This is a genomic window from Rhodococcus sp. 05-2256-B1 (assembly GCF_002258465.1).
GTDB classification, from domain to species: domain Bacteria; phylum Actinomycetota; class Actinomycetes; order Mycobacteriales; family Mycobacteriaceae; genus Rhodococcoides; species Rhodococcoides fascians.
Window position 1 is genome coordinate 1 of record NZ_NOZA01000037.1, and the last position, 56,550, is coordinate 56,550.

A 56,550-nucleotide genomic window follows, 5' to 3' on the forward strand; every position below is an offset into this window, starting at 1 on the left:
AACTCTCCGTAAAAGACCTGCGAAACAACAGTCCCGAAAGACCGTGAATCAGTCAAAGACATCAAGTCAAATCACTAGCAAAAAAACTCAACTAGCATTCAAACAACACCCGACAACAACCACCACAAGCGGATGGCTGATACATCGAATGCTTTCACCAAATAAAATTCGGCACTGACATTCATCGACACACTGTTGAGTTCTCAAAGAACACGCACACACTCGAACCCCACGAACACACGATCCGTAGGCCTCAAGGGCAACTGTTCCAGCCTATCCCAGCTTGGTCTCGGACACAAGGCCCGACTCTTGGGGGATAAAACCTGCCGAGCCACACGTCCAACCTCGTTCACCCAGTCCGTGAAGACCGGGTCGGTGTCCGTCGCTCTGACTCGACAAAAGCTACGCCACCAACCCCACACACGCAAATCGGCAGGTGGATCGAGTTACCGCCGGCATCCGCGCAGGTCGGAGAACCTGTGCGCAAGAAGGCCTCGCATTCGGCCGGCACATCCCCGCATGTGACGCCAGCCATATCTTGCGAACAGTCGACAGAAACGGGTTTCACGAGCGGGACAACGCCAGAACATGGTCGGGCACATCGAGGTTCGGTTCCACATCTTCCCCACGCTCTGCAGTGCCGACGTATTCACCGATCGGAATCACACCCGCCCACACGTCACCTGCTGCAATGTCGGCCTCGTCGTCGATCGGTCCGCCGGTACGCGCTTTCACCGATGCTTCGTACAACGGAAGCGCCAACACACTCGTCGCCGCAAGCTCTTTCCTCGTATGCGCTCGCAGATGCGTGCTTCTACCCGGAACGACCTGATCGACTATGGCGTCCAATGCCCGTGCCCGTTCGTCCTCGTCCTCCACTCGACGTGGCCGTCCCACGATGACGGCGCTTCGATAGTTCATCGAGTGATGGAACGCGGACCGGGCCAGGACCAACCCGTCGACGACCGTGACCGTCACGCAGATGTCCTGACCAGGTGCCTCCACCAGGCTTCGAGAGGCGACCGAACCGTGGAGGTACAGGGTTCCCGCCCTGTCCGGCCCCTCCGGATCCAGGCCGAACACGGTTGGGAGCACGCGTGGCACGTTCCCCACCAGCACCCCCATATGACAGAGGCGAGCCGATCGGAGCACGTCGAGCAACGCCGTCCGCTCCGACTGTGCCCGCTGCCGACCTCGGACCACGGTGGTTCTGGATGTTGGGGACAGAAGTGTTTCGTCGGCCGTCATGCCACCAGAGTGCCGCCCCATTGGCTCACTGTCATGGTCCAATAGAGAGCAATAATGCTAGGCCACTTTCTGCCATGGACAGGTGACGCACGATGACCATGCCGCCGAATGCCCTGTCGATCGCGATCGATCGAGCCGACCGCCGCACGTTGCCCGTTCAGGTGGCCGACGGTATCCGGGCGGCAATCGATCGCGGCGAGCTCGAGCCGGGCGTCCGATTGCCAAGTACCAGAGCCCTTTCCGTCGAAATGGGTCTGGCTCGTGCGGTGGTGGAGAAGGCGTACGAGCAGCTCGTCGCCGAAGGATGGCTCGAGGCACGTCGCGGATCCGGCAACTACGTCCGAGATGTTCCGCATGCCGTTCGGTCGGACCACAGGCTGCACCGAGCACAGGAAGGCCCACCCACTACGCAGCGCATTTCGCTGCGCCCCGGAATACCGTGGACTCCGCCTCGCGCATCCGATGCGTGGAAGCGGGCATGGCGAGACGTCGGCGGCTCTCCCCCACCGGGCGACTATCCCGATCCGGCCGGCTCACTCGACTTGCGCAAGCGCATTGCAGACTTGCTCGGCCGTGCACGCGGGCTGCACACCACCGCGGATTCGATCGTCGTCACCACGGGCAGCATTCACGGTCTGGACCTGGCACTGGGTGCCCTCTCTGCAAACGTCGGCGTCGAACATGTTCTCGCACTGGAGAATCCGGGATACCGGGCTGCTGCTGCCCTCGCTACACACCGCGGGTGGTCCGTTCACGACATCCCCGTCGACCGCGAGGGCCTCGTCGTCGACGAGCTCGAATCGGTTCCTCACGGCATCCCGGCCGTTTACGTCACTCCCTCACACCAGTACCCCACCGGCGGACTCATGCCCGTCGGTCGGAGGCGCGCCCTGGCGGACTGGGCACGAAGTACCGGAACCACCATCATCGAGGACGACTACGATTCCGAATTCCGTTACGGCATAGCACCTTTGACGACGGTCACCGAGCTCGTTCCGGACCGTGCCGTCTACCTGGGAACGGTATCGAAGACGCTGGGTGCCGGCGTACGCCTCGGATGGATGGTGGCTCCCCCGTCGATGGTCGAGCACATCACCGACACACGTCGCGCCATCGGCGACTTCCCGTCGGTTCCCGTCCAGCAGGCCATGACCTCGCTGTTGCGCGACGGCGAATGGGACCGGTCCGTACGCACGGCACGTCGGATCTATCGGGCACGTGACCGCGTCGTCGCCGCTGCGCTGGCGCCATTCGGCGAACTTCGGGGCGTCGGTGCCGGGCTGCACACGGTGCTCGTGCTCGACGCAGACGTTGCACGCGATATTGCAGCCGACTGCGCGGACAACGGAGTCGATCTGCCGACACTCGCGCATTCGACGCGATCGCCGACCACTGATGGTGGCATCGTCATCGGCTACGGGTCGGTGGCGGACGATCGATTCGAGCGCGCGCTCCGGGTGCTGGTCGACGCTCTCGAGAAGAGGTCGGTCAGCTGACCCGCTCGATGCTCCCGCCGAGAGCGGTCAGGTTTTCCACGAATCGCGGATAGCCCCTGTCGATGTGGAACACGTCGTGCACTTCGGTCGTACCGTCCGCCACCAGCCCGGCCAGGACCAGCCCGGCCCCAGCTCGAATGTCCGAAGACCACACCGGCGCACTGGAAAGTTGGGGAACACCGCGAACCACAGCATGGTGGCCATCGGTACGCGCATCAGCGCCCAGACGGATCATCTCCTCGACGAACCGGAAGCGGGCCTCGAACACGTTCTCGGTGATCATCGACGTCCCGTCGGCGACGGTTGCGAGCCCGATAGCCATCGGTTGCAAATCCGTCGGAAACCCGGGGTACGGCAGCGTCGCAAAGTTCACTGCTCGCGGCCGTTCGTGCTGAACGACGCGGAAGCCGTCCGGTTCGCTGGTCACCTCGGCACCCGCAGACCGCAGCTTGTCCAGTACGAGCGAGAGATGTTTCGGGTTGACCCCCCGCACGCGAACGTCCCCGCGCGTCATTGCGGCCGCGATTCCCCACGTAGCAGCGACAATTCGGTCGCCGATGACGCGATGAGTCGTCGGCTTCAACGCGCTGACACCCCGGATGGTGAGGGTCGATGTGCCTGCGCCCCGGACATCGGCACCCATCTCGTTGAGCATGTTGCACACGTCGACGATGTCCGGTTCGCGTGCCGCGTTGTCGATCACGGTCTCACCGGTAGCGAGCACAGCCGCCATCAGGATGTTCTCCGTCGCTCCCACAGAGGGGAAAGCCAACCTGATGTTCGCGCCGCGCAACTCGTCGGCTTCCGCAACGACGCATCCGTGTTGAATTTCGCTGCGCGCCCCCAGCAACTGCAGTCCGGACTGGTGCATATCCAGCGGACGCGACCCGATGGCGTCACCGCCCGGCAATGCCACCACCGCTCGCTTGCACCGCGCGACGAGAGGGCCGAGGACACAGACCGACGCTCTGAACTGGCGAACAGCCGCGAAATCGGCGTGGTATTTCGGCATGGCCGGGGTCGTGATGTGGACGACCGAGCCGTCGAGCTCCACCTCGCACCCGAGCCCGCGCAGCACCTCCGCCATCAGCGGAACATCCAGGATGTCGGGGCAGTTGGTGATCGTGCTGGTTCCCTCGGCGAGCAGGGCCGCGGCCATCAGCTTGAGGACGCTGTTCTTCGCACCACCGACCGCCACCTCACCCACGAGGCGATTACCACCGTTGACCAAAAAGCGTTCACTCACTTCGACAGCGTAGCCAGCGGTACCGACCGGCACCCGCGCGGTACCGTAGCCGCATGGCCGTTCACCTCACGCGCATCTACACCCGGACCGGCGACGACGGGACCACGGGATTGAGCGATTTCTCGAGGGTCTCCAAGAACGACGAGCGGCTGATTGCCTACGCAGATTGCGACGAGACCAACGCGAGCCTGGGAGTCGCACTGGCACTGGGAAATCCGAGTGAATCCGTGCGGACCGTCATCCGGACCGTTCAGAGCGACCTGTTCGACGCCGGAGCGGACCTCTCGACGCCTGTCGTCGACAATCCGGAATACCCACCGCTGAGGATCGATCAGAGTTACATCGACCGCCTCGAAGCCTGGTGCGACGAATTCAACGACGAGTTACCGGCGTTGACGTCGTTCATTCTGCCCGGCGGAACACCTCTGGGGGCGTTGTTGCACGTCGCGCGCACCGTGGCTCGGCGCGCGGAGCGGTCGGCCTGGGCAGCGGTTCATGCCTCCCCGGAAACGACGAGCGATCTACCGGCCAAGTACCTCAACAGGCTCTCGGACCTGCTGTTCATCCTGAGCAGGTACGCAAACCCGGAGGGCGACGTGCAGTGGGTACCCGGAGCGAGCCGCTCGACAGGTACCGATACCGACTGATTTCCGGCAAGCGACTCGTTCAGGCCGCCGGCCGACGGCGGCGCGAGCGCCCCGACGGGCGTGACTCCACCCAGGACAGGAAAGCGGTCAACGCACTTCTGTCCAGTGCCATTTCGTACTTCTTGCCGTTGTCCGACAACTCCAGCACAGCGATTTCCGGAGTCATGATGTCGAACTCGGTGTCGCGGGGGGCCCGTCGGTCCCCCACCTGAACGTCCTGTCTACCGAGCCGATGATCGGGCCCGGGCCGCAGACTGGACAGTTTGAAGAACACCAACGTGTTGTCGCCGTACCGAATGATGCCGTGTCGCCAACCGGCACCGCCCTCGGACGGCAGCACGCGCATGATCGCTGCCGTACCACCTCGCCGCAGCACTGCAAGACGATACGCAAAAGCCGCGACGAGCCCTGCGAGCAGCACAACCAGAATGATCAGAGCAATCAATCCGGAGTGCATCGCAGGTCTCGTCGCGGCTTCTCGTGAACCTAGGACCGCTCGACAGCGCGGATACGTCCCTTGGCCACCGCAATGGCCTCGAGGTCGTCGCCGTTCTCTGCCACTACAGCCCGTGCCGATTCGACATCGATGTCATCGGCGAAATCGGCGGACTCCGCCAGCACTGTGACGGTCTTACCCGTCACCGACAGGAAGCCACCGTGCACCGCAGCGATGATCTTCTCGCCGTCGGTCGTCGTGATCGACACCGTGCCCGCCTCGACCAGCTGGCCGAGGACAGGCTCGTGGCCGGCCATGATGCCGATCTCACCTTCGGTGGTCTGAGCACTGACGATGGTCGCAGTACCGGACCACAGCTTCTGCTCCACAGCGACCAGGGAGACCTCCATGCCGCTCTTCTCGGAAGAAGTCACGTCGGTCTACTTTCCGGCCATCTTCTTCGCGGCTGCCTCGACGTCGTCGAGACCACCACAGCTGTTGAAGGCCTGCTCGGGAAGGTGGTCGTACTCACCCTTGGTGACCTTGTCGAACGCCTCGATGGTGTCCGAGAGGGACACGACCGAACCGGCCTCGCCGGTGAACTTCTCGGCAACGATGAAGTTCTGGCCGAGGAACTTCTGGAGACGGCGTGCGCGGCCGACCAGAACCTTGTCCTCTTCCTGAAGCTCGTCCATACCGAGGATGGCGATGATGTCCTGCAGCTCCTTGTACTTCTGCAGGATGCGCTTGACCTCGTTGGCGACACGGAAGTGCTCGGCACCGACGATGCCGGGCTCGAGGATGCGCGAGGTCGAGCTCAGCGGGTCCACAGCGGGGTAGATACCCATCTGCGAAATCGGACGCGACAGTTCGGTCGTCGCATCGAGGTGCGCGAACGTCGTGGCCGGAGCCGGGTCGGTGTAGTCGTCGGCGGGGACGTAGATCGCCTGCAGCGAGGTGATCGAGCGGCCACGGGTCGAGGTGATGCGCTCCTGGAGCTCACCCATCTCGTCCGCCAGCGTGGGCTGGTAACCGACGGCAGACGGCATACGACCGAGAAGGGTCGACACCTCCGAACCTGCCTGCGTGAAGCGGAAGATGTTGTCGATGAACAGCAGCACGTCCTGGCCCTGCACATCGCGGAAGTACTCCGCCATGGTCAGTGCCGACAACGCCACGCGCATACGCGTGCCGGGCGGCTCGTCCATCTGTCCGAAGACGAGGGCGGTGTCCTGGAGGACGCCCATCTCTTCCATCTCGAGGTGAAGGTCGGTGCCCTCACGAGTACGCTCGCCGACTCCTGCGAACACCGAGGTGCCCGAGAACTCGCGTGCGATACGGGTGATCATTTCCTGGATCAGCACGGTCTTGCCGACGCCGGCACCACCGAACAGACCGATCTTTCCGCCCTTGACGTACGGCGTCAGCAGGTCGATGACCTTGATGCCGGTCTCGAGGATCTCGGTCTTGCCCTCGAGCTGATCGAAGGCTGGTGGCTTGCGGTGGATGCCCCACTGCTCGCCGTCGCGGCCGAGTCCGGGGGTGTCCAGGCAGTCACCGAGGGCGTTGAACACGTGGCCCTTGACGACGTCACCGACGGGAACCGAGATCGGCTTGCCGGAGTCGACGACAGCCGTGCCACGGACGAGGCCGTCGGTGGGCTGCATCGAGATGGTGCGAACCAAGTTGTCACCGAGGTGCTGTGCAACCTCGAGCGTCAGGGTCTTGGCCACGGTCGGCAGAGTGATCTCTGCGTTGAGGGCGTTGAACAGTGCGGGAATCGAGCCGCGCGGGAACTCGACGTCCACAACGGGGCCGATGACCCGAACGACACGGCCGGACTGTGTGTCCGCTCCGCTCGCGTTCTCTTGGGCTACTGCTGCGGTCATTGCTTAGTCACTTCCTGCGCTGTCGGCCAACGCGTTGGCGCCACCGACGATTTCGCTGATTTCCTGGGTGATCTGGGCCTGCCGAGCCTGGTTGGCCTGACGGCTCAAGGTCTCGACCAATTCGTTCGCGTTGTCCGTCGCTGCCTTCATGGCGGTACGACGCGCCGCGGACTCCGACGCTGCTGCATCGAGCAACGACGCGTAGATCCTGGTGCTGATGTACTTGGGCAGCAGCGCCGAGAGCAGAGTGCCTGCCTCCGGCTCGAACTCGTACTGTGCCTGCACATCCGCGGTCGGTGAGTCGGTCAACGCGTCCGCACCCATCTCGAATTCCTCGTCGGTGTACGAGATTTCGAGTGGTGCCATCCGGCGAACTTCGGGCTTCTGCGTGAGCATCGACACGAAGCGGGTGTAGACGATGTGCAACTCGTCCACGCCCTCGACGGTGCCTTCACCGTTGGGAGCATCCACCTCGGTGCCCGAACCCGCCATGAACAGCTCGACCAGATGCCTACTGGCCTTCGCTGCATCGGCGTATCCGGGTTCCTGCGAGAAGCCCGTCCAGGCACCCTTCACGTCCCGCTCACGGAACGTGTAGTAGCCCAGGCCTTTTGCGCCGAGCACGTAGATAACCGGGTCCTTGCCCTCGGAGCGCAGGAGCTGGAAGAGCTCCTCCGTTTCCTTGAGGACGTTGGAGTTGTAGCCACCGCACATACCGCGGTCACTGGTCACGACCAGGACTGCAGCACGCTTGGGCTCGGGTCGCTCGTTGAGCAACGGGTGATCGAGCGAGCTCGATGCACTCGCCAGTGCGGAGAGCACCTTCGTGATCTCTTCCGCGTACGGCTTCGATGCGGCAACGCGGGCCTGCGCCTTGGTGATTCGCGAAGTTGCGATCAACTCTTGCGCTTTGGTGATCTTCTTCGTCGAGTTGACCGACTTGATACGGGAGCGAAGCTCGAGAATGCTTGCCATCTAGCTGTTCACGCTCCCTTCTGTGCTCGTCATGTCACCTGTCATCGCCGGCCTACTTGCTGACTGTCTTGCGGGTGACGTTGACCTGCTCCTGGCTGACCTCGTCGGCGTTCAGAGTGTCTGCCTCGGCCTCGTTGACGACGCGGTTGCCGTCCGAGTCCACGAAGCCGGCCTTGAACTTCTCGGTCGCTTCGGTCAGTGCCTTCTGGTTGTCCTCGTCGAGAGCCTTGCCACCGGCAATGCTGTCGTAGACGCCGCTTGCGTTGCGGTGTAGATCTTCGAGCAGCTCGGTCTCGAAGCGGCGGACATCGCCGACCGGAACGGAGTCGTACGTGCCCTGTCCTGCGAGCCAGATCGAGACGATCTGGTCTTCGACGGCCACCGGTGCGTACTGATCCTGCTTGAGCAGCTCCACCAGACGAGCGCCGCGCTCGAGCTGCGCCTTGGACGCTGCATCGAGGTCGGACGCGAACGCCGAGAAGGCTTCGAGCTCACGGAACTGAGCAAGCTCGAGACGAAGGGATCCGGAGACCTTCTTCATGCCCTTGGTCTGCGCAGCGCCGCCGACTCGGGAAACCGAGATACCGACGTTGATGGCGGGACGGACGCCCTTGTTGAAGAGATCCGATTCCAGGAAGACCTGGCCGTCGGTGATGGAGATGACGTTGGTCGGGATGTACGCGGAGACGTCGTTGGCCTTGGTCTCGATGATCGGCAGTGCCGTCAACGATCCGCCACCGAGCTCGTCGGACAGCTTCGCCGAACGCTCCAGCAGGCGGGAGTGCAAGTAGAAGACGTCACCGGGGTATGCCTCGCGGCCCGGCGGGCGACGCAGCAGCAGCGAAATTGCGCGGTAGGCCTCGGCCTGCTTGGTCAGGTCGTCGAACACGATGAGGACGTGCTTGCCCTGGTACATCCAGTGCTGGCCGATGGCCGAGCCGGTGTACGGAGCGAGCCACTTGAAGCCGGCCGAGTCGGACGCGGGTGCGGCGACAATGGTGGTGTATTCGAGTGCGCCCTGCTCTTCGAGTGCAGCCTTGACGCCTGCGATCGTGGAGCCCTTCTGGCCGATGGCGACGTAGATGCAGCGAACCTGCTTCTTGTCGTCGCCGCTCTCCCAGTTGGCCTTCTGGTTCAGGATCGCGTCGATGCAGACCGCAGTCTTGCCGGTCTTGCGGTCGCCGATGATGAGCTGACGCTGGCCGCGGCCGATCGGGGTCATGGCGTCGATCGCCTTGATGCCGGTCTGCAGCGGCTCCTCGACGGGCTGGCGCTCGAGCACCGAGGCAGCCTGCAATTCGAGGGCGCGGGTCTCGGAGGACTCGATGTCGCCGAGGCCGTCGATGGGCTTGCCCAGCGGGTCCACGACGCGACCGAGGTAGCCGTCGCCCACGGGGACCGACAGCACGTCTCCGGTGCGCTTGACTTCCTGGCCTTCTTCGATGTGCTCGTAGTCACCGAGGATGACGGCACCGATTTCGGTGGCATCCAGGTTCAACGCGACACCGAGGACTCCGCCCGGGAACTCCAGGAGTTCGTTGGACATCGCCGACGGCAATCCGGACACGTGAGCGATTCCGTCGCTCGTGTCCGTAACCGTGCCGACCTCCTCGCGGGAAGACTCCGGTGAGTAGCTCGCGGTGAAGTTATCGATCGCGCTACGGATCTCGTCGGAGGAGATCGTCAGCTCCGCCATAGTGTTTCCTGCTCTTCCTTCGAATGATCGCGGTATGAAAAGCCTCGAATGCCGAGGCAATTCTTCTCGTTACTGTGTCCGTGTCGGACTATTTGAGCGTCTTTCGCAATGCAGCGAGGCGGCCTGCCCCGCTACCGTCGATGACCTCGTCGCCGATACGAACGACAAGTCCGCTGAGCAGTTCGGTATCGACCTCTACGTGCACCGTGACCTGCTTGCCGTACGTGCGGGTCAAGGTTGCGGTCAGCTTTTCGAGCTGACTGTCGCTCAGTGGGGCTGCGCTGCGTACGTGTGCAACTGCGCGGTCGCGCTGTTCGGCGGCCAGGTCTGCCAGTCCGTTCAGAACGTCGGCGGGTGCCGCCTTCCGTGGACGCGTGACGGCCTGCACCGCGAGCGCCTCGGTGACCGCGGTGACCTTGCCGTAGAGCAGACGACCCAGCAGTTCGCGCTTGGCCTGCGCCGGCTTGGATCGATCCGACAATGCCTGCTCGAGCTGCGGGTTGGCAGCAACGATGCGGCCGAGCCGGAACAGCTCGTCCTCGACCGTGTCCAGCTGGTCCTGATCGGCAGCAGCGCGGAGCAGAGCTTCGCGTCCCAGCTCGACCAGCGAGTTCAGCAGGTCACGGGCGGTGGACCAGCTTTCGCCGGCCGCAGCCTTGACGATGGTCGCCGTTGCGCTTGACACCTGGCCGGAGAAGACCTCTCCGGCCAGAGCGCTTCGTCGATCGCCCTCGACCGAGGAGTCGGCGAGAGCGGTACGCAACGTGCGCTGCGCGTCGAGAGTTTCGACGACGGCGAACAACTCGGCACCGGTCTGAGCGGCGACGGCCGTTGCCTCGCCGCCCGACGCGGACCCCAGAGCTTCGTGGGCGACCGACCGTGTGCGGGCGAGCGCCTCACGAGAAGTTGCGTACATGGTTCGACTCACTTTCCTGATGCGGAGTCCGCGGTGACGGAATCCAGCTCGTTGAGGAAGCGATCGATCGAACTGGAACGCTTCGCGTCATCGGAGAGCTGCTCTCCGATGACCTTCTCGGCGAGTTCGACGGCCGTACGTCCGAGGTCGCCACGAAGTTCGGTGACGATCTGCTGACGCTGAGCAACGAGCTGACTGTGGCCTGCGGCCACGATCCGATCGCTCTCTTCCTGCGCCTTTTCCTTCATCTCGGCGAGAATCGCCTGTCCCTGGGTGCGCGCTTCCTCGCGGATCTGCGCAGCCTCGGAACGGGCGTCGGCGAGCTGAGCGTGGTACTGCTCGAGAGCAGCCTTCGCCTCTGCCTGTGCCTGCTCGGCCTTCTTGATTCCGCCTTCGATGAGCTCGGAACGCTCGGAGAGGACCGTCTGGAAACGCGGTACGACGTACTTCCAGAACAGGAAGCCGATGATCACGACACAGACGATCGACCAAACGATGTCGTATGTTGCGGGCAGCAGCGGGTTCTGGGATTCCTCCCCCTCCGCCCCGGCTGCGAGCAGCGTTATCGCGTTTGTCATCGCGCTCTCAGAGAATGAAGCCGGCGACGAGGCCGATCAGGGCGAGGGACTCGGTGAATGCAATGCCGAGGAACATGGTCGTACGGAGCTGACCGGCCAGCTCGGGCTGGCGAGCGGTTGCTTCCATGTTCTTGGCGACGACGAGGCCGAGGCCGATGCCACCACCGATCGCTGCGAGGCCGTAGCCGATGGCGCCGTATCCGTTTGCGGTGATTTCCTGCGCCTGGGCCAGAACTTCAAGGCTCATTCGGTTTTCCGTTCCCTTTCTTCGGTCCACATCCGGGTGTCGGAGGTGGCGGTGTAGCTAGTTCGGTCTGTTGGTCGGTCAGTGCGAGTCGGCGTGCAGCGACAGATCGATGTAGATCGCCGTCAGCAGCGCGAAGATGTATGCCTGCAGGAAGATCACGAGCATCTCGAACATCGTGAACAGGAAGCCCATGATGAGCGAGGGTGCGGCGAAAATCTTCAGGCCGGCAGAGGCCTCGAAGAGGAAAAACTGCGTGGCGCTGAAGAACAGCACGAGCATGATGTGACCGGCGAGCATGTTGGCCAGCAGACGCACCGTCAACGTGAACGGGCGAAGCACGAAGTTCGAGATGAACTCGAGCGGGATCAGCAGCACGTGCATGGCCTTCGGAATGCCCGGGATCACGATCGTGCCCTTGACGAACTTGGCTGCACCGAACTTCTTCACACCGGCGTAGACGAACGCGATGTACGCGACTGCGGCCAACACGATCGGCAGACCGATGCGGGCGTTGGCAGAGATGTTCAGGAACGGTATGACCGCGCTGAGATTCACCGCGAAGACCGTGAAGAAGATCGTCATGATGACGGGCAGGAAGCGGCGTCCCTGTTCCTTGCCGAGGACATCCTCGGCCACGTGGATCCGGACGAAGTCGAGAGCGATCTCGGCGACGTTCTGGATTCCGCGAGGAACGATCTTGGGGCTGCGCAGAGCGATCAGCATGAAGACGATCAGCAGAGCCGACATCAGGATGCGGATGAGCATCAGCCGGTCGAGCTCGAACGGGGTTCCCTCGAACAGCACCGCGGGAGGAAAGAAATCGGATAGTGACGGCGGATGGAACTCCGCAGCCAGAGTGGTGACGCTCAGCGGTCTCTCCCGTGTTCGGGCCGCAACCGAGTAACGGCTGCGGTTCGATCGGACAATGACGATCTATCAAGTCGACGAAAATCGGCTCGCAATCGTCAGAGGCTGAGGCCCGGTCTTCATCGGCCAAGCGTCTGTCGGGTGTCGGCGACTCACGTCGACTCGGCAACTCTCAGGGCGAAACCCTACGTTGCCGAAGTCTGTGACTCCGGGCCTACTGTAAGGAAGCTCACGCTGATGGTTACCTGCGGGGGTCCAGTCCGGGGAAAAAGTCTCTTTCGTCCCGGTCTTGCCCATCGCTTGATGCAAACTTTATCAACAGAACTACGACGTTGTGTAGGCGGCCCTCAGCTTAACCGATTACGACAGCTTGTCGTACTACGACTTGTCGGGGTTCCCGTCGGCAGGAACGCTGTCGACGTAGCCCACCTTCGTCTTGACGACACCGAACACCTCAGCGCCCAGGACCACCACCAGAGCCCCCAGAATGGTCAGCCCGAGCGAATACCGGTTGTAGAAGTCCGCATCCTTGAGTGCCACGAGCACGATCAGCGCGATGACCATCTTGACCAACCACCCACCGAGCAACAGCGCTCCGACCGCCGACGCGGGAAACCGCGTGGTCAGAGCCACCGACAGCGCGGTCGTGATGACGAACCCGCCCCCGATGGCCACTCCGATGATCGATCCCCACAATCCTGGAGTTCCCGCAGCAGCAACCGAAATCCCCACGCTCACCACCGTCAGTACCACCAGGCCGATGAGGCCGTAGCGGACCGCGGCACGAAGCGGTGCGAATTGGTCGGGCATGGGCTGCGGGGTGAAGGTCACAGTTGTCGAGAGTACCCAGTGGCACCCGGTGGCCGGCACCAGCCGGGACACGACCGAAGAACCACCGAGCCGATCAGCGGCGTCGGACACCCCGGCGTTCGGATCCGGGCGATCGATCCACCCGCAGAGTGGGCACAGCCGTGACGACGAGCGCGAACACCAGACCGGCTGCGACGAGGAGCACCACGATGCGCCGGTCGAGAAGCGAGGATCCGACCGCACCGAACGCGAGCACACCGACCCAGAGGTAGATCACCAGGACCACCCGTCGATGCGAGTGGCCGATCTGCAGGAGTCGGTGATGGAGATGCATCTTGTCGGGGCTGAACGGACTTCGCCCGGCCCGAGTGCGGCGAACGACGGCGAGCAACAGATCGAGTATCGGAATGAGCATCACGGCACCGACCAACAGGAGCGGCGACAACAGACCCAGCAGATCGCGTGGACCGTAGGCCGTCAACGGAATGCGCCCCGAGGCACTCGTCGAGATCGTGGCCAGCGTCAGCCCGATCAACATGGACCCCGAATCGCCCATGAAGATGCGCGCCGGTTGGAAATTGTGCGGCAGAAATCCCAGGCAGGCACCGGCCAGCGCCGCCGCGATCAAAGCAGGTGGGTAGACGCCGACGTCGCCCCCCTGTTCCTGCAGCAGGCCCACCGAAAAGATGCAGATCGCGACCGACGAAATGAGGCCGAGTCCGGCTGCGAGCCCGTCGAGGCCGTCGACGAAGTTCATCGCGTTGACGATGACGACGGTGATCAGAACGGTCACCAGCCCGGCCTGAAGTTGGTCGAGCACCAAGGTGCTGCCCGGCTGGCCGGGCTCGCCGCCCCAGGGCTGGTAGAGCACAACCCAGCTCACACCCATGATGACCAGGACGCCGGCCGCCGTCACCTGGCCGACGAACTTCGTCAGTGCGTCGAGACCCCAACGGTCGTCGATGACGCCGACCAGCACGATCACGAAGCCTGCGACCAGCGCAGCCGGAATGTCGCGGTTGTAGGCGACATCGAATCCGCGGGCCAACGCGGGCAGCTGCGAGGCGAACAGCAGCGCGGCGAGCATGCCGGCGTAGATGCCCACTCCCCCGAGTCGCGGGGTGGCCTGCACGTGGACGTCACGATCACGAGGAATGGCGACTGCGCCGAACTTGATCGCGGCCACTCGAACGCCACCGGTCGCGAAGAACGTGACGACAGCGGCCGTCAGGAAAACAAGCAGCAGCTCGCGGATCGGAACGCCTGCGCCCAGATTCGACTGGGCAAGCACCTCGACGCTCATGCGGAACGGACGGGCATGTCAGGACGCTCCTGGGACCAGGCTTTCGGCGGTGACACCGAGAACCTCGGCAATCTGCTCCGTGGGAATGGCACCGACCCGCAGGATTCGTGCGTGCTCACCGGTCAGGTCCACGATGGTGGAGGCCACCGCGTGGTCGGCCGGCCCCCCGTCGAGATAAACCGCTGCAGATCCACCGAGTTGTTCTCGCGCCTGCGTCACCGTGGTGGCGGGCGGACTTCCCGAAATATTTGCACTGGACACCGCCAGCGGACCTACTTCACGAAGGAGCTCGAGCGCGACCGGGTGCAGCGGCATCCGCAGCATGACGGTTCCCTGAGCATCACCCAGATCCCACGCCAGCGACGGTGCCTGCTGGACCACGATGCTCAATGCACCGGGCCAGAAGGCTCGAATCAGATCTCGGGTCCGCGGCCGGACGCTCTGCACCAGGCCGTCGATCGTGTTCCACGAACCGACGAGGACCGGGACCGGCATATCGCGTCCCCGCCCCTTGGCGCGCAGCAGGTCGGTGACCGCGCTGCCGTCGAACGCGTCGGCGGCGATCCCGTAGAGCGTGTCGGTGGGCATCACGACGAGTCGACCGGATTTGAGGGCACCGCGCGCTGCGGTCAATCCGGCAGCCCGCGCATCGGCTTCACGGCAGTCGTAGACGGTACTCACTCCGCCTATCCTTCCACCTTCGGTAACGAAGTGATGTCAGGTGCCGCCGGCTTGCCGCCTTGCCGCTCAGGCAGAGGGCGGCGTCGCCCGTGCCGCCACGACGAAGCGGGGGCGGCCGGCCAGGTCCGGATGCTCGGTGACCTGGGTGAAGACTCGTCGCCGAGACAACAGGGCAGCGACGCCCTCCCCGTTCGAGTCGTCGTGCTCGATGGCGACTCCGCCGCCGACACGTAGCCACCGCGCGATGTTGCCGATCATCGGCTCGATGACCGACAACCCGTCCTCGCCGCCGAAGAGCGCGATGTGCGGATCGTGGTCGAGTACTTCCGGATCGAGCTCGGCCCCGTCCGGAATGTACGGCGGGTTCGCGACGATCATGTCCACCGAGCCGTCGAGGTCGGTCATGAGATCCCGAGAAGTGACGTCTCCGTGATGCAACGTGATCGGCGAATCACCCTGCTCGGCACGCAGATCCGCGTTGCGCCGGGCCCACGCCAGCGCCGATGGATCGAGCTCGACGGCGTGCACGACGGCATCCGGGCGTGCGTTCGCGATGGCGAGCGCCAGCGCGCCCGACCCCGTGCACAGGTCCAGCACCACGGGCGGGTGATGGCCGACGTTCTCGAGAAAAGCGAGCGCCCACGCCAACAGCAATTCGGTTTCGGGACGCGGAACGAACACCCCGGGGCCCACCTCGACATCGATGTTTCCCAATGACGTCGTTCCCGTGATGTATTGCAGGGGAATACGTTTCGCGCGCTGCTCGATTGTTCGGAAGTACGCCTCGACGAGTTCGGGCTCCACCAACGGCACCAACCCCAGCCGACCGCGATCGACTCCGACGAGGTGCGCGGCGAGTAGCTCCGCATCCACCCGAGGGCTCGGCACACCGGCGGCCTCGAGCATCGACGTCGCTTCGAGGATGGCTAGGCGTAACGGCTTGCGGCTCACTTGTACAGACTGCCACGGCGGTCCGACACCGGACTCACAGCCGCCCCAGCAACTCCGACTTCTTTGCGAAGAACTCGTCGTCGGTCAGAAATCCCTTCGCATGCAGACCGGCGAGCGCCTCGATCGCAGCGGTGATGTCCGAGATGTCGACACCGGTGTGAGCAGGTGAACCCGACTGCGCAGACGCGAAATTCTGTGCGGGCGGCTGCGACGAAGTCATGTTCTGCGGTGGCGCGTCGGCGGACCGTTGGTCGACGCGCGGCAGACTCGCCGCGGTGAACGTGCCGTACTGGCTGGTGAACTCCACCGAACCCGGACCCCCACCCTGCTGCTGTTGCACTCCGCCGATGGAGTGATCGAGGGTGTCATACACCGCCAATTCCCCTCCCACGAGGACGGCGAGGCGACGAGATCCTGGAAACACCGCGTACTGCGATCCGTTCTGGCCACCGCTCGAACTCGGCGAACCCAGATCCGACGGCCACCACGATCCCCCGCCGAAGGAAGTGCCGCCGAACGATCCCGTACCGGCATCTCTCGGCGGATAGACCTGATGCTGCGCCAACACGGCGGACAGATCGCGGCACAAACCGTCGACCCGACTTTTGAGGCCGTGATCGAACATGTTGCCCACCATCGTCATACCGCCGCGCATCCACTGCCCACTGCCGCCGAGCTCGGGAATGTTGAACTGCGCCATGGTGCCGCGGCCGTTGTTGACGGCGTCGAGCATGGTGCGGACCGCGTCGGTGGACACCCCGTAGCGGGAAGCGAGCTCGGTGACGGCGTTCTCGCCTGCGGGGGTCAAGGCCTGGTTCATCTCGGGTGTGCCTTTCGTGGCGCGCGGGCGGGTCGAATGCGATCGCCAGGGTATCTCGAGATTCGTTCGATCAGCAGCGCGAGACCCGAAAACGGTTGGCGCGCAGTTATTCTGCTTGCATACGTGCGTCGCGGTCGGCCTTGGCGAGCGCGTCGAGCAGTGCGTCCATGTCGCCGTCGAGCAGCGCGTCGAGGTTGTGCGCTTTGAATCCGATGCGGTGATCGGTGATGCGGTTCTCGGGGTAGTTGTACGTCCTGATCCGCTCCGAGCGGTCGACGGTACGCACCTGACTGGCTCGGCCGGCCGAGGCCTCTTCGTTGGCTGCTTCCTCCGCGGCCGCCTGCAGACGCGCCGCGAGCACCTGCATCGCACGCGCCTTGTTCTGCAACTGCGATCTCTCGTTCTGACAGGTGACGACGATGCCGGTGGGCAAATGGGTGATGCGGACAGCGGAGTCGGTGGTGTTGACACCCTGACCGCCCTTGCCGGACGAGCGGTAGACGTCGATGCGCAGATCGGTTTCGTCGATCTGCACTTCCTCGACCTCGTCGGGCTCCGGATACACGAGAATGCCGGCCGCGGAGGTATGCACGCGTCCCTGCGATTCGGTGACCGGCACCCGCTGCACGCGATGGACGCCGCCCTCGAACTTCAGCCGCGCCCAGACGCCGTCGAGCGGATCCTTGGTCTTGATCGACAACGTCGCGTCCTTGTAGCCACCCAGGTCCGAGACGTTCGCGTCGAGAACCTCGACTCGCCAGCCGCGGCGTTCGGCGTAGCGCACGTACATCCGCGCCAGGTCGGCCGCGAAGAGCGCCGACTCCTCGCCGCCCTCACCCGACTTGACCTCCATCACGATGTCGTCGCCGTCGTGCGGGTCGCGCGGTGCCAGAAGATCGGTCAGCGTCTGTTCCAGGTGCAGAACCGTTGCCTCGAGCTCGGGGATCTCTGCGGCGAACGACGAATCGTCGGCGGCGAGTTCACGTGCGGCTTCGAGGTCGTCCTGAGCGGCGGTCAACTTGGTGTGCGCCGACATGATCGGTGCCAGCTCGGCGAACCTCTTGCCTGCCCTGCGCGCTGCGGACGGGTCGTTGTGCAGGGCGGGGTCGGCCAGTTGCTGCTCGAGGCCGGAGTGTTCGGCGAGGATGTCGTCGATGGCCGAAGGCTTGTCTGTTCTCGCCATGGTGACGACTCACTCTCCGAACGGGTGAAACCGGGTGTGGACACAAAAAAGCCGACGCCCGCCCTGTAGTTCACAGGACGGGCGTCGGCGAAACAGCTAGCTGTCTGCGTCGGCCTTCTTGCCGGCGCGCTTGCCGTAGCGAGCCTCGAAGCGAGCGACGCGACCGCCGGTGTCGAGAATCTTCTGCTTGCCGGTGTAGAAGGGGTGGCACTGCGAGCAGACCTCGACGCTGATGCGCTCTTTGTCGGTGGTGCTTCGGGTCTCGAAAGTATTGCCGCAACCACAGACGACTGTCGTCAGTGTGTAGTCGGGGTGAATTCCTGCCTTCATGGTGTCCTTACCGTTCTTTGTAATGGTCGCCGGGTCGCCTTCGCTGATCGAAGACGTGAACCGGAACCGGACTCGGCCGTTGATTATGCCAGAGCGTGTATCTGCCCTGCTAATCGTCGGTACTTCTGTGCCGACAGATGCTTACAACGCGGGCACCTGCCCTCTTGTTCCCCGGACCCTCGGACCCGGGGAACACGGGATCAATCGTTGATGCCGCCGGGAGCTGTCTTCGACACTTCCATCAGGAATTCGAGGTTGTTCTTGCTCTTCTTCAGGCGATCGACCAGCAGGTCGATGGCTTGATGCGAGTCGAGACCGGACAACACGCGACGCAGCTTGTGCACCACGGCCGCCTCGTCCGGAGCGAGAAGAAGCTCGTCGTGACGGGTGCTGGACGGGTTGATGTCCACCGCGGGGAACACCCGACGCTCGGCGATCTTGCGATCGAGCTTGAGCTCGGCGTTACCGGTGCCCTTGAACTCCTCGAAGATCACGGTGTCGCCGGTGGATCCGGTCTCGACCATGGCCGTGGCGATGATCGTCAGAGAACCACCGTGCTCGATGTTTCGTGCCGCGCCGAGGAATCGCTTGGGCGGGTACAGCGCGGTCGAGTCGACACCACCGGAGAGAATGCGGCCCGAAGCAGGCGAGCTGTTGTTGTACGCGCGGCCCAGACGGGTGATCGAGTCGAGCAGGACAACCACGTCCTGGCCGGCCTCGACCAGACGCTTGGCACGCTCGATCGCCAGCTCGGCGACTGCCGTGTGGTCACCCGGCGGACGGTCGAAGGTCGAGGCGATGACCTCGCCCTTGACCGAGCGCTGCATGTCGGTCACTTCCTCGGGACGCTCGTCGACGAGGATGACCATCAGGTAGCACTCGGGGTTGTTGATGGCGATCGCGTTGGCGATGGCCTGCAGAACGCTCGTCTTACCGGCCTTCGGGGGGCTGACGATCAACGCGCGCTGACCCTTACCGATGGGCATCACCAGGTCGATGATGCGCGTGGTCAGGATGTTCTGCTGGGTCTCGAGGCGCAGCCGCTGGTTGGGGTACAGCGGGGTGAGCTTGCCGAACTCCGGACGCTTGCGCGCGGCCTCGACCTCTCCCCCGTTGACGGTATCCAGACGCACCAGCGGGTTGAACTTCTGACGCTGACCCGACTGCTCACCTTCACGCGCCACCCGAACGGCACCGGTGACGGCGTCGCCGCGGCGAAGGCCGTTCTTGCGCACCAGGTTCATCGACACGTAGACGTCGTTCGGTCCGGCCAGGTAACCCGAGGTCCGAACGAACGCGTAGTTGTCGAGAACGTCGAGAATGCCGGCTACCGGCTGGAGAACATCGTCCTCGCGGATCTCGGTGTCGCGCTCGCGACCGCCGCCGCCCTCGTTGCCCTCGCCGCGGTCGCGTCCACGACGACGCTCACGGAACCGTCGACCCCTGCGACCGCGGCCTTCGCCGTCGTCGTCCTGGTTGTTGTCACGGTTGTCGCGCGGGCCGTTGTTGCGGTCCTCGTTGCGATTGTCGTTTCGGTTGTCGTTGCGGTTGTCGTTCCGGCCGTCGCCTTGATTGCGATTGCGTCCGCCACGGTCGTTCTGATTGCGGTTGCCGTTCTCACGGTTGGAGTCGCGGTTCGAGTTGTCCCGGTCGCCCTGGTTGCGGCCCGCATTGTCGCGATTGCCGCCGTCCCGGTCCCCCTGGTTGCGGTCGCCCTGGTTGCGGTCGCCCTGGTTGCGGTCGTTCTGGTTGCGGTCGTTCTGGTTGCGGTCGTTCTGGTTGCGGTTGCCGTTGTCGGTGTCACGCGGTTCGCGCTCGGCACCGTCCTGGCGGTTGCGCTCGCCGCGGCTACGACGTGGGCGCTCCGCTGCGGCGTTCTCGCCGGAATCGTCCTGCTTGTCGGTGGTCTCCGCTGCAGCGGTCGACTCCGCGGTAGCGGTCGACTCCGCGGTAGCGGGGGCCGATGCGGCCGTGTCGCCGCTGCCGTCCAGTGGCAACTGGTCGGGCGCACCTGCGCGGCGACCCGCGGCGCGGCGGCCCCGGGTGCGACGTCCGGCCTCGGGTGCTGCGTCCGACGTGTCGGCAGCCGTCGCAGGCTCGGGAGCAGTGTCGATTGCGGGTCGTTCGTCGGCAACCGGTGCCGACGCAGCAGCGCGTCGAGCCTTGGGAGCGTCGGCCTTCGGTGCATCGCTCTTCGGTGCATCGGACTTCGGCGCAGCGGACTTGGCCGGCGCGGTGCCCGATTGACGCTCGGTGATGGCCGCGATCAGATCGCCCTTGCGCATGCCGGAGATGCTCTTGATGCCGAGTTCGCCAGCGAGGCTGCGTAGCTCGGTGAGAACCATTCCGGACAGGCCGGCGCGACGGCGTGACGTTTCGGGCGCAGAGATGAGTTCCGTATCGGTCACGGAGGTCCTTTCCTTCCCTCGCTCGCTCGATGCGCAGCCGAGGGTTCGTTCCGCAGCTCGGCTTTCTGCCGAACTCGGATATTGCCGTTCATGTTCGACGCACTCCGCCGACGACACCATCGGTCCGAGACCGCAGCGAACTACGGGAAGGACCGAGCCAGGAGCGTCACATCACTCGGACGTTCTGAACTCCCCCGAATACAGTGACCTGATTGCCCTGACGAAACCGGCGTCTGAAGCGCACGATGTACGGACAGGGTTCACCATAGCGTCGTTGTCCTCGCTCGGCAAGAACCCTATTCGGTGTCGGTCATGCGACCGTGACTCCGTCGGCCACCTCGAGGTCGAGAACTCGCCATCCCTCGGCCAGTGCAGCGTCGCGCAGATCGGCCGGGAATTCTTCGGTGCACAGGGCCATGACGGTAGGGCCTGCTCCCGACACCACTGCGGCTATCGAGCGGGCGCGCAACGTCGCGATCCACCGGGTGGTGTCGGGCAGCGCCTGTGCCCGCTGGCCCTGATGCAGTAGATCCTCGGTGGCAGCCATCAGCAGATCCGGACGCTCGGTCAATGCGACGACGGCGAGCGCACTGCGACTGACGTTGAAGGCGGCGTCGCGGTGCGGCACCAACTCCGGCAGCAATCCCCGTGTGTGCGAGGTCGAGGAGCGCTCGGACGGCACGAGCACGACGACCTTGATGCTGGGATGTACGTCCAGGCGCACGGCGGCGTACTTGCGTGCCGTCACACTGGCATTGGGCGGTTCGCTCCACGACACGACGGCACCGCCGAGGCAACTCGCCGACGCGTTGTCGGGGTGCCCCTCGAACTCGGACGACAACTGCACCAACTGACTGTCCGACAACGACAGCGCGGGGTCCACCTTCGACGCAAGTGCATTGGCCGCGGCGAGCCCGCCGACCACGGCCGAGGCCGAGGATCCGAGACCTCTCGAATGCGGAATGACGTTGCGGCAGTGGACATTCAATCCATCTGCCCATACTCCGGCCGCTTCCAGACCCCGTTCGATGGCCCGCACGACGAGGTGCGTCGGTCCCCACGGAACGTCCGCCGAACCCTCACCGTCGACGTGGATCGACAGGCCCGACGCAGTGGTCGTGACCTCGATCTCGTCGTACAAGCCCAAAGCTATTCCGAGACTGTCGAATCCGGGGCCGATGTTGGCACTGGAGGCCGGCACACGCGCGGTCACCGCGAGCCCGATGGGAAGCGTCTTCGTCATTGCCGGAGATTCCGTCAACTCAGGCCAGCTCGAGCGCAGCCGCAACAGCGACGGGATCGACCGAAATCGGTTCCACGACAGGCATTCCCGACAGTGCGGTGTCGGGATCCTTGAGACCGTTACCGGTCACCGTGCAGACAACGGTCAGGCCCGGCTCCAGCCAGCCTTCCTTTCGAGCCGCCAACAGTCCGGCGACGCTGGCCGCGGAGGCCGGTTCGACGAACACGCCCTCGGTCTTCGCGATCAACCGGTACGCCTCGAGGATCTCCTCGTCGGTCGCGGCCCGGAATGCCCCGTTCGATTCTTCCTTGGCATTGACGGCACCGTTCCAGGATGCGGGTGAGCCGATCCGGATTGCGGTCGCGATCGTTTCCGGGTCCTTCACGGGCGCACCGTGAACCAGAGGAGCGGCACCCGCGGCCTGCACGCCGAGCATGCGCGGCTTGCGGGTGGTGAGGCCGTCGCGGAAGTACTCGGAGTACCCGCGCCAGTACGCGGTGATGTTGCCCGCGTTGCCGACCGGCAGAGCATGGATGTCGGGTGCATCGCCGAGGGCGTCGCAGATCTCGAACGCCGCGGTCTTCTGCCCTTCGATACGCACGGGGTTGACGGAGTTGACCAGACCGATCGTCGGGAACTCGGCCGTGGTCTTGCGCGCCAGTTCGAGGCAGTCGTCGAAGTTGCCCTGGACCTGAATGATCTTCGCGCCGTGCATGACTGCCTGAGCCAGCTTGCCCATCGCGATCTTGCCCTGCGGAACCAGTACGGCACAGGACATGCCGGCCTTGGCCGCGTAGGCCGCAGCGGACGCCGAGGTGTTGCCGGTGGACGCGCACAGCACTGCTTCTTGCCCACGGGCGAGCGCGTCGGTGACGGCCATGGTCATGCCGCGGTCCTTGAACGAGCCGGTGGGGTTGAGTCCCTCGACCTTCAGGTGCACTGTGCAGCCGGTCAATTCGGACAGGTGCCCGGCGGGCAGCAGCGGGGTGCCGCCCTCGCGCAGGGTGACGGTCTTCCAGTCGGGACCGATCGCCAGACGCGAGCGGTACGCCTCGATCAGACCGGGCCAGGGGGTGTGGACGCTCATACTGTGGTGCCTTCCAATCTGAGAACGCTGGCGACGTGGACGACCACGTCCAACTGCTCGAGGGATGCAACGGTGTCGGACAGTGCGGAATCGGCCGCGAGGTGAGTGACCACGACGAGCCTGGCCCCGTCACCCGCGCCGTGCTGGCGCACGGTGGAGATGCTGACGTCGCGCTTGGAGAATTCGGCGGCCACGGTAGCGAGAACGCCGGGCTTGTCGGCCACCTGCATGCTGACGTAGTACCGGGTGAGGATGTCACCCATCGGGGCCACCTTGAGCTTGGCGTACTTGGACTCGAGTGGGCCGCGGCCTCCGTAGAACTTGTTGCGCGCGGCCATCACCAGGTCGCCGAGCACGGCGGATGCCGTCGGCGCGCCGCCCGCACCCTGGCCGTAGAACATCAACCGGCCTGCGGCCTCGGCCTCGACGACGACGGCGTTGAACGCGCCGTTCACCGATGCCAACGGGTGATCGAGCGGAACGAGTGCCGGGTAGACCCGGGCCGAGATGCGCTCCTTGCCCTTGGGCGTGGTGATGCGCTCGCAGATGGCCAGCAACTTGATGGTGCAGTCGAGAGACTTGGCGGTCTCGAGGTCGTCTGCAGTGATCTTGCTGATGCCCTCGCGGTAGACGTCGCCGGCCGTGACCCGAGTGTGGAACGCGATCGAGGCGAGGATGGCCGCCTTGGACGCGGCGTCGTAGCCCTCGACATCGGCGGTCGGATCGGCCTCGGCGTATCCCAGTCGCCCTGCCTCGGCGAGGGTTTCGGCGTAGTCCGCACCGGTCTCGTCCATGGCCGACAGGATGAAGTTGGTGGTGCCGTTGACGATGCCCGCGACCTTGTTGACGCGGTCGCCCGCCAACGACTGCATCAACGGCCGCACCACCGGAATGGCTCCGGCGACAGCTGCCTCGAAATACAGATCGGCGCGCGACTTCTCGGCCGCGTCGGCCAACTCTCCGGTGTATTCGGCGAGCAGGGCCTTGTTCGCAGTGATGACGGACTTGCCGTTCTCGAGCGCCGACAACACCAGCTTGCGTGGGATGTCGATACCGCCGAGCACCTCGACGACGATGTCGACGTCGTCGCGACCGACCAATTCGGCCGGGTCGTCGGTGAGCAGTTCGGCCGGTACTCCGCGATCTCCGTCGATCCGACGTACCGCGATTCCCCGAATCTCCAGTGGCGCACCGATTCTGGCCTCGAAGTCCGCTGCATTCTCGGTGAGGATCCGGACGACCTCGCTACCGACGTTTCCGAGTCCGAGTACGGCGACGCCTATCGGCTTCGATGTCATGGCTGAACCTCCAAGCTGAGCAAATCTTCGATGGTTTCCCGCCGCAGGATCAGGCGCGAACGCCCGTCCTTGACCGCGACCACAGCGGGCCGCGTCAGCAGGTTGTAGCGGCTGGACATGGAGTAGCAGTAAGCACCGGTGGCTGCGACGGCGAGCAGATCACCGGGCCCGACGTCGGCCGGCATCCACGTGTTTTTGATGACGATATCGCCGCTCTCACAGTGCTTTCCGACCACGCGAGCCATCACGGCGTCGGCGTCGCTGGTACGCGAGACCAAGCGGCAGTCGTACTCGGCCTGATACAGCGACGTACGAATGTTGTCGCTCATACCGCCGTCGACACTGATGTACCGCCTGCGGGTGGCGTTGTCGACGGTGACGTCCTTGACGGTGCCCACCTCGTAGAGCGTCACGGTGCCCGGACCGGCGATGGCCCGACCCGGCTCGACGGCAATGGTCGGAACCGGCAAACCGGCCGCGGCCGACTCCGTCTCGACGATGCTCGCCAGCTTGGCCGCCAATTGGTCGACGGGCGGCGGATCGTCACTCGGTACGTACGAAATACCCATGCCGCCACCGAGATCGAGCGTCGAGATCTGCGAGGTCTTGTCCACGCCGAACTCGGCGACGATGTCGCGCAGCAGCCCGATGACCTTGTGCGCAGCCAGCTCGAAACCGTCGACCTCGAAGATCTGCGAGCCGATGTGACTGTGCAGCCCCACGAGACGAAGGTTGTCTGCGGCGAACACCCGACGGACGGCTTCGATCGCCGAGCCGTCGGCGAGCGAGAAGCCGAACTTCTGATCCTCGTGAGCGGTCGCGATGAACTCGTGCGTGTGTGCCTCGACGCCGACGGTGATACGAATCAGCACGTCCTGCACCACACCGGCCGAACCGGCCACGGCGTCGAGACGGTCGATCTCGATATTGGAGTCGAGTACGACGTGCTCGACTCCGGCACTCACTCCGGCCTCGAGCTCGGCCACGGATTTGTTGTTGCCGTGCATCGCAATTCGATCCGCCGGGAATCCGGCAGCAAGGGCGATGGCCAGCTCACCGCCCGAGCAGATGTCGAGCGAGAGACCCTCGTCGGCCACCCAACGAGCGATCTCTCCACACAGAAATGCCTTGGAGGCGTAGTGAACTCGTTCGGGTGCTCCGAACGCAGCGGCCATCTCGCGGCAGCGTGCGCGGAAGTCGTCCTCGTCCACGACGAACAGTGGGGTGCCGTACTGCGCCGCGAGGTCGGTGACCGACACCCCAGCGAGCCGAACCGTGCCGTCGTCGCCGCGTGCCGCGTTGCGTGGCCACACCTGTTCGGGAAGCGTCGTCATGTCCGACGCGGCGCTCGGACGCTCGGACATCGACTGCTTGGCTGGGGCATCGGCGTGCTTGGGCCCTGCCGGATGTGCGCTCACATGCGCTCCGGTGCGCTGACACCGAGCAGTTCGAGGCCGTTGGCCAGAACCTGCCGGGTTGCGTTGCCCAATGCCAGTCGTGCGGTGTTCACAGGTCCGGGCTCCTCGTCTCCTTGGGGAAGTACTCGACACGCGCCGTAGAACCGGTGGTAGGCCCCCGCCAGTTCTTCGAGGTAGCGGGCGATCCGGTGTGGTTCGCGTAGTTCGGCGGCACTGGCCACCACCCGCGGGTACTCGCCGATCGTCCTGATCAACTCGCCCTCCTGCTCGTGCGTCAGCAGGCTCAGATCGGGATCGTCGCCCGAGATCCCCAGTTCGGCGGCATTGCGCGCGAGCGATGCCAACCGGGCGTGGGCGTACTGGACGTAGTACACCGGGTTCTCGTTGCTGGCACTGGCCCACAGGGCGAGGTCGATGTCGATGCTCGAGTCGACGGACGACCGGACCATGACGTAGCGCGACGCGTCGACGCCGATGGCTTCGACCAGATCGTCGAGCGTGATGACGGTGCCTGCCCGCTTGCTCATCTTCACCGCGACGCCGTCTCGAACGAGGTTGACCATCTGCCCGATCAGAACCTCGACGGTCTCGGGGTCGTCGCCGAATGCAGCGGCGGCGGCCTTGAGTCGACCGATGTAACCGTGGTGGTCTGCTCCGAGCATGTAGATGCACAGGTCGAAACCGCGCTGCCGCTTGTTCTGGAAGTACGCGATGTCGCCTGCAATGTAGGCAGCATTACCGTCGCTCTTGATGACGACGCGATCCTTGTCGTCGCCGTACTCGGTGGACCGAAGCCACCACGCACCGTCTTCCTCGTACAGGCTCCCCGAGCCCTTGAGGTAGTCGACCGACTTCTCGACGGCACCGGACTCGAAGAGTGAGTTCTCATGGAAGTAGACGTCGAAATCGACACCGAATTCGTGCAGGTTCGCCTTGATGCGGTCGAACATCAGCTGGGTACCGATCGACCGGAAGGTCTCGTCCTGCGCCTCGGGTGCCAGCGCCAGCGCTTCGGGCTCCTTCGCCAGCACCTGCTGTGCGATCTCGGCGATGTACTCGCCCGCATAGCCGTTCTCCGGTGCCGGCTCTCCCTTGGCCGCGGCGATGAGCGACCGGCTGAAGCGATCGATCTGAGCGCCGTGATCGTTGAAGTAGTACTCGCGAGTGACCTCGGCTCCGTGCGCGGTCAGGATGCGTCCGAGGGCATCACCGACGGCAGCCCATCGGGTTCCACCGAGGTGCACCGGTCCGGTGGGGTTGGCCGAGACGAACTCGAGGTTGACCTTCTTGCCTGCCATCGAGGATCCGTTGCCGAACTCGGCACCGGCGGCCAGCACGCGGGCAACGATCTCGCCCTGCGCTGCGGCAGCCAGCCTGATGTTCAGAAAGCCGGGGCCTGCGACGTCTGCACTGGCGATCGCGGCGTCGGCCGCGAGCGCCTCGGCGAGCCAGCCGGCGAAATCACGGGGATTGGCTCCGGCCTTCTTCGCCACCTGCAGCGCCACGTTGGTGGCGTAGTCACCGTGCTCGGGATTGCGGGGACGCTCGACCGTGAGCTTCGCAGGGAGAACGGATGCGTCCAGGCCGCGGTCGGCAAGCACCTTGGCGGCGGTCGCGTGAAGCAATTCGGCAAGATCGGCGGGAGTCACAGGTAGCCATCCTATTGGCTGGTGTGCGGCATACTCGCATCCACTGCCCGTCCGAGCGCGGGGCCACCTGGCCGATGCGGTCCACACGGGCTCTGAGCACGCTCTCAGACAGAGAACGTACAGTAGGGGCGCTCTGCGCGGACGACCGTCGAGCACGGCCGTCACCAGCAGATACGTACCACCAGCGCTACCGACCACCCACTTTTCCTCGACTGAGAGAGCAACCACAGCGATGCCAACGGGTCCCGACAAAGGCAGTCAGAACAAGTCGGCTGCGAAGGCAGACAAAGCCATCAGTGCAGCCAACAAGAAGTCAGCTCGCAAGAAGCAGGGCGGCGTCCCCGCCGCCAAGGGCAGACAGATTCCCTGGCTGACGGTTGCCGGTGTCGTTGTGGTCGTCGGACTCGTCGTGGGCCTCGGGGTCAACCTCTACCCCAAGTACCAGGACCGCGCCGAGGCACAGAAATTCGCGCCCAGCGAGAGCAATCAGGATCCGTCGACGGGAATCGACGGCGTCACCATCAAGGAATACCCGGCAGCCCTGCACGTCGGGCGCGCGCAACGCGTCGCCTACGACCAGACGCCGCCGTTCGGCGGACCGCACGATGCGGTGTGGGCCACTTGCACCGGCATCGTCTACCCCGAGGCCATCCGCACCGAGAACGCCGTGCACTCCCTCGAACACGGAGCGGTCTGGGTGACGTACAACCCCGACGACCTGAACGAAGACCAGATTCAGTCCCTCGCCGACCGCGTCGACGGGGAAACGCAGATGATGATGTCGCCGTACCCGGGCCTCGACACTCCCGTCTCGCTGCAGTCCTGGGGTCACCAGCTCAAGCTCGACAGCGTCGACGACGAGCGCATCGGTCAATTCATCTCGGCTCTGCGCCTCAATCGATTCGCCTACCCGGAGGTCGGTGCCAGCTGCGCATCCGTGCCCGGAGTCGGTGACAACGCGTTCGATCCCGACAACCCGCCGCTGTTCGACGCTTCGGCCCCGGGTGCGGACGCCGTTCCGATGGACGGCGCAGGCATCACTCCCGACGCCAGCGAGACCAGCGGCGCAGGCGGAATGCCGAGCGGCCTGCCCGGCGGAGCACAGTTGCCCGGCGGAGCACAGCTGCCCAGCGATCTCCAGGTGCCCGCGAGCTGATGACCGAATCGACAGTCGACTCGGTCGACGGCGTCCCCGAGACCAAGCGGAGCCAGCGCACTGCGCTGGTCGCTTTGGCCGTGATCGCCGTACTGGCGATCGGATTCGCGCTGGGCTTCCTGGCGCAGAATCCGTTCCGCAACGGTGACAACTCCCCCGCAGCAGATTCTGTCGACGTCGGATTTGCCCAGGACATGACGGTGCACCACAACCAGGCCATCGAAATGGCCGCGGTCGCGTTGACCAACGCGCCCGATCAGGCCGTCAAGAGCCTGGCGTTCGACATGCTCACCTCGCAACAGAATCAGGTGGGCCAGATGCAGGGCTGGCTCGCGTTGTGGGACCGCGCGCCGATATCGACCGACGGCTACATGACCTGGATGACGGCCGACGACTCTCACGGCCATTCGATGAGCGGCATGTCGATGGAACCGGGATCCTCCGATCCCACCAGGGCCATGCCCGGCATGGCCAGCTCCACGGAGCTCGCCGCACTACGCCAAGCCACCGGAACCGACGTCGACGTCATGTTCTTGCAGCTGATGCTGCGTCACCACGAGGGCGGCCTGGCGATGATGGAATACGCCCAGACACACGCGCAGTCTCCTGCGGTGATCAACCTGGCGAAGTCCATGGTGGCAACGCAGACGAGTGAGTCGACTCTGATGAAGCAGATGCTCGCGGCGAAGGGTGCGCAGCCGCTGCCCGAGGGGTGATTTCGACTCGCGTCGCACATGCGCTAGTCTTTCGTACAGCCCAACAGGCACGCTGGCTGAAGCCGGTGCGCCCCCGTAGCTCAGGGGATAGAGCGTTCGCCTCCGGAGCGAAAGGCCGCAGGTTCGAATCCTGCCGGGGGCACACATCTTTCACGCATGTCACTTCCCCGAGGTGACTGCTCGAACGAGACGGACTGTTCACATGTCCGAGGATCTCCCCGATATCGACACCGTCATCGACGAGCTGTATTCACTGCCACCCGCCGACTTCGTGTCGCACCGATCGGCGTATGTGACCCGGTTCAAGAAGGCCGGAGACAAGTCCGGTGCCACGCGTATCGGCGGACTCCGTAAACCCACTGTCGTGGCCTGGTTGGTGAACACACTCGCTCGTCAGGACGAATCCGCGGTCGCCGAGTTGTTCGACCTCGGTGCCGAACTCGAACGGGCTCAGCAACGCGGCGACGGTCATCGACTGCGTGAGTTGTCCACCGCTCGAAGCGCTTCGATACGCGCGCTCACCGATCGAGCCGTGGCATTGGGTCTCGAACGTGGCGTGACCGTCGGCGACAACGCGGCGCGCGAGATTTCCAACACCCTCAATGCCGCAATGGCAGATCCGGAGATCCGCGACCGGGTTCGTGCGGGCCGAACGGTGGTGGCCGAAACATACAGCGGCTTCGGCCCCGCGCTGCTCTCGCTGGTTCCTGACACGGTCGACGATGCCGATGCCGATGCCGAGACGGAAGCCGAACCGGACGGTACCGATGACGCGCCCGAGTCCGCTGCAGAGCCGGATGCCGAAGACACCTCCGAAGCCCAGCGGCTGCGCCAGGCCGAACACGATCGGCTGGTCGCCGAACTCGACTCTGCCGAAACCGCATTCGATGCCGCACGTGATGCGGCCGACGCTGCCGACCAGGGCACGGAGCGCGCTGCGTCCGAACGACGCAGCGCGACAGCAGAAGTCGAGAGACTCGAAGCCGAGCTGGAGGCCGCGAGAGCCACAGCGAAGGCAGCGCGGGCCGCGGAGAGAAAAAGCGTCGAACAGGCAGAGTCGACGGCGGAGGCGCTCGAGGCGGCCCGGGCACGCGTGGTCGAAGCCCGGTCGGCCCTCGACGAACCGAGCTGACCTACCCTGGCGGTATGACCACGCGCTGGCAAGCCGAGAACTCCGCCGACGACTCCGCCCGGTACATCGAGCGATTCGATCGTCTGGCCGAACGCGGCGTGGATCTGCACGGTGAGGCACGCATGGTCGACGCGGTGGTCTCCCCCGCGTCGGACATTCTCGACGCCGGCTGCGGTACGGGCAGACTCGGTGCCGAACTGGCGCGACGTGGCCACCACGTCACCGCCGTGGATCTCGATCCGATTCTGGTCGAGAAGGCGCGTAGTCACCCCGAACTCGACGTGCATCTCGCGGATCTGACCACGCTCGAGTTGAATCGCACGTTCGACGCGGTTGTCGCGGCCGGCAACGTGTTGGTTTTTCTGAAGCCCGGCACCGAACGTGCTGCGCTGGAAAGTATCTGGGCACATCTGAACGACGGCGGAGTGTTCGTCACCGGCTTCGCCACCGACCGGGCATACACGGCCGACGAACTCCACGAGGATCTCACTGCCGTCGGATTTTTCGTCGAACATCGGTTCTCCACCTGGGACCTGCGGCCCTGGCGCGCCGACGCGGACTGGGCCGTCACCGTGGCACGAAAGCCTGCTCTGCTCGCTTGAGACGAAACGAGACCGGCCTGTGTCGGCCGGCCTCGATCGAACAGAGCGAGCGGCGGGATTCGACGTGCGGGTGTCGATTCGTTCCTGGGCGGGAAGACTGTCGCTCATGAAGGAACACATAGCGCGGTTGCGGGAGTCGTTCTGGTTCATTCCCGCCGTCCTCGGAGTTCTCGCACTCCTACTGGCGCAGGCGCTCGTCAGCCTCGATCGCTACCTACTCGACACCCGCGTGGACCTGACGGGTTCGTTGCTCTATCACGTCGGGGCGAGTGGCAGCCGGGACATCCTCGGGGCGATCGGTGGCTCGATGCTGGGGGTGGCTGCGACCTCGTTCTCCATCACCATCTCCGTCCTCGCCACGGCCAGCTCCTCGTACGGCCCCCGTCTGGTGCGAAACTTCATGGCGGACCGCGGGAATCAGGTGGTTCTGGGTATCTTCGGGGCGACGTTCCTGTACTCGCTGATGGTGCTGCGGTCGATTCGTTCGATCGAATCCGATGGTTCGGTGTTCGTCCCGGACATCGCCGTCAACGTGGCCGTCGCGCTCGCCGTCGTCGACGTGGGCGTGCTCGTCTACTTCATCCACCACATCGCGCAGTCGATTCAGGTGGCCACCCTGTCCGCGAGAGTCCGCGACGAGTTGTCGGAATCCGTCGACTCTCTCTACCCGACCGATCTTCCCGACGACGCCGCATCGATCGACGGCATCTCGAAACCACCTGTCTACGTGACAGTCCTGGCCGAGACATCCGGGGTGATCATCGACATCGACGAGGACGCACTGCTGGGCATCGCGACCGACAACGGCACGCTGATCGAGATTCATCGCGTACCGGGCGAGCACATCGTCTCCGGCGAACCGCTCGTCGACATTCTCGCCGACCGCTCGGCCGACATCTCCGACGCATCGTTCGACCGAGTCCGCTCTTCTTTCGACATCGGTACCAGCAGGACGCCGCGCCACGACATCGCGTTCGCCGTCGAGCAGATGACGGAAATGGCGGTCCGGGCGCTGTCCACCGGGGTCAATGATCCCTACACGGCGCGTAACGCCATCGACGATCTTTCCGTCGGACTCGTTGCCCTGGTCCAACGGCCGGCCCCGTCACGCGGACGGCGCGGAACCGACGGAGAGGTGCGCTTGATAGTCCGGCGGGTGACCGTCTCGACCTTGATCGACCATGCGCTCGATGCAGTGCGCATCTACGGAACCGGCAGTCCGATGGTGGTGCAGGCCGGAATCCGTCTCGCCGAGAGGGTCGGCCGCGCGGCGCGCTCCACCGACGATGTCGACGCCGTGCTGGCGCAATTGAGCCTGTTGGACGCCGCCCTGACCGTCGACGAGACCGACAGCGCGCGCACAGCCGATGCCCGCGAGCAGATTTCGCGGACTCGAGCAGCGATCACCGATCGGATACCACTCGCGGTACTTCGCACCGTCATTCGGTAGACGCTCGAACCGGGCACCGTGGGAGGATGGTGTGTATGCCAGCACCGTCGCCGCTTCCCCTCGACCCCATTGCAGAGGCCCACCGTCAGTGGACCAAGCACGGGTGGTCCGATGCCGCCGACGGTATGGCCGCGGTCACCTCGCTGATGCGCGCGCAGCAGATCATGCTGGCCCGGGTCGAGGAAGCGCTCAAGCCGACGGGACTGACGTTTTCGCGCTACGAGTTGCTGACGTTGTTGACGTTCACCAAGAACGGCGCGCTACCGATGGCGAAGGCCAGCGCCCGACTGCAAGTGCACCCCACCAGTGTGACCAACGCGGTGGACCGCCTCGAATCGGTCGGCTACGTGCGCCGCATTCCCCATCCCAGCGATCGACGGACCACCCTGGTCGAAATCACCGAGCAGGGGCGCACGTTAGCGGTCGAAGCCACCGAGCGCCTGAACACCCAGGTGTTCGCCAAGCCCGGGCTCGCGCGCGACAAGCTGATGGCGCTGGTGCGCATCCTCGCGGAACTGCGTTCGGATGCAGGCGATTTCGACAGTGATGACATCACCACATCGTTCTGAGTTCGATGGTGACTCGTCACAAGACAATGGCACAGCCGTACCGTTCGTGGTCCAATTGCTCCGGGAACAGGTCGGAGTCGGTCTGCTGAAGGGCGGGGCGGGGTGCTGGTGTTGGGGGTCGGAGCGGGTGCGCACGGTGCACGCGCAATTCTGACGTATCTGGACAGCCCCCATCGCACACCCATCGTGTCGCGGACGGTGCGCCGCGCTCCCGGGCAGTCGCTGGCCACCACGATCGCCACCGGCGTCGACGCCATCCATGCCATCGCCGCGATGATGTCGCTCCCGGTCCAGTTCTCCGCCATTGCCTACCGGGTGGCCACCGATCCCGGCACGGTCGCCACCCGAGGTACCGCTCGCACTGCCTCACTCGTTCCGGAAACCGCTGCGCAAGTGAGGTTTCTACGATTCATCGGGCTGGTCCCCAATCACGGCGTCACCGTGCTGTGCGACATCGGTAGTACCGGGACCACGGTCACCGTCATCGATCTCGCGTCCACACGCACGCTCATGACGCGGCGCACTGCCACGTTCTGCGGCGACGATCTCGATCACTCGGTGCGCCGGCTGCTCTCGTCCAACGGCGTTCGCGTCGGAATCGACGCCAGCCGGTCCATCAAGGAGCAACTGAGCATCGATTCCGTCGTCAGCACCACGGACCCAGCCGGCACTGCACGGCATGTGCTGACACGGCGCGACTTCGACGATCTGATCGCGGGACCCGTCCGTTACGCAGGCATGCTGGTGGAGCAGACCATCGAATTGTCAGGTGCCAGGCCGCAGTCCATCGTCGTGGTCGGCGGCGGCGCGAACATCACCTCGATAGCGCGGTCTCTCGAACTACGGACCGGCCTGACTACCCTGGTGCCGACGATGCCCGAGCTGGTCTCGGCCCGCGGGGCCGCCCTCCTGTCCCCCGACAGGTAGGACGGCCCCGGGAGTGGAGCCCGCGGAACGACCCGAAAGCACGCGTGGAGCCCGCGGAACGACCGGTCGGGGTTGGAGTGGAGCCCGCGGAACGACCCGAAAGAGCGGCCAGCTTTACCGGTGCTGAAAGTTGGGCGTGCGCTTCTCGATGAAAGCCGACATGCCTTCCTTCTGATCCTCCGTGGCGAACGTCGAATGAAACACGCGGCGCTCGAACAGAACTCCCTCACGAAGGCTCGACTCGAACGATCGGTTCACTGCTTCCTTCGCCATCATGGCAACCGGTAGCGACATCTCGGCGATCGTGGTCGCGGTTGCGATGGCGTCGTCGAGGAGATCCGCGACCGGCACGATGCGCGAGACCAATCCTGCTCGCTCGGCTTCCTCGACCTTCATGTTCCGGCCGGTCAGGCACATCTCCATGGCCTTGGCCTTGCCCACCGCACGCGTCAGGCGCTGCGAGCCACCGATTCCCGGAATGACGCCGAGCTTGATCTCGGGTTGTCCGAATACCGCGGTGTCCGAGGCGATCAGAACGTCGCACAGCATCGCGAGTTCGCAGCCGCCACCGAGTGCATAACCGGAGACCGCGGCGATGAGGGGCGTCCGCGCCGCGGCCAGTCGATCCCACGCCGCGAAGAAGTCGTCGAGGTACACGTCCATGTAGGACTTGGGCTGCATTTCCTTGATGTCGGCCCCGGCCGCGAAGGCCCGTTCGGATCCGGTGATCAGAATGGCACCGATCTCGGAATCTGCATCGAGTTCCTCGACCACCGACACGACCTCACGCATCAACTGAGAGTTCAGCGCGTTCAATGCTTTCGGACGGTTCAGCGTGATGATGCCGACGCGTCCCCGGCGTTCGAGCAGGATGGTTTCGTAGTCGGTCACTGAGCAGCTCCGTTCGAGCGTTCGCGGATGTCGTTGATGATGCCGGAGAAGTCCACGTCGGTTCCGCCGCCGGACGTTTCCTTGAACCGAGCGTAGAGCTCGGCTGCCCGAAGTCCGAGTACTCCCTCGACCCCGTTGTCGCGCAGTGCATTCGCAGCCAGACCCAGATCCTTGTCCATGAGGGCCGCCGCGAATCCGGGCCTGTACTCGTTGTTCGCCGGGCTCGTCGGAACCGGACCGGGCACCGGGCAATTGGTCGTCAACGCCCAGCATTGGCCGGACGCAGTCGATGCCACGTCGAAGAGCGCCTGATTGCTCAAGCCGAGCTTCTCGCCCAACACGAAGGCCTCGCTGATGGCGATCATCGATACGCCGAGAATCATGTTGTTGCAGATCTTGGCGGCCTGACCGTTGCCCGCCGGTCCACAGTGCACGACCTTGCGGCCCATGACATCGAGAACGGCAGCGGCGGAGGCGAAATCGTCCTCCGAACCACCGACCATGAACGTGAGCGTGCCTGCGGCCGCTCCCCCGACACCGCCCGAGACCGGAGCGTCGAGGCTACGGTGTCCGGCCTCGTGCACCAGCCGGTGCGCGGCATGCGCGTCGGCGACGTCGATGGTCGACGAATCGATGAACAACGTCCCCGGTGCCGCGGCCGGAAGCAGGTCCCCGTACAGCCCGAGTACCAGTTTTCCGTTCGGCAACATCGTGATCACGATGTCTGCTCCGGCGACGGCCGCAACCGCGGACTCCACCACTGTGACGCCGTCCTTCGTGGCCTGCTCCAGCGCCGCGGGAACAAGATCGAAGCCCTGCACCGTGTACCCGGCCGCAGCCAGGTTGGCGGCCATCGGTCCACCCATGTGCCCGAGGCCGATGAATCCGATCGTCTTCTCGCTCATGACTGCTCACCTTCTGTAAGTGCTTTCGACAGACCGAGTTCGGCGTCGCCCAGGGGCGCGAAGTATCGTTCGACGTCCTCGGCAGTGACATCCGCCGACGTGGCCGGCTGCCACTGGGGATTGCGATCCTTGTCGACGACCTGCGCCCGAATTCCCTCGACCAGATCGTGACTGCTCAGCGAGGCGACCGACACGCGGTACTCCTCGTCGAGCACGGCCTCGAGGTAGGGCAGCGTCGCCGCCCGTCGCAGCGACCGCAGCGTCACCGCAAGAGACACCGGCGATTTGGACGCGATGTCCTTCGCCGCCTGCTGCGCCTCCGGCACCGGCGATGCAGCCAGAGCGTCGACGATGCCCTGAATGTCGTCACCGGCGTAGCACTCGTCGATCCATTCCTGCTGAGCCGCGACGGCGGATTCCGGAGCCGACTCGCTGAACGTGTCGACGGCCTCCCCGACGCTGACCGTCTCGAGGGCGGTGTAGAAGTCCTCGAGCTTGTCCGACGGAATGTAGTGATCGGCGAATCCGACCGCGATGGCGTCGGCCGCATTCATCCGCGCCGTGGTGAGCGCGAAGTGGGTACCGGTTTCGCCGGGCGCACGCGAAAGAAGGTAGGTGCCACCGACATCGGGAATGAATCCGATGCCGACCTCGGGCATCGCGATCTTCGAACGTTCGGTCACGATGCGGGTGTTCGCGTGGGCCGAGAGCCCGACGCCACCGCCCATGACGATGCCGTCCATGATCGCGACGAAGGGCTTGGGAAAGCGGGCGATCGCGGCGTTGAGCACGTACTCCTCGCGCCAGAAGTCCTTGCTCCCGCTACCGCCGTCCTTGGCGTCGTGGTAGATCGAGACTATGTCGCCGCCCGCGCACAATCCTCGCTCGCCGGCTCCGGTCAACAGGACGACGTCAACGCTGTCGTCGGTTGCCCACTGCGTCAACGCCGGAGCTATCTGCTGCACCATCGCATGCGAGAGTGCGTTGATGGCTTTGGGGCGGTTCAGAGTGATGCGACCGATCCCGCCCGAAACCTCCAGTAGGACATCGCTCATGCTGCACCCACGATGGAGCGAGCTACGACCACGCGCATGATCTCGTTGGTACCTTCCAGAATCTGGTGGACCCGAAGGTCGCGAACGATTTTCTCGACACCGTACTCGGCGAGATAACCGTATCCGCCGAGCAACTGCAGCGCCCCGTTGGCGACCTCGAAGCCGGTATCGGTACCGAAACGTTTGGCCATCGCACACATCTCGACCTTGTCGGCTGCATTGTTCTGCAACCCGTCCGCTGCTCGCCACAGCAGAGTTCGCGCAGCTTCGAGCTCGGTCTTGAAATCCGCCAGTCGAAACTGCAGGGCCTGCGAGTCGAGCAACCTGGCACCGAATGCGTTGCGGTCGGCGAGGTAGGACACGGCCTTGTCGAGAGCGGATTGTGCGCCGCCGATCGAGCACGCGGCGATGTTGATGCGTCCGCCGTTGAGCCCGTTCATCGCGATCCGAAATCCGTCGCCCTCGCCGCCGAGCAGGTTGGCAGCCGGAACGCGGGCACCTTCGAAGATCACCTGGCGGGTGGGTTGAGCGTTCCATCCCATCTTCTTCTCGTTCGCTCCGAACGACAGTCCCGCGGTGTCCTTCGGCACGATGAACGCCGAGATGCCGCGGGGACCCGGCGCTCCGGTGCGGGCCATGACGACGTACACCTCGGAAGTGCCTGCGCCGGAGATGAACTGCTTGACGCCGTCCAGCACGTACTCGTCACCGTCGCGGACGGCCTTGGTACCGAGCTTTGCCGCATCGGATCCAGCGCCGGGTTCGGTGAGGCAGTAGCTACCGAGCTGGTCCATCGAGCACAGCCCTGGCAGCCAGCGCTGCCGTTGCTCGTCGTCGCCGTACGTGTCGATCATCCAGGCGACCATGTTGTGGATCGAGATGTAGGCCGCGATGGACGGGTCACCGGTGGCGAGTTGCTCGAAGATGCGCACCGAGTCGACGCGGGTCAGGCCCGATCCGCCCACGTCTTCACGAATGTAGATGCCGCCCATCCCGAGAGCAGCAGCCTTGCGCAGCACGTCCACCGGAAAGTGCTTCTGCTGATCCCATTCGACGGCGTTCGGTGCGAGGAACTCGTCCGCGAAATCACGAGCAGTGTCGTTGATGGCACGCTCGTCCTCGTTCAACGTGAACATCGTCGATCAGTCCATGTTCGGAATGACGAAGTGATTCTGCGCAGCTGCTTCCTTGGTGCCCGACGGCCAACGCTGAGTGACGGTCTTGGTCTTGGTGTAGAAGCGGATGGAATCCGGTCCGTGCTGGTTGAGATCGCCGAATCCCGAACGCTTCCAACCACCGAACGTGTGGTACGCGATCGGCACCGGAATCGGCACGTTGACTCCCACCATGCCCACCTGGACGCGGGAGCAGAAGTCGCGAGCGGTGTCGCCGTCGCGGGTGAAGATCGAGACGCCGTTGCCGTACTCGTGTTCGGACGGCAGACGCAGCGCGTCCTCGTAGTCCTTCGCGCGCACGACGATCAGGACCGGTCCGAAGATCTCTTCCTTGTAGATGCGCATGTCGGTGGTCACCTTGTCGAACAGCGTTGCGCCGGCGAAGAATCCGCCCTCGTGGCCCTCGAGACTGAATCCGCGTCCATCGACGACCAACTCGGCACCCTCGTCCACACCGATCTGGGTGTAGTCGTTGACGCGCTTCAACGCATCGCTACCGACGAGCGGGCCGAAGTCCGCGGTCTCGTCGTCGCTGCGGCCGATCTTCAGTTTCGCCACTCGCTCGGTCAGTTTGGCGACCAACGCGTCGGCGGTCTCCTCACCGACGGGAACCGCGACGGAAATCGCCATGCATCGCTCGCCGGCCGAACCGTATGCGGCTCCGAGCAGAGCGTCGGCGACCTCGTCGAGATCGGCATCGGGCATCACCAATGCGTGGTTCTTCGCTCCACCGAAGCACTGTGCGCGCTTGCCGTGCTGCGCCGCCGTCTCGTAGATGTACTGCGCGATGGGCGTCGATCCGACGAAGCCGATCGCCTTGACGCGATCGTCGGTGAGCAGCACGTCGACGGCATCCTTGCCGCCGTTGACGACGTTGAACACGCCCGGCGGCAGACCTGCCTCGAGGAACAGCTCGGCGAGCTTGAGGGGCACGGACGGATCCCGCTCGGACGGCTTGAGAATGAAGGCGTTACCGCAGGCGATGGCCGGGCCGGCCTTCCACAGCGGAATCATGGCCGGGAAGTTGAACGGGGTGATGCCGGCAACGACACCGAGCGGCTGACGCATCGAGTAGACGTCGATACCGCCACCCGCACCCTCGGTGTACTCACCCTTGAGCAGGTGCGGAACACCGACGGCGAACTCGACGACCTCGACGCCACGCTGGATGTCGCCCTTGGCGTCGGCGATGGTCTTGCCGTGCTCCGACGAGAGCAGCCGCGCGAGTTCTTCGGTGTCGCGGGTGACGAGCGCGAGGAACTTCATCAGCACCCGAGCGCGCCGCTGCGGGTTCCACTTCGCCCACTCACGCTGCGCCTGCTCGGCGTCGGCGATGGCGGCCTCGACCTCGGATACGTCGGCCAGGGGCACCCGGGCCTGCACCTCACCGGTATTGGGATCGAACACATCCCCGAACTGTCCGGAGGTGCCGGCGACATGCTTGCCGCCGATGAAGTGCGTGAGTTCGCGAGCCATGGGTGTCCGTCCTCGAGCGTGGAATTAAGTACGCTCATCCTATAGTCGGATGTCCATGTAAGTCCAGGAGCGGTCACATTCGGTCGTAGAACGCGCGCAGATCAGCGCAGGCCCGGCTGACTTCCGCCTCCGTCGAACCGTCGGCGCGAAAGATTCTGCGCAGGATCAGCGGATCGAGATCGTCCGTCGCCGGAGCGAACGACACTTTCGGAAGTTCGGGGAACGCCGCACGATCGCCGAACCAGTCGTCCGGGTCGAACTCCTCGTCGCTGTCGCCGACCCCCTCGATCAACTGATCCAGATCGACACCGCGCAGTGTCAGGATCGTCCCCGCGGACGCGTCGATGTGCTCGGCGGCGATGTACATCAGCGCTGCCGCGTGTTTGCACGGCCACCCGTCGTCGGGGCACGAACAGTCGAAATCCAGTTGCCCCTTGTCGTGGGGAAGCAGCACCGACGCCAGCGCCTGAGGAATCGCGTTGGACGCGAGTTCCGCCAGCATGCCGGGGTTGGATCGCACTCGGCCGACGAGCCCGGCCACCTCGCCTTCGGTGAGCGGCTCGACGCTGACCGACGCCGAGAACGGCTCGAGCTGACTGCCCTGCACCTCACCGTAGATCTGCCCACGTTCGACTCCGAGAGTGAGCACCTGCCCCTGGCGGGCATAGGTCCGGCCCCGTGCGATCCGGCCCGGATCGGCGAGATCTTCCATCGCGGCGACGAAATGCCTGCCCCACCACGTCTGCCCGAAGGCACCCCGCTTGTTTCGAGACTCGATGCCGCCCTTGGCTTGTCGACGCTTGCCGTACTGCGAGAAGTCGGCCATCACTCCCCCACCGCGTCTTCGCTGAGACGAAACAGTTCCTGCAGTTCCGCAGTGTCCATCTCGGTCACCCAGCTCTCACCGGTGCCCACCGCCAGATCCGCCAGATCCTGCTTCGACACCAGCATCGAATCGATGCGTTCCTCCACGGTGCCCACACACAGCAGCTTGCGCACCATCACGTTCTTGCGCTGGCCGATACGGAAGGCGCGGTCGGTCGCCTGGTTCTCCACCGCCGGATTCCACCAACGATCTATGTGCACAACATGATTGGCGGCAGTGAGATTGAGCCCGGTACCACCGGCCTTGAGCGAGAGCATCATGATCGGCGGACCGTCGTCGCTCTGGAACTTCTCGACCATCTCATCGCGCTTGCCCTTGCTCACGCCGCCGTGCAGGAACGGCACCTGAACTCCGAAACGCTCGGCGAAATACGGTGCCACGAGCTCACCGAACTCTCGAAACTGCGTGAACAACAACGCCTTCTCGTTGTCACCGAGAACGGAATCGAGCATGTCCTCCACCAATCCGATCTTTCCGGAACGGTGCTGACCTCGCTTGAGTACCGACGAGCCGTCGGACAGGAAATGCGCGGGGTGATTGCACACCTGTTTGAGGCGAGTGAGGGCCGAGAGCACCGCACCCTTGCGTTTCATGCCCTTCGCGTCGGCGATCTGCGCCATCATCTCGTCGACGACCGCCTTGTACAACGCCGCCTGCTCGGCAGTGAGGTTGGCGCGCACGGTCATTTCGTTCTTCTCCGGCAGATCAGAGATGACCGTGGGATCGGTTTTGACGCGACGCAGAATGAACGGAGACGTGATGGCACGCAGCCGCGAGACCGCGTTCTCGTCGTTCTCCCGCTCGATCGGCACCGAGAACCGCTTCCTGAAGTCCGACGGCCGCCCCAGCATGCCCGGGTTCGCGAAATCCAGAATGGACCTCAGCTCGTCCAGCCGGTTCTCCACCGGCGTCCCGGTGAGCGCCAGTTTGTGATCGGCCGGAATGGCCAGTGCCGCCTTCGCCTGCACGGTGCCTGCATTCTTGATGTGCTGCGCCTCGTCGAGAACCACGCGACGCCACGTCTGTGCGGCCAACTGCGCGCGGTCCTTGGCCATCAATGCGTACGTGGTGACGATCAGGTCGTGCTCCGCGATGGCTCGATCGAGCTCCTCGTCGCGTAACCGCGTCGGACCGTGGTGCACCAGAACACGCAGTGCAGGAGTGAATTTCGCGGCCTCACGTTGCCAGTTACCGACCACCGACATCGGGGCCACCAACAGCGTCGGAGTCGCACTTTTCTCGTGAGCGAGCAGCGTGAGCACCTGCAGTGTCTTGCCCAGGCCCATGTCGTCGGCGAGCACGGCACCGAGACCGAGCCGGCTCATGAACGCGAGCCAGTCGAGTCCGCGTTGCTGATAGGGCCGCAGAGTCGCGCGGACGCCCTCGGGCACCGGGATGGTTTCCGGAACCGCCCCGGGTTCGAGCAACGTTGCCGCCCAGCCGGTGGCGCGGATGTCCTGGACCGGAGCCGGAGGCGGATCGGCCAACGTCATCTCACGCATCAACGTGCTGAGCGCAGTCCCGTCACCGTGATGCTCGGCGACGTACTTCGCAGCCCGCGCCAGCTGTCCCCCGTCGGCGAGCACCCATTGCCCGCGCAGCCGGACGAGGTCGCCCTTCGAGACGGCCAGCCGGTTCATCTCCGCCTCGGTGAGCACCATGTCGCCCAGCTGCAGTTGCCAGTCGTACGACACCAGCTCGTCCATACCGACGGCACGATCGGCCGCAGCTTTGGTCACCGCGGGTGACTCGACCCGCAATCGCATCGACGGATCCAACCTGGTCCACGCCCTCGGCAGCAGGACCGTCGTGCCGGTGGCCTGCAGCGCAGTGGCACCGTGTTCGACGAGATCGATGACCACCGACGTCGGCAACAACAGGTCGAGGGTGCCCTCCTGGGTGGGCAGATCACGCAACCTCGGGTAGGCAGCGACGGCCTCGCCGAGTTTGCGTACTGCTGTCGACAGCAAGGTCGCGTCGACCTTGCGGCTCATCGGGACCGGACGCGGCGCCTCCCCGTCCGCGCGCAGGCACACCTGAAGTGTCCAGAACGACTCGACGGCATCGTCCGGGGCACCGTCGGCATCACCCGTCTCGCCGTCCTGGTCGTCCGGTTCGAGCAGGCGCAGCACCAGCGCCGGTTCGTCGACGGTGAGGCTGGCGCGCCAATTGTCGAACAACGTCGAGATCTTCTGCGTCCCATCGAGATACGGATCGTCACGCACGAGGGCCGACAGCAACGGGTGCTCGGAATCGGGCTTGCCGAGCACCGATCTGACGATCGGGTCGGTGAGCTCCTCGACCATGTCGTCCAGAAGCTTCTTCGGTCGTTCGTTCGCTCGCTGCACCGACGGCATCGCAACAGCGAGCTCGCTGAGCCAGGCGCGTTGACGCTCGCCGCCGACCAGCCGCCAACGCGGCCACCACTGGCCGTCCATCAATTTCAGTGCCGGCACCACTCGTCCGGCCCGGACCCACCGTTCGATGCCCTGGGCGACGTGGCCCAGGAACCGGAGGTCGCCGGAGATCAGGGCGTGGGTCGACGGGGTGCGGAGCAACAGGTCGGCCGCATCGTGCGGAGCCAGCGCGATCGCCGGGAGTTCGACCGGATCCCGAGGGGTGGCGCGTCGAGTGGAGTCGGGAAACGTCACTCGGGCGCGATGCCGGAACGTGCGGGTGAGCACGTGCGAGTGTGTCGCCGGTAGGTCGGGTTCGTCTCCGGTGCTGATCTCGTCGTCCCAGAGCAGCAATCCGGCACCGGGAGACCAGAGACCGTGCAGCATCGGTCCATCCAACCAGCACGCACCGACATACCCGGCGCCGATGTGTCATCGATGGGCGCTGATGTGTCATCGATGAGGCACAGTGGTCCCATGATCGCGTACGGCTTCGACGAATACGGCGGCCCCGACACCGAGACATTTCTGGACCTCCCTGTGGCGGAACCGGGATCGGGGCAGCTTCTCGTGGCGGTACATGCCGCGGGGGTGAATCCCGCAGATTGGAAGGTGCGGGCGGGTAATCGCAAGGACACCGTGCAGATCACCTTGCCTGCGGTGCTGGGTCGGGAGGTGTCGGGCACTGTCGTGGGCGTCGGCTCGGGAGTGGACGGGTTCTCGGTCGGTGACGAGGTCTTCGGGGCGACGGCGTCGGGTCACGGCGGGTATGCGCAGTACACGCTGCTCAATGCGGCCGGCACGGCACACAAGCCCGAGGCCGTGTCCTGGTCGGTCGCGGCGACACTGCCGGTGGCGGCCGGGACCGCCTTCGACGCACTGCGAGGGTTGGCGCTGACTGCAGGCAACACGGTTCTCGTTCTCGGCGCAGGCGGCGGTGTGGGTTCTTCGGTTCTGCAGCTGGCGCGTGCCGACGGTATCGACGTTCTCGGGGTGGCGAGCTCGGGCAAGCGGGAGTGGATCGAGAGCCTCGGTGCGGAGTTCGTCGAGTCCGGACCCGAGTACGTCGGTTCGATATCGCGGCCGGTGCACGGCATCGTCGATCTGGTCGGCGGGGACACTCTTCGCGCGGCCGCTGTGAAGACCGGCGCCCCGATCGTCAGCGTGGCCGACCCGGTGCTCGCCGCCCAGTGGGGTGGGTCTGGAGCAGTGCGCGAGCGCACCACTGCGGCGTTCACCCGATTGGCCGATCTGGTCGTGACGGGCGTCCTTCGTCCACGCATCGATCACACGTTTCCACTCGACCGCGCAGGCGAGGCTCTTGCGCTCGTGGAGAACGGGCACGCACTCGGCAAGGTCGTCATCGAGGTCCGCTGACACCCGACCGTGTCGGGCGGTGTCGGTACCGTCCGGCACACTGCTGTCGCGAGGTACGAGAGTCGGCAAGATCGAAGTTTCACGATGGGGCGTGTGTGAAGAAGCTGTGGGTAGCGGCGGCGTTGGTGATCGCCGCGATCGTCATGGCGACGTTCGAATCCTGTGACCGGTCCGACATACCGGGATTGGCTCCCCCACCCCCGGCCCCGGGCAGCCCCACCCGTGCCCAGATCGAAACGCTGTTGGATCGGGTGGCCGTCGTCGCCGCACGACCCGATCCCCGTGGGTACGAGCGCGGATGCAAGAGCGGTGAAGGGTGCGTGTTCGGACCGGCGTGGACGGACGACTACGACGGACCGGGCGGGCACGACGGGTGTGGAACCCGCGACAACGTGCTGGCACTGTCGATGACCGAAGTCGAGTTCAAGGCCGGCACCCGAGACTGCGTGGTGCTCTCGGGCTCCCTGGACGACCCCTACTCCGGTGAACGGTTGCAGTTCACCAAGTCCGACGCCGGCAAGATCCAGATCGATCACGTCTATCCGTTGTCTGCCGCCTGGGACATGGGTGCCGACAGCTGGGCAGCGGACAAGCGCATTCGTTTCGCGAACGACATCGCGTTCAATCTGCTGGCGGTCAACGGGCCGGACAACCAGAGCAAGAGCGACAAGACGCCGTCGCAGTGGATGCCGCCGAACGCGGCGTACCACTGTTTCTACGCGGGCAAATATCTGTCGGTGGCGGCCCAGTACGAGCTGCCGATCACAGAGGCCGACCGCCGCGCCCTCGCTTCGGTGGCCCCCAGCTGCTGATCCAGCGATGCGAACGCGGGCGGTAAAGTCTGGCCAATGGCAACGACGTCGTCGCGCAGCTTTCTCGACCGTGACACCCAGCTCTGCATGTCTCTGTCGGGAAGGCCGAGCAATATCGGAACCCGCTTCCACAACTACCTGTACGACGAACTGGGATTGAACTTCGTCTACAAGGCGTTCACCACCACCGATCTCGCGGCCGCGGTCGGTGGAGTCCGTGCACTCGGTATCAGGGGATGCGCGGTCTCCATGCCGTTCAAGGAAGACGTGATCGAGCTGGTCGACGTCATGCACGAATCTGCGAGCGCGATCGCATCGGTCAACACCATCGTCAACGAGGCGGGCGTGTTGCACGCCTACAACACCGATTACCAGGCTGTGGCCGATCTGCTCGCGTCGAGCGAGTTCTCGACCGATTGTTCGGTGGCCGTGACCGGCAGCGGCGGTATGGCCAAGGCAGTCGTTGCCGCACTGCGGGATTCGGGTTTCACCCGCGGCACCGTGGTTGCTCGCAACACGTCGACCGGTCCGGCTCTCGCCGAGGCGTACGGATACGGCTGGTCGGCCGAGTCCGTCGGAGCCGACTTGCTGGTGAACGTCACCCCGGTGGGAATGGCGGGCGGCCCCGCTGCCGATTCGACTCCCTTCACCGAGTCGCAGATCCATGCGGCACAGGCAGTGTTCGACGTGGTCGCGATGCCGTCGGAGACTCCGCTGATCACCGCGGCGCGTGCGGCGAACAAACCGGTGATCACCGGCGCACAGGTCATTGCCCTGCAGGCAGCAGAACAGTTCGTTCTCTACACCGGAGTTCGCCCGTCCGACGATCAGATCCAGCGGGCGTCGGAATTCTCCCGTCGCTGACTCACAGGCGCTGCCACGCGGGCTTGTTCGCGTAGGCGTGGCGGTAGTAGTCCGTGAGAGCGAGGGACGCAGCAGCTGCCTCGTCCACCAGTACCGTCACGTGTGGATGCCACTGAATCGCGGACGCAGGACAGCGTGCCGACAACGGCCCCTCGACGGCCGCGGCCACCGCGTCTGCCTTGGATTCTCCGGTAGCGATGAGCACGAGATGACGCGCCTCGTCGATGGTGCCGAGGCCTTGCGTCAGCACGTGGTGCGGCACCTCCTCCGGCGAGGGGAAGAAGCGCGCATTGTCGACCCGAGTCTGTTCGGTGAGCGTCTTGACCCGGGTTCTCGACCGTAGTGACGACCCGGGCTCGTTGAAGCCGATGTGTCCGTCGGTGCCGATGCCGAGAATCTGCACATCGATACCACCGGCCTCCGCGATCGCGGCGTCGTATCGTCGCGCTTCGGCAGCGATGTCGACGGCTTCACCGTCCGGCGAGAACACCGCGGAATCGTCCAGGTCGACGAGGTCCACGAAGTTCTCGCGAATGAACGAAAAATACGACTGCTCAGCAGTTCTGGGTAGACCTATGTATTCGTCGAGCAGAAACGCTCGACACCCAGCGAAGGACAGCCCTTTCTCGCGATGTCGGCGGGCCAGCTCGCGATACGTGCCGACGGGACTCGACCCGGTCGCCAACCCGAGGACGGGGCCCGATCCCGGGACCGAGTCGGTTCGCACGACGCGCTCGACGATGTCGGCCGCGGTTCGGTCCACGTCGGTGACTGTGGGGAGTACGACGATCTCCATCTAACTTTCCTCCTCGATCGCGCGTCCGCCGCGAATGACCTGCACCGGCGCGAAGGATGCGTCGACCACCAGCACGTCCGCTCTCGATCCGGCTACGAGAGAACCGGTTTCGGCCCCGATCCCGATCAGCGCTGCCGGGGTGGTTGCCCCGGCACGCACTGCGTCGAGCAACGGCACACCGGCGTCGAGCACTGCGCGGCGTACCAGGTCGAGCACACTCGACGTGCCGCCCGCGATCGGGGCCGACTCGGGATCGTTCTCCCGCGACAGGCGGGCGACCGAATCGTGCACGGTGACATCCAGCGGCCCGAGCCGGTAGCGGCCGTCGGCCATTCCCGCCGCGGCCATCGCGTCGGACACCAACGCGATGTTCCCACCGCCGACGAGATCGAACACCGCTCGCACGGTCTCGTCGGCGAGATGTACTCCGTCGCCGATCAATTCGAGCACCATCGACCCTCGCGCCGCGGCAGCCAAGCACTCGCTGACCGGCCCCGGCGACCGATGATGCCAGGTGGGCATCCCGTTGAACAGGTGCGTGGCACCGATGGCGCCCTCTCCGAGGGCGTCGATTGCGCTGCGAGTGGTGCGTGCGTCGGCGTCGGTGTGCCCGATGCTGGGGACGATGCCGTTCTCTCGCAACATGTGTCCGACGGCCGTGAAGCCGTCGACTTCGGGAGCAAGTGTCATCGACCGTACCGATCCCCGCCCGGCGTCGATGATGTCTGCCAGCAGACCGGTGTCGCCGCCACGGAGTGACGCGGGGTCCTGCGCCCCGCAGCGGGCAACAGACAGGAACGGCCCTTCGAGGTGGACCCCGGCGATATCCCCCGACTCGTACAGATCCGCGAGCGTCGACGTCTGCTCGACCAGTCGCCCAGGGGATGCCGACACCAGCGATGCGAGCATCGTGGTGGTGCCGCGGCCGCGGTGGTGCCGTACCGCGGTCATCAGATCGGCACGGGCAGAATCCGGGAACGACGCCCCGCCGCCGCCGTGGCAGTGCACGTCGACCAGCCCCGGCAGGATGGTCGAGTTCGATTGGGGTGGGGCCTCGTCGGGCCACGCCGACACCGGACCCACCCAGGAGATTCGATCGCCGGACAACGCCACGACGGCATCCTCGATGACCGCATCGGGTGTGACGACCCGCCCCCGGAGCGCCGTCGTGATGGATTCGCTCATGCCCGGTCGGGTTCGAGCACCGCGTCGTCCTCGCGGCCGGGGGTGCGCAGGTTCCACTTCTTGATGACGAAGCTGAACAGGAAGTAGTAGATCACCGCATACACCAGGCCGATAGGAATGAGAAGCCATGCCTTCGTGGCGATTCCGTAGTTCAACAGATAGTCGATACCGCCGGCAGAGAAGAAGAAGCCGTCATGGATTCCCAGGGCATTGGTCAGTGCCATGGAGGTTCCGGTCAGCACGGCGTGGATGATGTAGAGCGGCCAGGCGACGAACATGAACGAGTACTCGAGCGGTTCGGTGATGCCGGTGACGAACGCAGTCAGACCGGTGGACAACATGATTCCGCCGACGATCTTCTTCTGCGACGGCTTGGCGTTGCGATAGATCGCGAATGCGGCGGCAGGCAGAGCGAACATCATGATGGGGAAGAAGCCGGTCATGAAGACTCCCGCGGACGGATCTCCCGCGAAGAATCGGTTGAGATCGCCACGCACCAATTGACCACTCGCGTCCTGATAATCACCGACGAGGAACCAGACGACCGAATTGAGAATGTGGTGCAGTCCCGTCGGAATCAGCATGCGATTGGCGAAACCGTAGATTCCGCTACCCACCACACTGTGATCGGCAACGGTGTTTCCGACCCAGTTCAGTGCGCTGTAGAAGAGCGGATAGACGAACGACATGACGACGGCGACGACGAGGCCGGTGACAGCGGTCAGGATGGGAACCAGACGTCGTCCGCTGAAGAAGCCGAGGTAATCCGGCAGTTTCTGGCGGTAGAACCGCTGCCACAGAATGGCGGAGAGCAAGCCGATGACGATGCCGGCCAACACGCCGTAGTCGATCACGGCCGGATCGCCGTTCGCGTCGACTTTGCCTTCCAGTACCACCGGTGACATCGCGGTGAAGACACCGTTCATCACCATGTAGCCGACGACGGCGGCGAGGGCGGTCGAGCCGTCCGACTTCTTGGCCCAGCCGATGGCGATGCCCACGGCAAATATCAAGGGCAACCAGGTGAAGACCGCCTGTCCTGCAGCGGAGATGACGGCCGCCGCGGTGCCCAGAGCACTCAATCTGCCGAGGAGGTCGTCCTGGCCCAGCCGCAACAGGATTCCCGCCGCGGGAAGAACCGCAATGGGCAGCATGAGACTGCGCCCGAATCGCTGCAACCCGGCGAGAGATCTGGATTCCTTCTTCGGTTCGGCTTCGGCCGAGTCCGTCTTCTTCAGGGTCATGGCGACCTTCTCTTCGAGGCTGGTCCGGCAAGGGAGTTCTACTGTTGTGACCGGATGACATCAGGGGTACTGTCCGGTCATTACCAGTTGTAGTTTGGCCAGGTGACGACCACATGTCAACCCGGAGATGTGACCTCGCCGACACCACTGCACACGAGAAGGAAGCGGGAACAGAACATGGCCAAAGCGGACGCGATCGTGAAGGGCCTCGGCGGTGCCGACAACATCGTAGAGATCGAAGCGTGCATCACCCGGCTCCGTACCGAGGTCAAGGACGGGTCGCTGGTGGACGAGGCTGCGCTCAAGGCAGCCGGTGCGCACGGAGTGTTCCACAAGGGGACAGCCGTGCAGGTCATCGTCGGCCCGGAGGCCGACACCCTCGCCGAGGACATCGGCGACATTCTGTGAGCGGGACCTCGACGATCTTCAGTCCTGTTGCCGGTCAGGTCATCTCGCTCGCCGACGTCCCCGACCCGGTCTTCTCTTCGCAGATGGTGGGCTCCGGGGTCGCCGTGCGCCCGGCGGCCGGTAGCGGGCCCGTCGAGGTGCGGTCTCCGATAGCCGGCCAGATCCTCAAACTCCACCCACATGCGTTCGTCGTGTTCACCGACGACAAGGCGGGAGTGCTGGTGCACATCGGCATCGACACCGTGAAGATGAAGGGCCAGGGTTTCGAACTCGTTGCAGCAGAGGGCGATCGGGTTCAATCCGGCGATCTCGTGATCACCTACGACCCTGCGGCGATCGCGGAGGCCGGATACTCCGACGTGATTCCCGTGGTCCTGATGGACTCCGAGCCCGATGCCGTCACGAGCGCGGCCGTCGGAACGTCGGTGGCACAGGGTGACTCGCTGTTCGTGTTGCCCTGAGCCTAGCGGCGCTGCGTGGTGCGCCGCTCCCCCTGCACCTCCATCGAGAGTTGGTACCGGTCGCACCGGTACCAACTCTCCGTGTGCTCGATCGGCTCGTCGCCGCTGAACGACACTCGGTCGAAGTACAGCACCGGTGCGCCGCGTTTGGTCCCCAGCAGCGTGGAGGTGTCACTGTCGGCGGCTGTCGCTTTGACGGTCTGCTCGGCTCGATCGATGGTCAGGCCGTAGTGGTTGCGCACGGCCTCGTACACCGACTGACTCAGATCGTGGTCGATCAGCCCCGGAAGGAGTTCGGCCCGGTACCACCCGTCGTCGACACTGACCGGCTCGGCATCGGCCAGCCGTAGCCGTTTGATGTGGTACGTCCGATCACCGTCGACCAGGCCCAGAGCACGAATCGTTGCTGCCGAGGGCTTTTCGAGTCGCGCGAACAGGACCACCGTCGTCGGCGTCAGCCCCTGGGCACGCATCTCCTCGGAGAACGACGCCAGGTGCAACCGCGACTGCACGGTACGAGAAGCAACGAACGTCCCTTTCCCACGTACCCGAACCAGATGTCCGTCGTTGACGAGCTGTCCTATCGCCTCGCGTACCGTGATGCGACTGACGCCGTAGTCCTCCATCAACCGACGCTCGCTCGGCATCAGATCCCCCGGCGAAAGCTCCTTGGTGCAGCGGTGCAACAGAATTGCGCGTAGCTGTTCGTGCTTCGGGATCTGACTGTCCCTCAGGTGTACGGGCATCACCACTGCGCCGGCCTTTCGATCACTCGCAGAACCAGCGGTACGGACTGGTCCGGTCCAACCAAAGACTACGTCACGACGGCGATACCGAGGAAGCATTCGCCCGGACTCAGCTCTCCGATCCCTCGAATCCGGTCGCGTTTGTTGCCGACGTGGCGACGGGTTAGCGTCGTGCCATGACGGAGTCGCCGAAGGACAGCGTGGAATTGTCGAATGCGTCGGATTTCCCGGCGCTGTGGCCGGTGTCGACCCGATGGGACGACAACGACCACTACGGCCACGTCAACAACGTGACGTATTACGCATACTTCGACACCGCAGTGAACGGGTGGCTCATGGAAACGACGGGTGTGGACATCAGGACTCTGCCCGCGATCGGCGTCGTGGCCGAAACCTCGTGCCGCTATCTGTCCGAGCTCAGTTTTCCCGATCGCCTTCAGGTCGGTCTGGCGGTGGCGAAGCTGGGCACCCGCAGCATCGTCTACTCGCTTGCCTTGTTCCGAGAAGCCGAGGACGACGCACTGACATTGGCCGCTCGGGGACGGTTCGTTCACGTCTACGTCGACGCGCACTCCCGCCGTCCCGTCCCCATTCCCTCCGAAATCGAAACCGCGGCACGCACTTTGGTGATCGGAACGTCAGTAGACGCCTGAATCTAGAGCCCGATTTCGTCGGCGCGCTGCAGCGCTCGGGTGACGATGTCGTCGATCAGCGTGGTGGTCGGCGCGCCGCCCACGGCGCGGTTGCGTGAATCGGCTTCCATCCGGCGCATGACGCCTTCGGCGATGATCGACAACTTCCACAGCGCCAGCACTTCCCAGAATCCGGCATCGGTCACATCGCGGCCCGTGTTGTGCGCGTAGGACTCGACCAGCTCCGCCCGGGTAGGGAAACCGGGCAGAGTCGATGCCATGAAAGGACCGGCAACCCCGTCGTCCGCCTGAGGCCAGTAGGCGAGCAGACCACCCAGATCCGCCAACGGGTCTCCGAGCGTGCACAACTCCCAGTCGACGACGGCAACCACGCGGCCGTCGTTTCGAGCGGTGATGACGTTGCTCAGATGGAAGTCGCCGTGAACCAGCGTCACCTCGTGCTGCTCGGGGATCTTGGCCGTCAATCGTGCTGCGAGCGAGTCGATTCCAGGAACCTCCCGGGTTCGGGAGGAGTCCCACTGCGTGGTCCACCGCGCGATCTGACGCGCAGCGTACGGTTTGCGGCCGGCGAGGTCGGCAAGACCCGACGACTCGAGGTCGACACGGTGGATATCGGACAACGCCGCGGTCAGACCGAGTCCGACACGTCGACGCTGATCGGGGTCCAACTGTTCGGCAGCCGACACCGAGTCGACGACGACCCCGTCGACGAAACTCATCAGGACCAACGGAACCTCGGAAATGGCTGGATCCTGCGTGATCGCAATCATTTTCGGCACAGGGACCGGCGAATTCTGCAGACCGGAGAGAATCCGGTGCTCGCGCACGACGTCGTGAGCCGACGCCAACAATTTGCCCAACGGCGGCCGGCGAAGGACCCACGCACTGCCACCGGCGTCGCGAACCGCATACGTGAGGTTGGACTGGCCGTTACCGATGCGCTGAAACGAGAGCGGCGACGTTGCGCCTATCCCCAGCTCCGCGATCCACGTCGACACTGCATCTTCGTCCAAGCCCACCACGCCCATACAAAACCCTCACTTCGTTGTGCGGCACCGTTGCCGACGGACATCACCGGTTCGGGTGATCGTAACGAAGCGGTGCCAACGGATGCCGGTGGCACAAGCACAGACGGTCAGCTGGCGCGACCGAACGCGGAGATCAGCGCCGGAGTAGCAACGGCAGCGGCCTCGTGCCGCTTGACAGCAATTTCGTCGATTTCGCCGACGAGCAGTGCGGTCATCGACTCGGGCTCGGCACACCAGACGGCCGAGATGTTGTGCACCTCCGCTGGCGCGAACAGTCCACTGGTGGACAGCGCGTCGATCCATTCGGCAACGGCATCGGCCGTGGGCTCCGGCATCACCGTACGGTCCAGCGAGTCCGCCTGGAACTCGTTGCAAAAGAACGCGCGGACCATATCGAGCTGCCCCTGCGACATTGTGGTCATGTTCTTCTCCTTCGAGTTTCCGACTTCTGTTGGTGCCGAATGCCCGTTCACGAGTTGCGATGAGCCGACCAGACCGTGTTCAGATCGTTACCAACTTGGCCGTAACGGGGGAATACGGTTTTCCGATGCGGCTGAAACTACGCCCTTTTCGACGGTCTCGCCCAGGGTGAACTGGACTATGTGACCATAGTCACACAGATCGGCCCATCCGATCAACGACTTGCAACGAATTCATAGTTCGCATTTCAAAATACTGTGACAGGAGACAAACTCCGCACGAAAGTCCAGGTAGGCGAGGTGCGACACTCGAGAGCAACTACTCGGAGCCGCAGTCGAGTAGCCTCCTCTACACCGCACTGGACCAGACACTCCGACCGATCGGTTGGTTGTAGGGTCGAATTCTACTTCTGGTTCGGTTTTTCGGCTGTTTGCAGACTCCAGGAATTTGACAGATCACCATTACTAGGTTGCGGCTACAACAAGGAATCGACGCTTCTTCGTCGTGATCCGACCGTTACCGCAGATGCTCAGCCGGCTCCCACGATGCTCACACCTCACGCTCAGCCGACTGCGGCAGTCTGGCGTCCATGCGATCACCGAGTCTCGACAGCGGACCGATCCGGTCACCCCGTGGAGCCGGCAACGAGAGCCGTTCGGCGAACACGAGCGAGCGGGCGCACCGACGGGCGATCCGCACCCGGCTGACGGTGTCGGGCCTCTGCGCGGTGCTCTTGTCGGTACTACTGATGTGGGTGCCGAACATGGCACCGGTGTGGCCCGTCTCCACGAGCCCGGCTGCCGCCCTGGCCTCGCGAGCGCTGAGCACGATCGACGTCACCGCCGTGCTGACCGTCCTCGCCGCCCTCACCGTTGTCGCCCTGGTCCGAAAACTGCCTTACGGCATCGGGGTGGTGATTGCCTGCGTCGTCGGCGCGGAAGTGACCACAGCTCTGGTGCGTCACCTCGCGGCGTCGTCGACAACGGCCACCGACCTTCCGAGCGGGCAGCTCGTCGCTGTCACAGCGCTGGTGGGGGCCGCGTCGATGGTGGCATCGGCCACGTGGCGGCCGATGATCCTCGGGCTCGGGACCGTCGCCGCCCTCGCTGTCGGAGTGGCACAACTGGTCGTCGGGTCCGTCTCCCCCGTCGGGATTGTCAGCGCACTGCTGATCACGGGCGTGTGGTGGCCGGCGTGCTCAGTGGTGATGCTTTTCTCACCCGCAGCCGCTGCCCGCGAGGCTCGAAGCCCGTTCGATACCGCTGCCCTCGTCGCCCAACGCAGAATGGGACGCTTCCGTTGACACGGAAGCGTCCCATCCGGGCCGAGATGGCGACCGACTAGAGGGCCTTGAGCTCCTCGGTCACCTCGGACACCGACTTCTTTGCGTCGCCGAACAGCATCGACGTGCCTTCCGCGAAGAACAGTGGGTTCTCGATTCCGGCGAAGCCGGACGACATCGACCGCTTGAGGACGATGACCGACTTCGACTGATCGACGTTGAGAATCGGCATCCCGTGAATCGGGCTCGACGGATCGTTGCGCGCCGCCGGGTTGGTCACGTCGTTCGCTCCGATGACCAACGTGACGTCGGTGCGAGAGAACTCGTCGTTGATGTCGTCCATTTCCTTCATCGCGTCGTACGCGACGTCGGCCTCGGCGAGCAGCACGTTCATATGTCCCGGCATGCGACCGGCGACGGGGTGGATGGCGTACTTGACCTCGACACCCTTGGACTCCAGCAACTTGGCCATGTCCTTGACGGCATGCTGTGCCTGAGCGACGGCAAGGCCGTAGCCGGGCACGACGATGACCTGGTTGGCGTAGGCCATCTGGATCGCTGCGTCTGCCGCCGAGGTCGCCTTGGCGGTTCCCCCGCCTGCACCGGCCGGGCCTGCAGCCGCGTCGCCGCCGCCGAATCCACCTGCGACGATCGCCGGAATGGACCTGTTCATGGCCTTGGCCATGAGGTTGGTCAAGATCGTGCCGGACGCGCCGACGATCATGCCCGCCACGATCATCGCGGTGTTGTTGAGCGCCAGACCCGCAGCCGCAGCAGACAGACCGGTCAGAGCATTGAGCAGCGAAATGACGACCGGCATGTCCGCGCCGCCGATGGGCAGTACCACCGTGAGACCGAGGATGCCTGCCAATACGAGAACCGCGACGATCCACCACTGCGACACGCCGCCGCCCGGAGTGGCGTTGATGCCGATGACCACTGCAGCGGCCACAGCGCCGATCAGCAGCAGAGCGTTGAGCGGCTGCTGCAACTTACCGATGGTGATCGGCGAGCCGGGCAGAGTTTCCTGCAGCTTCAAAAAGGCGATGAGAGAGCCCCAGAACGAGATGGAACCGATGATCGCCGCGAAGAGTGAGCCGATGACGATATGCACCGTCGGCGACTCTCCGTGGTTGAAGTTCGAGAATCCGGACGTGTCGAGGAACTCGGCCCACGCGATCAGTGCGACCGTGCCACCGCCGACGCCGTTGAACAGAGCCACCAGCTGCGGCATCGCCGTCATCTTCACCCGTCGCGCAGGCGGGATTCCCAGCGCCACGCCGACGACTAGTCCGACGATGATCAGGATCCAGTTACCGGTGTCGCGAATGGATATCAGCGTGGCCACCACGGCGATGAACATGCCGACCGCGGCGATCTGGTTGCCCCGCACGGCGGTCTTCGGTCCGGTCAGACCCATCAGACCGTAGATGAACATGCCGAAGGCGACGATGTAGAGAATGTTGACGAGATTGTCCATCAGGAGTCAGCACCCTTCGAGGTCTTGGCGGGCACCGGCTTGGACTTGAACATGCCGAGCATGCGGTCGGTGACCACGAAGCCACCGATGACGTTGACGGTTCCGAACACCAGCGCGACGAACAGGATGACCTGCAGTCCGATGGACGGGTCGTGCACCTTTCCGAGGACGACCAACGCGCCCAACACGACGATGCCGTGGATGGCGTTGGTTCCCGACATCAGCGGGGTGTGCAAGGTGTTCGGCACCTTGGAGATCACCGCGAAACCGACGAACCCGGACAACACCAGGATCGCGATGTTCGCGAGAAGCGGGGTGTACATCAGTTCTCCTTCTCACGTGTCACGCAGGCACCGGCGAGCACTTCGTCGGAGAAATCCGGAGCGAGTGCGCCGTCGACCAGCATGAGCTCGAGCAAAGCCGAGATGTTCTTCGAGTACAGCTCGCTGGCGTGCTCGGGCATCGTGGCAGGCAGGTTCAACGGCGAGCAGATGGTGACGTCGTGCTTGACGACGGTCTGGCCGGGCTCGGTGAGTTCGCAGTTTCCGCCGGTCTCACCGGCCAGGTCGACCACGACGCTGCCGGGCTTCATACCCTCGACTGCGGCGGCCGTCACCAGACGCGGCGCGGGACGGCCGGGCACCAACGCCGTGGTGATCACGACGTCGAATCCCTTGATCGCCTCTTCCAGGGCACGCTGCTGCTGGACGCGTTCGTCCTCGGTCAGCTCACGCGCGTAGCCGCCTTCGCCGGCAGCATCGATCCCCAGATCGAGCCACTGCGCGCCGACGGAACGGACCTGGTCGGCTACCTCCGGTCGCACGTCGTAGCCGGTGGGTCGACCACCGAGACGCTTCGCGGTGGCCAGGGCTTGCAGGCCGGCCACACCGACACCGAGAACGAGCACAGTCGCCGGCTTGACCGTTCCGGCGGCGGTGGTCAGCATCGGGAAGAACCTCGTGGACTCCGACGCGGCCAACAGAACCGCCTTGTACCCGGCGACGTTCGCCTGAGAAGACAAGGCGTCCATCACCTG

The 56,550-nt window shown here is 64.7% G+C and carries 56 protein-coding genes and 1 tRNA gene (1 of these 57 only partly in view); 17 read left to right on the forward strand and 40 right to left on the reverse strand.

What is annotated here, in order from left to right; translation table 11 throughout:
- Positions 1-564: 564 nt before the first annotated feature.
- A complete protein-coding gene (locus CH285_RS23885; protein ID WP_027497893.1) occupies positions 565-1,248 on the reverse strand; it encodes a pyridoxamine 5'-phosphate oxidase family protein in 684 nt (227 codons plus the stop codon).
- Between the two features lie 92 nt (positions 1,249-1,340).
- On the opposite strand from CH285_RS23885, the gene pdxR reads away from it, so the two are divergent.
- Positions 1,341-2,744, forward strand: coding sequence for a MocR-like pyridoxine biosynthesis transcription factor PdxR (pdxR, locus tag CH285_RS23890; protein WP_255032431.1), 1,404 nt, complete (start codon positions 1,341-1,343; stop codon positions 2,742-2,744).
- Here the strand turns inward: pdxR and murA are convergent.
- Positions 2,737-3,990 (reverse strand): UDP-N-acetylglucosamine 1-carboxyvinyltransferase, encoded by a 1,254-nt coding sequence (gene murA / locus CH285_RS23895; protein ID WP_027497895.1) that lies wholly within the window; start codon positions 3,988-3,990, stop codon positions 2,737-2,739. The two genes, pdxR and murA, sit on opposite strands and share 8 nt — an antisense overlap.
- A 53-nt stretch (positions 3,991-4,043) precedes the next feature.
- On the opposite strand from murA, the gene CH285_RS23900 reads away from it, so the two are divergent.
- Positions 4,044-4,637, forward strand: coding sequence for a cob(I)yrinic acid a,c-diamide adenosyltransferase (locus CH285_RS23900; protein ID WP_032368771.1), 594 nt, complete (start codon positions 4,044-4,046; stop codon positions 4,635-4,637).
- A gap of 19 nt (positions 4,638-4,656) precedes the next feature.
- Here the strand turns inward: CH285_RS23900 and CH285_RS23905 are convergent, their stop codons facing one another.
- From CH285_RS23905 to argS, 22 genes are all read right to left on the reverse strand, one after another.
- Entirely contained in the window at positions 4,657-5,094 is a 438-nt protein-coding gene (locus tag CH285_RS23905; RefSeq protein WP_094643545.1) for a DUF2550 domain-containing protein, read from the reverse strand.
- A gap of 29 nt (positions 5,095-5,123) precedes the next feature.
- Positions 5,124-5,483 (reverse strand): F0F1 ATP synthase subunit epsilon, encoded by a 360-nt coding sequence (locus CH285_RS23910; RefSeq protein ID WP_027497898.1) that lies wholly within the window; start codon positions 5,481-5,483, stop codon positions 5,124-5,126.
- Positions 5,484-5,513: 30 nt separating this feature from the next.
- On the reverse strand, positions 5,514-6,962 hold the full coding sequence (gene atpD / locus CH285_RS23915) for a F0F1 ATP synthase subunit beta (protein WP_027497899.1): 1,449 nt from the start codon (positions 6,960-6,962) through the stop codon (positions 5,514-5,516).
- A 3-nt stretch (positions 6,963-6,965) separates the two neighbouring features.
- The gene (locus CH285_RS23920) at positions 6,966-7,937 is read right to left on the reverse strand and encodes a F0F1 ATP synthase subunit gamma (RefSeq protein ID WP_094643546.1); all 972 of its coding nucleotides are present in this window, start codon (positions 7,935-7,937) and stop codon (positions 6,966-6,968) included.
- A gap of 52 nt (positions 7,938-7,989) precedes the next feature.
- Complete coding sequence (atpA, locus tag CH285_RS23925; RefSeq protein ID WP_027497901.1) at positions 7,990-9,633, reverse strand: F0F1 ATP synthase subunit alpha; 1,644 nt, start codon at positions 9,631-9,633, stop codon at positions 7,990-7,992.
- Between the two features lie 88 nt (positions 9,634-9,721).
- Positions 9,722-10,549 (reverse strand): F0F1 ATP synthase subunit delta, encoded by an 828-nt coding sequence (locus tag CH285_RS23930; protein ID WP_027497902.1) that lies wholly within the window; start codon positions 10,547-10,549, stop codon positions 9,722-9,724.
- An 8-nt stretch (positions 10,550-10,557) separates the two neighbouring features.
- Positions 10,558-11,127: a F0F1 ATP synthase subunit B gene (locus CH285_RS23935; RefSeq protein WP_027497903.1), complete on the reverse strand. Its 570-nt coding sequence runs from the start codon at positions 11,125-11,127 to the stop codon at positions 10,558-10,560.
- A 7-nt stretch (positions 11,128-11,134) separates the two neighbouring features.
- Positions 11,135-11,374 carry an ATP synthase F0 subunit C gene (locus CH285_RS23940; RefSeq protein ID WP_027497904.1) on the reverse strand — a complete coding sequence of 80 codons (240 nt, stop codon included), beginning with the start codon at positions 11,372-11,374 and terminating at the stop codon, positions 11,135-11,137.
- 78 nt (positions 11,375-11,452) lie between these two features.
- The gene (gene atpB / locus CH285_RS23945) at positions 11,453-12,178 is read right to left on the reverse strand and encodes a F0F1 ATP synthase subunit A (RefSeq protein WP_027497905.1); all 726 of its coding nucleotides are present in this window, start codon (positions 12,176-12,178) and stop codon (positions 11,453-11,455) included.
- 441 nt (positions 12,179-12,619) lie between these two features.
- Positions 12,620-13,051, reverse strand: coding sequence for a hypothetical protein (locus CH285_RS23955; protein WP_045840958.1), 432 nt, complete (start codon positions 13,049-13,051; stop codon positions 12,620-12,622).
- 94 nt (positions 13,052-13,145) lie between these two features.
- Positions 13,146-14,354: a glycosyltransferase family 4 protein gene (locus tag CH285_RS23960; RefSeq protein ID WP_027497907.1), complete on the reverse strand. Its 1,209-nt coding sequence runs from the start codon at positions 14,352-14,354 to the stop codon at positions 13,146-13,148.
- A gap of 18 nt (positions 14,355-14,372) precedes the next feature.
- On the reverse strand, positions 14,373-15,035 hold the full coding sequence (locus tag CH285_RS23965; RefSeq protein ID WP_027497908.1) for an L-threonylcarbamoyladenylate synthase: 663 nt from the start codon (positions 15,033-15,035) through the stop codon (positions 14,373-14,375).
- Between the two features lie 66 nt (positions 15,036-15,101).
- Entirely contained in the window at positions 15,102-15,986 is an 885-nt protein-coding gene (prmC, locus tag CH285_RS23970; RefSeq protein ID WP_094643547.1) for a peptide chain release factor N(5)-glutamine methyltransferase, read from the reverse strand.
- 34 nt (positions 15,987-16,020) lie between these two features.
- Positions 16,021-16,806 carry an SHOCT domain-containing protein gene (locus tag CH285_RS23975; protein WP_094643548.1) on the reverse strand — a complete coding sequence of 262 codons (786 nt, stop codon included), beginning with the start codon at positions 16,804-16,806 and terminating at the stop codon, positions 16,021-16,023.
- A 106-nt stretch (positions 16,807-16,912) separates the two neighbouring features.
- Positions 16,913-17,989 carry a peptide chain release factor 1 gene (prfA, locus tag CH285_RS23980; RefSeq protein ID WP_027497911.1) on the reverse strand — a complete coding sequence of 359 codons (1,077 nt, stop codon included), beginning with the start codon at positions 17,987-17,989 and terminating at the stop codon, positions 16,913-16,915.
- Between the two features lie 96 nt (positions 17,990-18,085).
- Complete coding sequence (gene rpmE, locus CH285_RS23985; protein WP_008715081.1) at positions 18,086-18,319, reverse strand: 50S ribosomal protein L31; 234 nt, start codon at positions 18,317-18,319, stop codon at positions 18,086-18,088.
- 200 nt (positions 18,320-18,519) lie between these two features.
- Complete coding sequence (gene rho, locus CH285_RS23990; protein WP_255032432.1) at positions 18,520-20,727, reverse strand: transcription termination factor Rho; 2,208 nt, start codon at positions 20,725-20,727, stop codon at positions 18,520-18,522.
- 310 nt (positions 20,728-21,037) lie between these two features.
- Positions 21,038-21,970 carry a homoserine kinase gene (thrB, locus tag CH285_RS23995; protein ID WP_094643550.1) on the reverse strand — a complete coding sequence of 311 codons (933 nt, stop codon included), beginning with the start codon at positions 21,968-21,970 and terminating at the stop codon, positions 21,038-21,040.
- A 19-nt stretch (positions 21,971-21,989) separates the two neighbouring features.
- Positions 21,990-23,057 (reverse strand): threonine synthase, encoded by a 1,068-nt coding sequence (thrC, locus tag CH285_RS24000; protein ID WP_027497914.1) that lies wholly within the window; start codon positions 23,055-23,057, stop codon positions 21,990-21,992.
- Entirely contained in the window at positions 23,054-24,355 is a 1,302-nt protein-coding gene (locus tag CH285_RS24005; protein WP_032368776.1) for a homoserine dehydrogenase, read from the reverse strand. Before CH285_RS24005 ends, thrC begins: the two co-directional genes overlap by 4 nt.
- Complete coding sequence (gene lysA, locus CH285_RS24010; protein WP_027497916.1) at positions 24,352-25,773, reverse strand: diaminopimelate decarboxylase; 1,422 nt, start codon at positions 25,771-25,773, stop codon at positions 24,352-24,354. Before lysA ends, CH285_RS24005 begins: the two co-directional genes overlap by 4 nt.
- Positions 25,770-27,422 carry an arginine--tRNA ligase gene (gene argS, locus CH285_RS24015; RefSeq protein WP_032385058.1) on the reverse strand — a complete coding sequence of 551 codons (1,653 nt, stop codon included), beginning with the start codon at positions 27,420-27,422 and terminating at the stop codon, positions 25,770-25,772. Before argS ends, lysA begins: the two co-directional genes overlap by 4 nt.
- A 232-nt stretch (positions 27,423-27,654) precedes the next feature.
- Here argS and CH285_RS24020 point away from each other — a divergent pair, with 232 nt between their 5' ends.
- The 8 genes from CH285_RS24020 (at position 27,655) to CH285_RS24055 (ending at position 33,974) form a co-directional block, all read left to right on the forward strand.
- Positions 27,655-28,578: a DUF3105 domain-containing protein gene (locus CH285_RS24020; RefSeq protein ID WP_027497918.1), complete on the forward strand. Its 924-nt coding sequence runs from the start codon at positions 27,655-27,657 to the stop codon at positions 28,576-28,578.
- On the forward strand, positions 28,578-29,294 hold the full coding sequence (locus CH285_RS24025; protein ID WP_094643551.1) for a DUF305 domain-containing protein: 717 nt from the start codon (positions 28,578-28,580) through the stop codon (positions 29,292-29,294). The genes CH285_RS24020 and CH285_RS24025 overlap by 1 nt, the downstream gene beginning before the upstream one ends.
- 69 nt (positions 29,295-29,363) lie before the next feature.
- Positions 29,364-29,436: transfer RNA gene (locus CH285_RS24030), tRNA-Arg, on the forward strand.
- Positions 29,437-29,496: 60 nt separating this feature from the next.
- Positions 29,497-30,426, forward strand: coding sequence for a hypothetical protein (locus tag CH285_RS24035; RefSeq protein ID WP_094643552.1), 930 nt, complete (start codon positions 29,497-29,499; stop codon positions 30,424-30,426).
- 14 nt (positions 30,427-30,440) lie between these two features.
- On the forward strand, positions 30,441-31,028 hold the full coding sequence (locus CH285_RS24040; protein ID WP_094643553.1) for a class I SAM-dependent DNA methyltransferase: 588 nt from the start codon (positions 30,441-30,443) through the stop codon (positions 31,026-31,028).
- A gap of 106 nt (positions 31,029-31,134) precedes the next feature.
- A complete protein-coding gene (locus tag CH285_RS24045; RefSeq protein ID WP_141215044.1) occupies positions 31,135-32,478 on the forward strand; it encodes a DUF2254 domain-containing protein in 1,344 nt (447 codons plus the stop codon).
- A gap of 35 nt (positions 32,479-32,513) precedes the next feature.
- On the forward strand, positions 32,514-33,047 hold the full coding sequence (locus tag CH285_RS24050) for a MarR family winged helix-turn-helix transcriptional regulator (protein ID WP_094643555.1): 534 nt from the start codon (positions 32,514-32,516) through the stop codon (positions 33,045-33,047).
- Positions 33,048-33,149: 102 nt separating this feature from the next.
- Entirely contained in the window at positions 33,150-33,974 is an 825-nt protein-coding gene (locus CH285_RS24055) for a hypothetical protein (protein WP_094643556.1), read from the forward strand.
- 114 nt (positions 33,975-34,088) lie between these two features.
- Here CH285_RS24055 and CH285_RS24060 read toward each other — a convergent pair whose 3' ends face one another.
- From CH285_RS24060 to CH285_RS24090, 7 genes are all read right to left on the reverse strand, one after another.
- Positions 34,089-34,865: an enoyl-CoA hydratase gene (locus tag CH285_RS24060; RefSeq protein ID WP_027497924.1), complete on the reverse strand. Its 777-nt coding sequence runs from the start codon at positions 34,863-34,865 to the stop codon at positions 34,089-34,091.
- Complete coding sequence (mmsB, locus tag CH285_RS24065; protein WP_032368782.1) at positions 34,862-35,770, reverse strand: 3-hydroxyisobutyrate dehydrogenase; 909 nt, start codon at positions 35,768-35,770, stop codon at positions 34,862-34,864. The genes CH285_RS24060 and mmsB overlap by 4 nt, the downstream gene beginning before the upstream one ends.
- Positions 35,767-36,825, reverse strand: a complete 1,059-nt coding sequence (locus tag CH285_RS24070; RefSeq protein WP_032368783.1) for an enoyl-CoA hydratase/isomerase family protein — start codon at positions 36,823-36,825, stop codon at positions 35,767-35,769. Before CH285_RS24070 ends, mmsB begins: the two co-directional genes overlap by 4 nt.
- Entirely contained in the window at positions 36,822-37,961 is a 1,140-nt protein-coding gene (locus CH285_RS24075) for an isobutyryl-CoA dehydrogenase (protein ID WP_032368784.1), read from the reverse strand. Before CH285_RS24075 ends, CH285_RS24070 begins: the two co-directional genes overlap by 4 nt.
- Positions 37,962-37,967: 6 nt before the next feature.
- Positions 37,968-39,476 carry a CoA-acylating methylmalonate-semialdehyde dehydrogenase gene (locus CH285_RS24080; RefSeq protein ID WP_032406296.1) on the reverse strand — a complete coding sequence of 503 codons (1,509 nt, stop codon included), beginning with the start codon at positions 39,474-39,476 and terminating at the stop codon, positions 37,968-37,970.
- 73 nt (positions 39,477-39,549) lie between these two features.
- The gene (locus CH285_RS24085; protein ID WP_094643557.1) at positions 39,550-40,302 is read right to left on the reverse strand and encodes an SWIM zinc finger family protein; all 753 of its coding nucleotides are present in this window, start codon (positions 40,300-40,302) and stop codon (positions 39,550-39,552) included.
- Complete coding sequence (locus CH285_RS24090; RefSeq protein ID WP_094643558.1) at positions 40,302-43,145, reverse strand: DEAD/DEAH box helicase; 2,844 nt, start codon at positions 43,143-43,145, stop codon at positions 40,302-40,304. The genes CH285_RS24085 and CH285_RS24090 overlap by 1 nt, the downstream gene beginning before the upstream one ends.
- 90 nt (positions 43,146-43,235) lie before the next feature.
- On the opposite strand from CH285_RS24090, the gene CH285_RS24095 reads away from it, so the two are divergent.
- The 3 genes from CH285_RS24095 (at position 43,236) to CH285_RS24105 (ending at position 45,811) form a co-directional block, all read left to right on the forward strand.
- Entirely contained in the window at positions 43,236-44,135 is a 900-nt protein-coding gene (locus CH285_RS24095; protein WP_094643559.1) for an NADP-dependent oxidoreductase, read from the forward strand.
- A gap of 95 nt (positions 44,136-44,230) precedes the next feature.
- Entirely contained in the window at positions 44,231-44,947 is a 717-nt protein-coding gene (locus CH285_RS24100) for an HNH endonuclease family protein (RefSeq protein WP_032401268.1), read from the forward strand.
- A 36-nt stretch (positions 44,948-44,983) separates the two neighbouring features.
- Positions 44,984-45,811, forward strand: a complete 828-nt coding sequence (locus tag CH285_RS24105) for a shikimate 5-dehydrogenase (protein WP_094643560.1) — start codon at positions 44,984-44,986, stop codon at positions 45,809-45,811.
- A 1-nt stretch (position 45,812) separates the two neighbouring features.
- Here the strand turns inward: CH285_RS24105 and nagB are convergent, their stop codons facing one another.
- Genes nagB through CH285_RS24120 form a run of 3 tightly spaced genes read right to left on the reverse strand, consistent with a single transcriptional unit; the run spans position 45,813 to position 49,036 of the window.
- Positions 45,813-46,607 carry a glucosamine-6-phosphate deaminase gene (nagB, locus tag CH285_RS24110; protein ID WP_032368790.1) on the reverse strand — a complete coding sequence of 265 codons (795 nt, stop codon included), beginning with the start codon at positions 46,605-46,607 and terminating at the stop codon, positions 45,813-45,815.
- On the reverse strand, positions 46,608-47,792 hold the full coding sequence (locus tag CH285_RS24115) for an N-acetylglucosamine-6-phosphate deacetylase (protein WP_032368791.1): 1,185 nt from the start codon (positions 47,790-47,792) through the stop codon (positions 46,608-46,610). It abuts the gene before it with no gap.
- The gene (locus CH285_RS24120; RefSeq protein WP_032368792.1) at positions 47,789-49,036 is read right to left on the reverse strand and encodes a PTS transporter subunit EIIC; all 1,248 of its coding nucleotides are present in this window, start codon (positions 49,034-49,036) and stop codon (positions 47,789-47,791) included. The genes CH285_RS24115 and CH285_RS24120 overlap by 4 nt, the downstream gene beginning before the upstream one ends.
- A 177-nt stretch (positions 49,037-49,213) precedes the next feature.
- Here CH285_RS24120 and CH285_RS24125 point away from each other — a divergent pair, with 177 nt between their 5' ends.
- On the forward strand, positions 49,214-49,444 hold the full coding sequence (locus CH285_RS24125) for a glucose PTS transporter subunit EIIB (protein WP_027497937.1): 231 nt from the start codon (positions 49,214-49,216) through the stop codon (positions 49,442-49,444).
- Positions 49,441-49,905, forward strand: a complete 465-nt coding sequence (locus CH285_RS24130) for a PTS sugar transporter subunit IIA (RefSeq protein WP_032368793.1) — start codon at positions 49,441-49,443, stop codon at positions 49,903-49,905. Before CH285_RS24125 ends, CH285_RS24130 begins: the two co-directional genes overlap by 4 nt.
- Before the next feature lie 2 nt (positions 49,906-49,907).
- Here CH285_RS24130 and CH285_RS24135 read toward each other — a convergent pair whose 3' ends face one another.
- The gene (locus CH285_RS24135; protein WP_027497939.1) at positions 49,908-50,654 is read right to left on the reverse strand and encodes a GntR family transcriptional regulator; all 747 of its coding nucleotides are present in this window, start codon (positions 50,652-50,654) and stop codon (positions 49,908-49,910) included.
- Positions 50,655-50,827: 173 nt separating this feature from the next.
- Here CH285_RS24135 and CH285_RS24140 point away from each other — a divergent pair, with 173 nt between their 5' ends.
- Positions 50,828-51,304, forward strand: coding sequence for an acyl-CoA thioesterase (locus tag CH285_RS24140; RefSeq protein WP_032368794.1), 477 nt, complete (start codon positions 50,828-50,830; stop codon positions 51,302-51,304).
- A 2-nt stretch (positions 51,305-51,306) separates the two neighbouring features.
- On the opposite strand, the gene CH285_RS24145 is transcribed toward CH285_RS24140, so the two are convergent.
- Positions 51,307-52,332 (reverse strand): phosphotransferase family protein, encoded by a 1,026-nt coding sequence (locus CH285_RS24145; protein ID WP_032373990.1) that lies wholly within the window; start codon positions 52,330-52,332, stop codon positions 51,307-51,309.
- A 107-nt stretch (positions 52,333-52,439) separates the two neighbouring features.
- Positions 52,440-52,754: a hypothetical protein gene (locus CH285_RS24150; RefSeq protein WP_139278557.1), complete on the reverse strand. Its 315-nt coding sequence runs from the start codon at positions 52,752-52,754 to the stop codon at positions 52,440-52,442.
- Between the two features lie 587 nt (positions 52,755-53,341).
- Here CH285_RS24150 and CH285_RS24160 point away from each other — a divergent pair.
- On the forward strand, positions 53,342-54,055 hold the full coding sequence (locus CH285_RS24160; RefSeq protein WP_141214941.1) for a hypothetical protein: 714 nt from the start codon (positions 53,342-53,344) through the stop codon (positions 54,053-54,055).
- Between the two features lie 37 nt (positions 54,056-54,092).
- Here CH285_RS24160 and CH285_RS24165 read toward each other — a convergent pair whose 3' ends face one another.
- The 3 genes in view from CH285_RS24165 to CH285_RS24175 are tightly spaced (each overlapping or abutting the next) and all read right to left on the reverse strand, a layout consistent with a single transcriptional unit that may run on beyond the window.
- On the reverse strand, positions 54,093-55,514 hold the full coding sequence (locus tag CH285_RS24165) for an NAD(P)(+) transhydrogenase (Re/Si-specific) subunit beta (protein WP_027497942.1): 1,422 nt from the start codon (positions 55,512-55,514) through the stop codon (positions 54,093-54,095).
- Complete coding sequence (locus CH285_RS24170) at positions 55,514-55,837, reverse strand: NAD(P) transhydrogenase subunit alpha (RefSeq protein ID WP_027497943.1); 324 nt, start codon at positions 55,835-55,837, stop codon at positions 55,514-55,516. Before CH285_RS24170 ends, CH285_RS24165 begins: the two co-directional genes overlap by 1 nt.
- Positions 55,837-56,550, reverse strand: partial view of a Re/Si-specific NAD(P)(+) transhydrogenase subunit alpha gene (locus tag CH285_RS24175; RefSeq protein WP_032365557.1) — the 3' portion only. It continues 405 nt past the right edge of the window; the window shows 714 of its 1,119 coding nt (coding positions 406-1,119); its start codon lies beyond the right edge, outside the window — the gene reads right to left on this strand; the stop codon is at positions 55,837-55,839. The genes CH285_RS24170 and CH285_RS24175 overlap by 1 nt, the downstream gene beginning before the upstream one ends.

What these genes read in the sequence shown, in the direction of transcription:
- CH285_RS23885 (WP_027497893.1), bottom strand. Translation starts at nt 1,248, where the DNA reads ATGACGGCCGACGAAACACTTCTGTCCCCAACATCCAGAACCACCGTG.
- pdxR (WP_255032431.1), top strand. Translation starts at nt 1,341, where the DNA reads ATGACCATGCCGCCGAATGCCCTGTCGATCGCGATCGATCGAGCCGAC.
- CH285_RS23900 (WP_032368771.1), top strand. Translation starts at nt 4,044, where the DNA reads ATGGCCGTTCACCTCACGCGCATCTACACCCGGACCGGCGACGACGGG.
- CH285_RS23905 (WP_094643545.1), bottom strand. Translation starts at nt 5,094, where the DNA reads ATGCACTCCGGATTGATTGCTCTGATCATTCTGGTTGTGCTGCTCGCA.
- CH285_RS23910 (WP_027497898.1), bottom strand. Translation starts at nt 5,483, where the DNA reads ATGGAGGTCTCCCTGGTCGCTGTGGAGCAGAAGCTGTGGTCCGGTACT.
- atpD (WP_027497899.1), bottom strand. Translation starts at nt 6,962, where the DNA reads ATGACCGCAGCAGTAGCCCAAGAGAACGCGAGCGGAGCGGACACACAG.
- CH285_RS23920 (WP_094643546.1), bottom strand. Translation starts at nt 7,937, where the DNA reads ATGGCAAGCATTCTCGAGCTTCGCTCCCGTATCAAGTCGGTCAACTCG.
- atpA (WP_027497901.1), bottom strand. Translation starts at nt 9,633, where the DNA reads ATGGCGGAGCTGACGATCTCCTCCGACGAGATCCGTAGCGCGATCGAT.
- CH285_RS23930 (WP_027497902.1), bottom strand. Translation starts at nt 10,549, where the DNA reads ATGTACGCAACTTCTCGTGAGGCGCTCGCCCGCACACGGTCGGTCGCC.
- CH285_RS23935 (WP_027497903.1), bottom strand. Translation starts at nt 11,127, where the DNA reads ATGACAAACGCGATAACGCTGCTCGCAGCCGGGGCGGAGGGGGAGGAA.
- CH285_RS23940 (WP_027497904.1), bottom strand. Translation starts at nt 11,374, where the DNA reads ATGAGCCTTGAAGTTCTGGCCCAGGCGCAGGAAATCACCGCAAACGGA.
- CH285_RS23955 (WP_045840958.1), bottom strand. Translation starts at nt 13,051, where the DNA reads ATGCCCGACCAATTCGCACCGCTTCGTGCCGCGGTCCGCTACGGCCTC.
- CH285_RS23960 (WP_027497907.1), bottom strand. Translation starts at nt 14,354, where the DNA reads ATGAGCGTCGAGGTGCTTGCCCAGTCGAATCTGGGCGCAGGCGTTCCG.
- CH285_RS23975 (WP_094643548.1), bottom strand. Translation starts at nt 16,806, where the DNA reads ATGAACCAGGCCTTGACCCCCGCAGGCGAGAACGCCGTCACCGAGCTC.
- prfA (WP_027497911.1), bottom strand. Translation starts at nt 17,989, where the DNA reads ATGGCGAGAACAGACAAGCCTTCGGCCATCGACGACATCCTCGCCGAA.
- rpmE (WP_008715081.1), bottom strand. Translation starts at nt 18,319, where the DNA reads ATGAAGGCAGGAATTCACCCCGACTACACACTGACGACAGTCGTCTGT.
- thrB (WP_094643550.1), bottom strand. Translation starts at nt 21,970, where the DNA reads ATGACGAAGACGCTTCCCATCGGGCTCGCGGTGACCGCGCGTGTGCCG.
- thrC (WP_027497914.1), bottom strand. Translation starts at nt 23,057, where the DNA reads ATGAGCGTCCACACCCCCTGGCCCGGTCTGATCGAGGCGTACCGCTCG.
- CH285_RS24005 (WP_032368776.1), bottom strand. Translation starts at nt 24,355, where the DNA reads ATGACATCGAAGCCGATAGGCGTCGCCGTACTCGGACTCGGAAACGTC.
- CH285_RS24020 (WP_027497918.1), top strand. Translation starts at nt 27,655, where the DNA reads ATGCCAACGGGTCCCGACAAAGGCAGTCAGAACAAGTCGGCTGCGAAG.
- CH285_RS24025 (WP_094643551.1), top strand. Translation starts at nt 28,578, where the DNA reads ATGACCGAATCGACAGTCGACTCGGTCGACGGCGTCCCCGAGACCAAG.
- CH285_RS24035 (WP_094643552.1), top strand. Translation starts at nt 29,497, where the DNA reads ATGTCCGAGGATCTCCCCGATATCGACACCGTCATCGACGAGCTGTAT.
- CH285_RS24040 (WP_094643553.1), top strand. Translation starts at nt 30,441, where the DNA reads ATGACCACGCGCTGGCAAGCCGAGAACTCCGCCGACGACTCCGCCCGG.
- CH285_RS24045 (WP_141215044.1), top strand. Translation starts at nt 31,135, where the DNA reads ATGAAGGAACACATAGCGCGGTTGCGGGAGTCGTTCTGGTTCATTCCC.
- CH285_RS24050 (WP_094643555.1), top strand. Translation starts at nt 32,514, where the DNA reads ATGCCAGCACCGTCGCCGCTTCCCCTCGACCCCATTGCAGAGGCCCAC.
- mmsB (WP_032368782.1), bottom strand. Translation starts at nt 35,770, where the DNA reads ATGAGCGAGAAGACGATCGGATTCATCGGCCTCGGGCACATGGGTGGA.
- CH285_RS24070 (WP_032368783.1), bottom strand. Translation starts at nt 36,825, where the DNA reads ATGAGCGATGTCCTACTGGAGGTTTCGGGCGGGATCGGTCGCATCACT.
- CH285_RS24075 (WP_032368784.1), bottom strand. Translation starts at nt 37,961, where the DNA reads ATGTTCACGTTGAACGAGGACGAGCGTGCCATCAACGACACTGCTCGT.
- CH285_RS24080 (WP_032406296.1), bottom strand. Translation starts at nt 39,476, where the DNA reads ATGGCTCGCGAACTCACGCACTTCATCGGCGGCAAGCATGTCGCCGGC.
- CH285_RS24085 (WP_094643557.1), bottom strand. Translation starts at nt 40,302, where the DNA reads ATGGCCGACTTCTCGCAGTACGGCAAGCGTCGACAAGCCAAGGGCGGC.
- CH285_RS24090 (WP_094643558.1), bottom strand. Translation starts at nt 43,145, where the DNA reads ATGCTGCACGGTCTCTGGTCTCCCGGTGCCGGATTGCTGCTCTGGGAC.
- CH285_RS24095 (WP_094643559.1), top strand. Translation starts at nt 43,236, where the DNA reads ATGATCGCGTACGGCTTCGACGAATACGGCGGCCCCGACACCGAGACA.
- CH285_RS24105 (WP_094643560.1), top strand. Translation starts at nt 44,984, where the DNA reads ATGGCAACGACGTCGTCGCGCAGCTTTCTCGACCGTGACACCCAGCTC.
- nagB (WP_032368790.1), bottom strand. Translation starts at nt 46,607, where the DNA reads ATGGAGATCGTCGTACTCCCCACAGTCACCGACGTGGACCGAACCGCG.
- CH285_RS24115 (WP_032368791.1), bottom strand. Translation starts at nt 47,792, where the DNA reads ATGAGCGAATCCATCACGACGGCGCTCCGGGGGCGGGTCGTCACACCC.
- CH285_RS24120 (WP_032368792.1), bottom strand. Translation starts at nt 49,036, where the DNA reads ATGACCCTGAAGAAGACGGACTCGGCCGAAGCCGAACCGAAGAAGGAA.
- CH285_RS24125 (WP_027497937.1), top strand. Translation starts at nt 49,214, where the DNA reads ATGGCCAAAGCGGACGCGATCGTGAAGGGCCTCGGCGGTGCCGACAAC.
- CH285_RS24140 (WP_032368794.1), top strand. Translation starts at nt 50,828, where the DNA reads ATGACGGAGTCGCCGAAGGACAGCGTGGAATTGTCGAATGCGTCGGAT.
- CH285_RS24145 (WP_032373990.1), bottom strand. Translation starts at nt 52,332, where the DNA reads ATGGGCGTGGTGGGCTTGGACGAAGATGCAGTGTCGACGTGGATCGCG.
- CH285_RS24150 (WP_139278557.1), bottom strand. Translation starts at nt 52,754, where the DNA reads ATGACCACAATGTCGCAGGGGCAGCTCGATATGGTCCGCGCGTTCTTT.
- CH285_RS24160 (WP_141214941.1), top strand. Translation starts at nt 53,342, where the DNA reads ATGCGATCACCGAGTCTCGACAGCGGACCGATCCGGTCACCCCGTGGA.
- CH285_RS24165 (WP_027497942.1), bottom strand. Translation starts at nt 55,514, where the DNA reads ATGGACAATCTCGTCAACATTCTCTACATCGTCGCCTTCGGCATGTTC.
- CH285_RS24170 (WP_027497943.1), bottom strand. Translation starts at nt 55,837, where the DNA reads ATGTACACCCCGCTTCTCGCGAACATCGCGATCCTGGTGTTGTCCGGG.